We start from the raw sequence: 57,671 nt of genomic DNA, 5'->3' as shown, positions 1-57,671 counted from the left end.
AACACGCACTCGTCCAGTTCGAGCCGGCGCAGCCGGTCGCGCACCGCGTGTCCGGCGTACTCCGGAGGCAGCCGCAGCCCCTCCAGGAGCGGGCGCACGGTGTCCAGGACCGTGCGGTTGCGCAGCGGACGCGGCTGCCGTCCTTCGACGGGCCGCATCTCGACGGCGAGCACCCAGGTGTCGTGGGCCCGGCCCGCGCCGCAGAACGGGCGGGTCTCGCGGTACATGATGAGCGGGGCGTGCTGTTCGAGCCGGATGCGCTCCTTCAGCCGCTGGAAGCGCGGGCTGTCCGCACGCTCCGCCGGGTCCGAGGCGGCGTCCGGGAACCGGTGGGGGGCCAGTTCGGCGCCCAGCGCCCGGGCGAACTGGCTGCGCTGGACACCCGCGCAGACCGCGACGGCCAGGAACAGGACGAGGGCCAGCCAGGCCTGGAGCGCGCTCACCCTTTCGTGGCCGCCGGCCAGGCGGGACACGGAGGGCAGGAGGGTCAGCAGGAAGGCCTTGAATCCGGTGGCGTAGTAGGCGTCCTCCTCGCTGGAGAACGCGGCGACCACGGTGGCGAGCAGGAAGAGGCCGAACACCAGACGGCCGAGCCAGCGCATGGCGAACGCCGCCCCCCTGCGCGAGGCCGGCGTACCGGGATCGTCGCTCCGGACGGCCACGCCGCCCGCGAGCAGCAGACTGGGCAGCAGATAGGCCACCATCGCCCCGCCGGTCAGCGGCCATCCCACGATCCACAGTCCCACGATCCCCGCCGCCCATCCCACCTCCACCCGGCGGGCGCGCAGAGCGTGGGCGAGGACCCGGGCCGCGTCGAAACCCAGCGAAGGCGCGACGATGCGCTGCTCGTTGAGGTGCAGTTCCTCGATGACGCGGTCGCGGTAGGCAGGGTCCAGGTAGGTGCCCGCGCACAGCAGCCGGGTGGCCTCGCTGGCGTGCGGCGGTACGGGCGGCGGTGCGTCAGGAGGCGCGGGCTGCGGCTGCTGAGGCACGGATGCGGTGCTCACGCGACTCCCCCGAGGTGTGAACGATGCTCACTGCACGTCGTACTGATGGACCATCAGCATAGGGGCGTCTCGACTCGCGAGGGAAGCGAATTGTCAAGTGGGCACTACCGTGACCGGAAGGTCCTTGTAGCGGAGCTACCAGGGCCTTCCGGCAACGCCGCGAGCGTGCGTGCCGGACGCCGCGAGCCGGGCGCCCCTTTTGTTCGCAGCTCTCAGATGAGGCCGAGGCCGCGGACGGCCTCGCGCTCTTCCGCCAGCTCCTTGACGGAGGCGTCGATGCGGGCGCGGGAGAAGTCGTTGATCTCCAGGCCCTGGACGATCTCGTACTTGCCGTCCTTGCAGGTGACCGGGAAGGAGGAGATCAGGCCCTCCGGGACGCCGTAGGAGCCGTCCGACGGGATGCCCATGGAGACCCAGTCGCCCTCGGCGGTGCCGTTGACCCAGGTGTGCACGTGGTCGATGGCGGCGTTGGCGGCGGAGGCGGCCGACGAGGCGCCACGGGCCTCGATGATGGCGGCGCCGCGCTTGGCGACGGTCGGGATGAAGTCCTCGGCCAGCCACTTCTCGTCGTTGACGACCTCGGCGGCGTTCTTGCCGGCGACCGTGGCGTGGAAGATGTCCGGGTACTGGGTGGCGGAGTGGTTGCCCCAGATGGTCAGGCGCTTGATGTCGGCGACCGTCGAGCCCGTCTTCTTCGCGAGCTGGGTCAGCGCGCGGTTGTGGTCGAGGCGGGTCATGGCGGTGAAGCGCTCGGCCGGTACGTCCGGGGCGGCGGCCTGGGCGATCAGCGCGTTGGTGTTGGCCGGGTTGCCGACCACCAGGACCTTGACGTCGTCCGCGGCGTGGTCGTTGATGGCCTTGCCCTGCGGCTTGAAGATGCCGCCGTTGGCCTCCAGGAGGTCACCGCGCTCCATGCCCTTGGTCCGCGGGCGGGCGCCGACGAGGAGGGCGACGTTGGTGCCGTCGAAGGCGACGTTCGGGTCGTCGCTGATGTCGATGCCCTGGAGCAGCGGGAACGCGCAGTCGTCCAGCTCCATGGCCGTGCCCTCGGCGGCCTTCAGGGCCGGCGTGATCTCCAGGAGGCGCAGCTTGACCGGCACGTCCGCGCCGAGCAGCTGGCCGGAGGCGATGCGGAAGAGCAGGGCGTAACCGATCTGGCCGGCCGCGCCGGTGACGGTGACGTTCACGGGAGTGCGGGTCATGGCGTTCTCCGTATGACAGCTGGCGGTCGGGGCGTCCCTGCCCCGGGGTGCAGGATCCCCGCGTCCGGTTGGCGGCCGTACGCCCACCGCGATGATCGATCAAGCGTGAGGATGATCGATCTCTCGGCGTCAAGAGAGATCCAGCGGTCAGGCTATCGCGCATCCGGCACCCCGCACGGCCGGGTCCCTGTGGCCCGTCCCACAGAGTGACCCGGGAAGGGCAGGTGACGGGCAGGGAGCGGGGAAGAGCGGGCACGGGAGGCGGCCGCCCGTCCGGGAGAGGAGAGACGAAGGCGGCCGCCGGATGGGGGTACCGGAGCACCGGACTCCCGTGGGGGTGAGGTCCACGTGCCCCGAACGGCGGACCTCATGCACGCCGTCGGCCATTTCTTTCCGGTGGCCCGCTGCGTGGCGCTCCCGCCCCTCCGCTGCCGGAGCGCCCCCTTGCGGCACCGCCTACCTCGTGCACCCCTGCTGACCCGTCGCGAGCGTCACGCACACCGTCGCCTGTGCCGCGTCCTTCACGGGCAGCATCGGCGTGTACGCGATGGTGTCGCCCGGGGTCGCGAGCGTGTCGGTCCGCGTCCGCGTGCCGACCGTGACCTTGACCTCGTCGCCCTGCTCCGCCTGCGTGATACGGCCCCAGGCGGCACCGCAGGTCTTGCTGTAGCGGACCTCGACGAGGGTCGTGCCCACGGTGACACTGCGGTCCGTGGTCCCCCGCTCGCCACTGCACCCCATGGCCTCGGCGTCCTTGCCGGTGCAGCCCTCCCCGGCGCACTTCACACCGGGCGGCAGGCTGGGTCCGGTGGTGGCGGACGGCGAGGGGGACGCGGTCGCGCCCCGCGTCCTCGTCCCGCCGAAGCCGCCCGTGAAGTAGAAGACGACCCCGATCACCAGGAGCGTCGCGGCCATGCCCGCGAAGAACATCGCCAACTGCCGCCGGAACATCCCGCCGGGAGCGGGAGCGGGGGCGGGAGCGGGCCCGGCAGCGGGGGAAACGCCGGTGCCGGGGGCGGGCGCGGGGGCGGCGGCGGCCGTCGCGGCACCCGGAACGGCGGCGGGCGCCGTGCCGGGCACAGGGGTGGGGACGGATCCGGGGACGGGGACGGGTCCGGGGGCGGGGACGGGGGCGGGTCCGGGGACGGCCGGGTGCGGTGGCTGGGGCGGTTCACCGTCGGGTGCGGTGGCCGCGCCGCCGGACTCGCGCTTTCCGCCCATCGGGGCCGGCCCCCGGTACCCGGCCACGCCCCACGAGTTCACCTTCCGGGCCGGACCGGCGACCGGGCCGGAACCGGAACCCGGAACGGAACCGGACTCGGAGTCGGTGACCGCGCCCGTGCCGGCGTCGCCATGCGTCCCGTGCGCCCCGCCGGAGGACTTGACGACGGTCGCCGCGGCGGATTCGGCGCGGGACCCGGCGGCGGGGGCGGCCTCGGGAGCGGTGCGGGCGCCGCCGCCGGTGCCGGTACGGGATCCCGGCGCCGGTGCCGCCGCCCGCGGCCCCTGCTCGCGCGCCTCCCTCGCACGCCCCTCCCGCTCCCGCGCGCCCCTCTCCCGCGCGTCCGCGTCGGACGCCGTCGGCTGCGGCGGAACCGTCGGGGACACCCCCGCCGGGCCCGCGATGCCCGCAAGGAGCGCGCCCGGCGCCTGGGCGCTGCCCCAGCGCGGCACCCTCACCTTGCCGCCGTTCCCCTTGCCGCCGTTCGTCCTGCCGTTCCTCGTCTCACCGCCGTGCGCCTCGGTCCCGTTCACCGTGGTCCTCTTCGCCTCGGCCCCGTTCACCGTGGTCCTCTTCGCCTCGGCCCCGTTCACGTCGGTCCCGATCGCCGTGGTCCCGCTCGCATGCGCGCCCTTCGCATACGTGCCACCGGACGGCGTGCCCTTCGGCTGCCGGCCGTCCACCTGCGGGCCGTCCGACTGCCGGCCGTCCGGCAGGGTGCCGTTGCTCTCCGTCCCCGGTGCGGGTGCGCCGAACTCCCCGAGGGCGGCGCGCGCCTGGGCGATGCGGATGGCTTCCATGGTCCGGTCGTGGCGCAGCTCGGCGCGGCTCCAGGCGCGCTCGGCCAGCTCCCACATCGTGGTCAGGTGGACCGGATTGGTGTCGGTGACCTCGGCGAGCGCGACCACCGCCCCCTTGGGCGCAAGAAGCCGCCCGTTGAGGTAGCGCTCCCAGGACGTCCTGCTGTAGCCGGTGCGGTCGGCGAGGGCCGCGATACTGAGGCCGGACCGGTCCACGAGCCGCCGCAACTGGCTCGCGAACTCCTTGACCTGCGGATCGACGTCTTCGGGCAAGGCCTTCCAACGAGGCATTGCTGCTTCCCCTCTTCCCCCCGGTACGTGCCGGTACTTCCCCGCGTGTGGTGCCCGTTCGGGCGGGGGCACGCGCCGTCGCGCCGATCGCCCACGTCAGTGCCTGGCGTTCGGGTCAGGATCTGCCGTCGGACGACTCCGCCCCAGATCCCTATTTTGTCAACACATCGACACACCACGGGACACACCCCGCCGGTGTCGCCTCATCGTCGTTCCGCCGTCGCGTCATCCCAGCGCGACGGCGCCCACGACCGCGGTCACCAGCAGCGCGGCGAGCAGCGCGACGGCGTACACCAGCAGACGCCCGCCGGGCCCGCGCCGGGGCACCGCCGGCCGCTCTTCGGGCCGGTCCCACCAGGGAACGGTGGGAACCTCCTCGTAGGCCTCCCGCACCTCGCCGCCGGGCCCGTCCGCCACCGGCAGCGCCACCGGCACCAGCGCCTGCCCCTGTGGCTGGACCTGTGCGTGCGCCTGCGCGGGGACCGCCGCCGTCGGCTTGGGCCAGACCTTGACGGCCATCTCCCAGCGCACGGTGTGGCGTTCGGCGTCCGCCCCGGCCAGGCCCGCCACCCGGCACAGCGCCGCGACCGCCTGCCGGGGCGGGGGCTGGGTGGCGTTGAGGTAGCGCTGCCAGGAGGACTTGCTGTACGCGGTGCGCGCGCCGAGCGAGACCAGGCTGAGGCCGGTCCCGTCCTTGAGGAGCCGCAGTTGCTCCACGAAGTGCCGTACCTCCGGCGGCAGATCGTCCGGCAACGGCTGCCAGGCGCCCATCGCTCACCTCCCGGCGTCCCACGCCGCCCCTCGCCCTGCTGCTCGCGCTGCTTCCGCACCGCTCCTCGCGGCGAGTGACGACACGGGCGCGGCGAACGGTTCCCACGCCGATCATGGACATGCCTGTGGCGAAGCGCGGACACCGTAGCGGAACAGTCACTTCCGTGCCACAGCGCGCGGACAGGCGTTGAACCGCCCGTTCCCGTCCCGCAGGGTTGGTCCCGGCGGCGGCCCGTCCTGACTCGGGGGAGAGGATGGACCGCCGTCACCCTACGCACGAGGGTGTAGGGACCGCGTCAGCGGTTGCGGACCGTGTAGTGCAGCACGTCGTCCAGGAACGGGATCTCCAGCCACGGCCGGGGCTGCGCCATCAGGGCCAGCAGCACGATGACGACGCCGAGGATCCCGTAGGTCACGATGTCGGTGAACCGGGAGCGGACGGCGAGCATGCCGACGCGGGGCAGCATCCAGCGCATCACCGCCCCGCCCAGCAGACCGGCGCCGATCAGCAGCAGGCCCACCCGGAACGCGTCGAGGGCGGTCACCAGCAGACCGGTCCCGACCACGACCAGCACGGTGAGCAGCGGCCACTGCCGGGCGGGCGCCGGGGCGTCGCCGGGGGCGGCCCGCCCGCCGCCCTCGGGGCGTGCGGTGTCCTTGGTGAACAGGGGGAAGCGGCGCGTGCCCCGGCGCGCACGGCGCTTGTGCTGCCCGGAACCGGCACCGGACCCGGCACCGGCCCCGGTGCCCTCCGGAGCCTTCCGCCGGGCCTGTCCTCCGGACCCCTCCCCGGCCGTCTCCCGCACGGCGCCGCCCGCCTCAGCCGACACTGCGCTCCGCCGCCTCGACGACGTTCACCAGCAACTGGGCCCGGGTCATCGGGCCGACACCGCCGGGGTTCGGGGAGAGCCAGCCGGCCACCTCGGCGACGTCCGGGTGGACGTCCCCGACGATCTTGCCCTCGTCGTTGCGGGAGACGCCGACGTCGAGGACGGCCGCGCCCGGCTTGACGTCCTCGGCGCGGATCAGGTGCGGGGAACCGGCCGCGGCGACGATGATGTCGGCCCGCTTCAGGTGGGCGGACAGGTCACGGGTGCCGGTGTGGCACTGGGTGACCGTGGCGTTCTCGCTGCGGCGGGTGAGCAGCAGGGGCATCGGGCGGCCGATGGTGACGCCGCGGCCGACGACCACGACCTCGGCGCCCTTGATCTCCACGCCGTAGCGGCGCAGCAGGGTCAGCACGCCGTTGGGGGTGCAGGGCAGCGGGGCCGGCTCGTTGAGGACGAGGCGGCCGAGGTTCATCGGGTGCAGGCCGTCGGCGTCCTTGTCGGGGTCCATCAGTTCCAGGATCCGGTTCTCGTCGATGCCCTTGGGCAGGGGCAGTTGGACGATGTAGCCGGTGCAGGCGGGGTCCTCGTTCAGCTCGCGGACGGCCGCCTCGATCTCCTCCTGGGTGGCGGTGGCCGGAAGCTCGCGCTGGATGGAGGCGATGCCGACCTGGGCGCAGTCGCGGTGCTTGCCCGCGACGTACTTGCGGCTGCCGGGGTCGTCACCGACCAGGATCGTGCCGAGGCCGGGCGTGACGCCCTTCTCCTTCAGCGCCGCCACGCGGGCGGTCAGATCGGACTTGATCGCGGCTGCGGTGGCCTTGCCATCGAGAATCTGGGCGGTCATGGACCCATCCTCGCGGATGACCGGCCCCCGGTTCCAATCAGGGCGGTCCGGCCGCTGCCCGTCGTGCGCATCCATGATCGTGATGTTGCACTTGCACAACACATGACTGATACGACTGGACAAGTAAGCATTCGGTCAAGAACGATGAGCAGCACAGTGCCGCGGGCAGCTCATCGGGGGGACGGACCGCTTTCTGTAGACATCTCCTCCGTACGGTGCCGCGCGTCGTCCCCGCACTTGATCCACGGAGGAAACCCCGCCATGAGTTACGGCGACCCGAACAACCCCTACGGCGCCCCGCAGCAGCAGCCCGGTTACGGCCAGCCCCCGCAGGGCCAGGCGCCCGGTTACGGCTACCCGCAGGCCCCGCCGCTGGGCCAGCAGCCCTACGGCGTCGGCGCGCCGCAGACCATGCCGGGCAACGTGAGCGCGGCCCGCGTGATGCTGTGGGTGATCGTCGGCCTCCAGGTGATCGGCGCGGGCATCTTCGCCGTCGCGGCGGCCACCATCAACGCCGCCCAGAAGGACGACAGCCTCAAGGACAACTCCGCCTTCCAGCAGCTCGCCGACTACTCGACCGGCAGGCTGTGGGCGCTGGTGGTCTTCGCGATCGCGTGGGGCGTGTTCGCGGCCGTGCTGGCCACCAAGTTCACCTCGGGCGGCAACGGCGCCCGGATCACCATCCTGGTCTTCGGCATCATCACCGCGGTGCTCGGCCTGTGGCCGTTCACGATCGTGGGCCTCGTCCACCTGGTCCTCGCGGTCCTGATCGCCTGCTTCGTCGGCGGTTCCAAGGGCAAGGCCTGGTTCAACCGCCCGCGTTACTGACCGGCCGGGCCGACCGTCCGACCATAGGACTGGCCAGTTCACGCCATTCATCTCCAGGGCCGTGTCTCACCCCGTGCAAGGGGAGACACGGCCCTGGTGCGTCGCCCTACTCTGGGGTCCGTAGCCGTCAGGCACGGGGAGACGCACCTTGTACAGCATCATCGTGGTACCTCCGCCGACCACGGAGGACGGGCGAACCGGCACCCAGTTGCGGCTGGCGCCCGGCGACCGCCTCGCCTTCGGGCGCTTTGCCCCGGACAACGACCTGGTGATCGGGCACGACGGGGTCTCCCGCCGCGCCGGTGTGATCACCGCGCACGGCGCCTTCTGGATACTCAGCAACCTCTCCGCGCACCAGACCTACGTCGTGGAGAACCCGGAGGGCGCGGGCGAACACATCAAGGTCGGGCCGGGACGGCTGGACGCGCCCGTCCCCTTCGAGTTCTCCCGGATCGTGCTGCCCGCCGCCGGTGACCTGCTGCCGATCGAGGTGTGGGCGCCCCGGCACGACTACCTGGCCGGACCGGACGGGCCGGACGGCGAACCCACCGCGCCCGCCTTCTCCGTGGACCGGGCCAAGCGCTACTTCGCCGTGCTCGCAGCCCTGTGCGAGCCCCGGCTGCGGGGCGACCCGCACGCACCGCTGCCCACCGTCGACCAGGTCGTGGAGCGGCTGCGGCCCGCCTGGCCCGCCGCGTCCCGTACGTCGGTGCAGTGGAACATCGACTACCTGGCCGTGAAGCTGCGCCTCAAACCCGGTCCGGACACCGCCGAGACCGGTCCGCGGCTCAACGGCAAGAAGGAGTCGCTGGTCTCGCTCGCGCTCCGCTTCGACCTGGTGCGCGAGGACGACCTGGTGGTACTGACGGCGCCGCCACCGCAGCGCCGGACGGTGCCGGCCGGGCAGCCGGCCGTCCCCGGCCCGGACCAGCGGTGAGCGAGCCGTACGCCGTTCCGGTGCCCCGCGGCTACCGGGTCGGCGTCTGGGAGGTGCGGCGGCCCATCGCCACGGGGGCCTTCGGCAGCGTGTACGAGGCCCGGCGCACCGGAGCGGGCGGCGGCGCGGGGGGCGGCACCCCGTCCGACCTGCCGCGCACGGCCGCGCTGAAGTTCCTGCCCACCGGCACGGGCACCCCGCGCCGCCTCGCCCATCTGCGTGAACTCGTCGAACGGGAGGTGACGTTGCACCGCCGGCTGCGCCGCCCCCGGCTGATCCGGATGTACGAGACCCTCACCGTCGACGACCCGGACCACCCCGCCCTCGACGGCGCGACCGTCCTCGTCCTGGAGAAGGCGGAGGGCTCGCTGGCCGCGCTGCTCGCCGCCGGCCCCCGGCCCGCCGCGAAAGACGCGCTGCTCGCCCAGATCTGCGAGGGCCTGGCCCAGCTGCACCGGGCCGGCTGGGTGCACGGTGACCTGAAACCGGCCAACGTGCTGCTGATGCGAGACGGTTCGGCACGCCTGGCCGACTTCAACATGGCCGCCGAACTCGAAGGCACGCACGCCTACTCCCCCGCCTTCTCCACCCCCGACTACACCCCGCCCGAGCTGCTGTGGTCCGAGGTCGGCGAACGCGGGCGCCAGATCCGCCCGTCCGCCGACATCTGGGCCTTCGGCGTCCTCGCCCACCTGACCCTCACCGGCGCCTTCCCGCTGCCCGGCGGCACCCCGACGGCCCGCCGGGACGCCGCCGTCGCCTACGCCCGCGGCACGGCCCAACTCACCCTGTCCCCCGGACTCCCGTGCGCCTGGCGGGAGATCCTCCAGGAGTGCCTGACCCGCGCGCACGCCGACCGGATCGGCACCGAGGCCCTGCTGCGGCGCGTGGGGGCCGCGGCGGGCACCGCGCGTCCGCCCGGCGTCCGGCGGCTGCGCCTGCGGGGCGCCGCGCGGGGCCGCCGCGGCCGGCTGCTCACCGGCGGCGTGCTCGCCGGGGCCGCCGTCGCCGCGCTCGGCTACGGCATCGGCGCCCTGGCGCACGACCCGCCGCCCGCCGCGAACACCACGCTCCGCCCGGAGGACACCGCGGCCCTGCCGGGAGCCGTCGCCCCCGCCACCTACGGCGCCCCCGAACTCCGTACCGACCAGGGCGTCCCGCCCTCCTACCGGCCGCTGATCGTCGACGCCGCGCACGCCTGCCCGAACCCGGACGTCACCCCCGCCCTGATCGCCGCCATGCTGAAGGCGGAGAGCGACTTCGACCCCAACCTGTCCGACCCCGCCAAGGACGAGTACGGCATCGCCCGCTGGACCCCGCGCGTGCTGCGCTGGTGGATCCGGTCCGACGGGCAGCCGGCGGCCACGATCCCCCGGCCCCCGTTCCCGGCCGCCGTGTCCGTCCCGGCCATGGGCCGCTACCTGTGCTTCATCGCCCCGAACCTGAAACCGGGCCTGCCCGGCGACAAACGGGTCCTGATCGCCGCCGCCTACCGGACGTCGTTCCGGAAGGTGAACGGCGCGGGCGGAGTCCCCCCGAAGTACCGCGACTACTGCGCCCGCGTCGCCCACTACCTCAAGGAGTACACGCCCCCGGGCCGCAGGTGACCCTGAGACTTCCGAGGTACCGGCGCCGCGCGGCCCCTGCGACGGTGGAACCACTCCGCTCCGGCGGAACGACCACCTTCGTCACATGGGGGAACCTGTGAACGTGAAGAAGCCCGCCGCGCTGTTCGTCGCGGCCACCGCACTGATCGCCGGCGCCTCGGCCGCGGCCTCCGCCGCGGACCCGGCCGGCACCCGGGTGACCAGTCTCCAGCAGCAGGCCGAGCAGGTCCTGGCCGGCCACCCGAAGGCGCTGCACGTGTCCGCCGACGCGGTCCGCTACGACGGCCTGACCGTCACCGCCGCGCCCAAGGGCCGGGCCGCCGTGAAGGACCTGGACTGCGCGTACGGCCACCTCTGCATGCTCGTCAACGGCCAGAAGTTCGACTTCTACAAGTGCCAGACGTGGAATCTCAACAACTGGACCGGCAACGGTCCCTTCACCAACAACCAGACGCCCGGCACGGTCGCCAGGTTCTTCAACAAGGACGGCAGCGTCCGCTGGACGTCCACCGCCTACGAGGCCGGTACGGCCACGTGGGACCCGATCTGGTCCCTGCGCCCCTGCTGAGCCGGGCCCGCCTGACGGCGGTGGCCTCCGGCCCCTCCTGGGGGAGGGCCGGAGGCCACCGTCATGCGGTCACTGGTTCTTGAGCGCGTCGAGAAACGGTGCCCAGGCGCTCCGCTGGAAGAGGAGGACGGATCCCCCGGGGTTCTTGGAGTCGCGGACGGGGATGAAGGTGACGGGAGAGACCCCTACTTCGACGCAGTCACCGCCGTCGCCGTTGCTGTAGCTGCTCTTGCGCCAAGCTATGGTGCGCGGGTCAATCCATTTGCTCTGCTTCATGTTTGTAGGTCCTCGCTGCATGTTTCATCAAAGCCAGGGACGCCTGTGGTGACAGCGCGACGGCCCTCAGCAGGTCGTACTTACGACGGTACGTCGCCACCTCAGCCGGGTAGTCGATGAGCTGCCCCGTGTGATCGCCCTCTGTGTATACCAGCGGCGGGGCGTCGGCAAAGGTCATGATCTTGACCATGCCGTAGTCGAGCGGGCACCAGAAGGACGTTTCCGGGACCACTTGGATAACGCTCCGCGTGGAGCGGACGATGTCGAGGATGTGTTCCACCTGCTCAGCCATGACTGCCGGGGGAACCGGGGCCTGCCGGATGGCCGACTCTCGGACGATCCCCCAATAGGTGGGACGGTCCGGGCACTCCCACAACTCGCCACGCGCCAGTCGCCCATGGACGCGCTTCTCGACCTCCTCCGGAGACGCCTCCGGGTCGATGCATTCGATGCGACCGCGGAGGTACGCCCCGGTCTGAAGAAGACCCGGCAGGCCGATAGGCGCCCACTCTTCTACCGTTAGCGCCCGTTTCTCCATATCCGGGATGTCGGCGTAGTACCACGCGTGCCCGACCTGACGGGCCTTGGCGACGTCTTCACACCGCCGCTGGAAAAACCCGTCCGTTCCCAGCCTGTCGTCCACGTGCCGGGCGAGATCGACCGGCATCCGCCGCTCCCCCCGTTCGATCTGACTCAGGAACGAGATTCCCCGGAAGCTCCCCTCGGCCAGTTGCTCCAGCGTCAGGCCCGCGGACTCCCGCTTGAAGCGCAACTCCGCGCCGTAGAAGGAAGGGACGCTCGTCGAGGCGTCGGGGTCCTTGCGAGCAGGCACAACTCATCACCGCCGTTTACCAGTTACCGTGCGCAACCCGAACCCCTTTCACGGTACGCCGCCCCACGCCACTGTGTGAGTGCATCGTCACGCATCGCACACAGAAAGGCGTACGCCCGTGCCTCAACCCCACGTCCAGGAAGCCGAGGCCCACCTGGAGGCACTGCGCGACGCACTCGCCGCGCACGGCATCACACTTCCCTCGCTGGGGCTCGAAGCGCCCTCGCTCGCCGGGTCGTACACCGCCCCGCTCATCGCACTCGGGAACTGCAACCTGGACACCGCGCGGGCCCTGGCCGCCGCGCTGCGCGAGGGGGCGGCGGGGTGAGGTCCGCGCTGACGCTGGATCTGCTCGCGCTGCCCAAGGCCGTACCGGAGGTGCGGCGGGCGGTGCGCGAGTACCTCGGGCGGCCGTGCCCGGACGTGCAGCTGTGCGTGAGCGAGCTGCTGGCCAACGTGGTCCGGCACGTCGGCGAGGGCACCCCCGTGTCCGTACGGGTGCACGGCACGGGCAGCGGCCGGGTCCGGGTGGAGGTCACGGACCGGGAGCCGCACGCGTGGCTGGTGGTGCGGCACGCGGGCGAGGAGGAGGAGTCCGGGCGCGGACTCCTCCTCCTCGACTCCGTCGCGCTGCGCTGGGGCGTGCGGCAGGAGCCGTGCGGCAAGACCGTCTGGTGCGAGGTGCCCGTCGGCTGATTATGGAGCCGGCGGACCGGCGTTCGTAGACCGTCACCCGCCGCCCCCGCACCCGTTCGTCGGCGACGACCGTGAAGTGCGCGCGCAGGGCGGCGAGTTTCGCATCGTCCCGGGCCAGGGGCGCCGGGCCGGGCGGCAGGGACGCGTCGGTGACCAGCAGGACCCGGCGCTCGGCCAGGGTCAGGGCATGGATCGTGGCCGGATCCGCCTCCTCGCCGCCCAGCGTCCCGGACTCGGCGGGGCCGCGGACCAGCGCGATGTCCCGCAGACCGGCGAAGTCGCCTGGCGAGACCAGCGCGGTGTCCCGCCGGAACGCGGGCACGAAGAGCACCGCGTCCCCGTCCCGGTGCAACCTGCGCTGGAACTGGATGGCAGGGAGCAACGCCAGGGCCAGGCCGCCCACCAGTCCCGTCCGCGTTCCGCGCAGGCGGCACCCGACGACCGTCACGCAGGCCGCCGCGGCGGCCATGGCCAGCACGGACGGCAGTCTGAGAGTCGTGATGCCGGGCCCGAAGCAGCCGAAGAGGGCGTGCATCCACAGGTGGTAGAGCCCGTGCACGGCGTCCACGTGCTGGAGGGTGTGCCAGATCTCGCCGGTCGACCGCTGCGCCACGAGCCAGGTCGCGGCCTCGTCCCGCCCCACGCTGTGCCCGCGGGACAGGCCCCACAGGCCGAGCAGGACGGTCCACAGCACCGGGACGGTCCAGAGGGGCAGGCGCAGACGCGGCCGGGGACCGGCCGGGTGAGAGGGCATGGAAACGGCCGGTCCTCGCAGCGGTGATCATCCGGGTGGGCCGCACAGGGTACGTGCGGCACCGGCCCGGATGACCACCGACCGTAAAGAACCGGCCAAAGGCGGTGCTCAGGAGCACCTCAAGGGTGCGGTGCTCAGTGGAAGAAGTGGCGCGTGCCCGTGAAGTACATGGTCACGCCCGCCTTCTTCGCGGCCTCCACGACCTGCTCGTCGCGGATCGAACCGCCCGGCTGGACGATCGCCTTCACGCCTGCCGCGATCAGGATCTCGGGGCCGTCCGGGAAGGGGAAGAACGCGTCCGAGGCGGCGTAGGAGCCGCGCGCCCGCTCCTCGCCGGCCCGCTCGACCGCCAGCTTGCAGGAGTCGACGCGGTTGACCTGGCCCATGCCGACGCCGACCGAGGCGCCGTCCTTGGCGAGCAGGATGGCGTTGGACTTGACGGCCCGGCAGGCCTTCCAGGCGAAGGCGAGTTCGGCCAGCTCGTCGGCGGACAGGGCCTCGCCGCTGGCGAGCGTCCAGTGGGCCGGGTCGTCGCCGTCGGCCTGGAGGCGGTCGGTGACCTGGAGCAGCGCGCCGCCGTCGACCGGCTTGACCTCGGCCGGGTGGGAGGGCGCGCCCGGCGCCTTCAGGACCCGGATGTTCTTCTTCCTGGCGAGGGCCTCCAGCGCGCCGTCCTCGTAGTCGGGGGCGACGATGACCTCGGTGAAGATGTCCGCGACCTGCTCGGCCATCTCCTTGCTGACCGGCCGGTTCACGGCGATGACGCCGCCGTAGGCGGAGACCGGGTCGCAGGCGTGCGCCTTGCGGTGCGCCTCGGCGACGTCGGCGCCGACCGCGATGCCGCACGGGTTGGCGTGTTTGATGATCGCCACACAGGGCTCGTCGTGGTCGTACGCGGCACGGCGGGCGGCGTCCGTGTCCGTGTAGTTGTTGTACGACATCTCCTTGCCGTGCAGCTGCTCCGCCTCGGCGAGGCCGGTGCCGGTGCCGTCGACGTAGAGCGCGGCGGGCTGGTGCGGGTTCTCGCCGTAGCGCAGCGTGCTCTTGCGCTCCAGGGTGGCGCCGAGGAAGTCGGGGAAGGCCGAGTCGTCGACCGGCGCGTAGGAGGAGGCGAACCAGCCCGCCACCGCGATGTCGTACGACGCCGTGTGCTGGAAGGCCTCGGCGGCGAGCCGCTTGCGGGTGGCCAGGTCGAAGCCGCCGTCCTGCACCGCGGCGAGGACGTCGGCGTAGCGCTCGGGGCTGGTGACGACCGCGACCGAGGGGTGGTTCTTGGCGGCGGCGCGGACCATGGAGGGGCCGCCGATGTCGATCTGCTCCACGCACTCGTCGGGCGAGGCACCGGAGGCGACCGTCTCGCGGAACGGGTAGAGGTTCACGACGACCAGGTCGAAGGGCTCCACGCCCAGCTCGGCCAGCTGCCGCCGGTGGTCCTCCAGGCGCAGGTCGGCGAGGATGCCCGCGTGCACCTTGGGGTGCAGCGTCTTGACCCGGCCGTCCAGGCACTCGGGGAACCCGGTCAGCTCCTCGACCTTGGTGACGGGCACGCCGGCCGCGGCGATCTTCGCGGCGGTGGAGCCGGTGGAGACGAGTTCGACGCCCGCCTCGTGCAGCCCGCGCGCGAGCTGCTCCAGACCGGTCTTGTCGTAGACGCTGACGAGCGCGCGCCGGATGGGCCGCTTGTTGCTCTCGGCGGTCACTGGATAACTACCTTTCGTCCCTCGATGCGATAGCCGTGGCGGGCGAGCCGGCTCACGACCTCGACGAGCAGCCTTCGCTCGACTTCCTTGATGCGCTCGTGCAGCGCGCTCTCGTCGTCCTCGTCCCGGATCTCGACCACGCCCTGGGCGATGATCGGGCCGGTGTCGACGCCGTCGTCGACGAAGTGGACGGTGCAGCCGGTGACCTTCGCGCCGTACGCGAGCGCGTCCCGTACGCCGTGGGCCCCGGGGAAACTGGGCAGCAGGGCGGGGTGCGTGTTCACGAAACGCCCGCCGAACCGCGCGAGGAACTCCTTCCCCACGATCTTCATGAACCCGGCGGACACGACGAGGTCGGGCTCGTGGGCGGCGACGGCCTCGGCGAGCGCCGCGTCCCACTCCTCGCGGGTGGCGTGGTCCTTGACCTTCCGCACGAAGGTCGGCAGCCCGGCGCGTTCGGCGCGCGCCAGCCCCTCGATGCCGTCGCGGTCGGCGCCCACGGCGACGATCTCGGCGCCGTACGACTCGGCTCCGGCCTCGGCGATCGCGTCGAGGAGCGCCTGCAGATTGGTGCCGGATCCGGAGACCAGCACGACGAGGCGCTTGGCCACGGGCTTGGCGGCCACGGTGGGGCCCTTTCTCGGGGAAGCTGTTTTGTACGGTCGTACGAATGCTTCGCGCCCCCGGATACGGGGAAGCCTACGAAACGGCCGACCGCCAGCAACGATACCGGCACTCCCGGCGGCCCCCATGGGACGGGGGCGTGGCCGGAAGGTAGCGTCTGCACAGACCTGGTACGGGACCGCGCCGGGGACACCCGGGGAGAGCGGGGGAACGCACTCCGCGCTCCGGGCGTTCAAGGGGTGAGGGACCTGTCGGATCGCCCCCGGGCTGCTTGTCGGTTCGCCTGCCGGTTTCGTCTGCCGGCTCGTTTTTCGCACCGCTTGCGAACCGTCTCGCGGACCGGACGGCGGCCCCGGCGGACCCGCCCGACCAGTCGACCAGTCGTGACTCACCAAGGGGAAGACGCTCACTTGATGCCCGACCGCAGCCCGCGACTCCTCACGCTCCCTCCGCTGTCGGTGCAGGGAGGGGAGCGCGGCGCCGTGCTGCTGCGGGAGCGCCCCGCCTCACCGCCCGACGCGCCCGCGGGCGGTGACGGCGGCGGCGGGCGGGGCGGCTCCGCTCCCGACGACAACCCGTTCGCCCCGCCCGCCGAGGGCACGCCCGACCGTCCCTGGCAGCCCCGCCACCCCTCCGGGCAGGGCTCCTCCGGACAGGGCTCATCCGGGCAGGGCTCCGGGTCCTCCGGTCAAGGCGAGAGCCAGGGTTCCGGTGACGGACGTTCCCCCTGGGGCAGCCAGTGGAGCGACCGCCAGCCCGGACGCTCCCCCGGCGGTTTCGGCGAGCGGCCCGAGCGGCCCGGCGGCGGGCCCGGACAGCCCGGCGGCGGGCAGGGCAGGCCCGGCCCCGGCATGCGCTGGGACCCCACCGATCCCGCACAGCGCCGCGCCCGGTTCTCCCTGCTGTCCGGCATGTGGGCCTTCTTCTTCGTCCTGTTCGGCTGGGCGCCCGTCGCCCTGCTGCTCGGCGCGCTCGCCCTGTACTGGGGCATCAGCGCCCTGCGCACCAAGCCGCGCAGGCCCGGCCCGGACAACGCGGCGCCGGCCCCGGCGCCCGGGAGCAACCGGCCCCAGCTGACGGCGGCGATCAGCGGCCTGGTCACCGCGTCCCTGGCGCTCGCCCTGGTCGCGGCGGGCTTCGCCGCGCAGTTCGTCTACCGCGACTACTACTCCTGTGTGAACGACGCGCTCACCCACCAGGCCCAGCAGTCCTGCGACCGCCACCTGCCGAGCGAACTGCGGGGCATGCTGGGCACGGACGGCTGAGACGGGCGTCCTGCCGACGCTGCGTGCCCCGGGCCGCCCAGATCCCTCGGGTCCCACGCCCCCCGGGCCGCCCGGGCTCCTCGGGACACAGGTCCGCGGGTCACCCGGGTCACCCGGCCGGTTCGTCGGTGGGGGCGGGGGGCTTGCTGTCCCGCGCGAGGAGGGCGGTGGGCGCCGCGTCCGTCTCCACGGGGCCGTCCGCGCCGCCCACGGGGCCGTCCGCCTTGTTCCGAGGGCTGTCCGCCGTGTCCCGGCGGACGTCCGCGTTCCGCTGCCGGTGGCCCTCGGACACGCCGTCGCCGCCGGCCGACGTTCCGGGGTTCCGGCTGTTCCCGGTGTTCGGTGTGTTCCGGCTGTTCCCGGTGTTCCCGGTGTTCCCGCTGCCGGAGGGTCCGGGTCCCGTCGCGAGCCCTGGTTTCACGCGCCCTGGCGGCTCGGAGGCCGATCCCACCGGCTTTCCGCCCCCGTCCGGCCTCGCGGACCTCTGCGGTTCCGCTGGCCTCTCCGGCCTCGCGGATCCCTGCGCGTTCGCGGGTCCCTGCGGCTTCGCGGATCCTTGCGGCTTCGCGGGGGCCGTCTGCCAGGAGGGCGGGTCGAGGGACGGCGGGTCGAGGGGCAGGACGTCGTACGGTTCGAGGGCGGCGTCGTAGCGCGCGGGCAGCCGGCCGCCGGTGTCCGGGATCCGTACCGGCCGGGCAGCGCCCTTGCCGCTCCCCCCGCTCACGCCGTCCTTCCCGCGCCCGCCGGGGCGGGGCCGCCCGATCAGCCGCTGCCCGGCCTCCCCGGCCCCGCGGATCCGGCCGCCCAGGCAGCGCCAGACCCGTACGGCCAGCGCCGTCGGCACGGCCGCCGCCGAGGTCCACAGCAGGGTGGCGCCCATGACCTGCCAGCCCACCGGCCCGAAGTCGTCGAGGACGGCGTTCCCCAGCGGGCCGCCCGCCAGTTCGGCGAAGACCCCGAGCCCGATCGCGCACAGCAGGCACGCCAGGGCCGCCCCGCCCGCCGTCCGGCGCAAGGACCACGCCCGCACCCCGTCCCGCGAGTCCCCGGGGTTCCGGGGGCCTCCGCCGTCCCCGGCGTCCCGCGGGCCCCGGCCCTCCCGCGCCGCCGCGCCCGCGACGAACCAGCCGATGGACAGCCCGGCAGCCACCGGCACCGCTGCCGTCACCAGGTGCAGCGGGCTGCCCGGCCCCGCGTCCGGCACCGCCGCGAGCAGCGGGAACGGCGGCAGCAGCGGGGCCGGCGCGGAGACGAACGGGTCGACCGTGTGCCCGGCGCCGAGCACGAAGCCGGGGCCGAGCGTGTACGCCGCCGCCCACAGCACCGCGTTCGGCAGCAGCGCCAGACACAGCAGCAGCACGGCGAACCGTCCCGACCAGCCCTCCGTCAGCTTCAGGAAGGCGCCCTGGGCCGCTTGGCCGTGCCCGACCAGCGACACCCCGAGCACCAGCGCCCCGCCCCCGACGAACACCACCGCTCCCGCCCCGGCCGCACGGGCCGAGGCACCGAGCCGCGCCCGTGGTCCCGGCCCGAGCAGCAGACGCCGCACGCCGGGGGAGAGCGAGCCGAGCGCCCGGTCCAGCGGCGCGCGCGGGCAGCCGTACGCCGCCCAGACGCCGCTGGCCGCCGCCACCGCGACGACGAACGGCACCCACACCGCGGTCGAGAACCACCCCGGGTGCAGGGCCCCGCCCGCCGCGTAGACCGCGGCGCCGACGGCGACGGCGAGGTACCCGAGGAGGACACCGGCCCAGGCGGTGCGCGGGGGGACGAGCGGGCCGCCGTCAGCGCCGTCGGTCGCGTCCCGCGCGGCCCGGTGCACCAGCAGCACGGGCGCCACGGACAGCAGCAGCGGGGTCAGGCCGATCGGCGCGGGCACCGAGGTGAGGGTGTCGGTGCGGACCAGTTCGGCGCCGTGCGCCAGCAGCCACAGCGCGGCGGCGACGTGCAGCGCACCGCTCGGCCCGCTGTCGGGGTACGGCGAGCTGATCCACAGCACGATGTCGAGCACCGCGAACGAGCCGAGGCCGAGGCCCGCGGCGACCACACCGCCCAGGAAACCGGCGCCGAATCCGGGTGAGCGGTCCCGTACCCGGGTGCGCAGGCGGGGCAACGGCGGACGTCGAGGGGTCGTCTGGATCACGCCCGCCATGCTCCCAACGTCACACGCTTTCCCGGCGCAACAGGCGAACCTCCGAAGTGTCGCTCAATATACGTTTATGTGCCTATTCACACGGAGGGACGCACGGTGACGACCAGTCATGCGAACCCACTGTCCGTACGCCCGGCGGACCGACACCCCGGCCCGAGCACCACACTGACGCGCACTCAGATCGAACGGAAGACCGGCGCGAGCACGGCGGGGCCCCTGACACCCGCTCAGGCCTTCGACGCTCTTTACGCCTTCTGCGCACCGGCCCTCGTCCGTCAGGCCTACCTGCTCACCGGCCGCCGCGAGCGGGCCCGCGAAGCGGTGGAGCGGGCCTTCCAACTGGCCTGGCAGCGCTGGCCGGAAGTGGCCCACGACCGCGACCCGGCCGGCTGGGTCAGGGCCACGGCGTACGACTGCGCGCTCTCCCCGTGGCACCGCTGCCTGCCGCGCAACCGCGTCCCCGACCCGCCCCCGGACCCGGCCGACCGCGCGCTCCAGCACTCCCTGCTGCGGCTCCCGCCCTCGTACCGCCGCACCCTGGTCCTCTACGACGGTGTCGGCCTCGACCTGCCGGAGACCGCGGCGGAGACCGAGGCGAGCACCCCGGCGGCGGCGAACCGGCTGATGCACGCGCGCGAGGCCGTCGCCGCGTGCCTGCCGGAACTCGCGGACCCGGCGGAACTGCACCGGCGCCTGGTCCGGCTCGGCTCGGCCTGGCACCTGGCCGGCGATGCGACGCGCACGGCGATGGGAGCGGGGGCGGCGGTGGCCGCGGGGGCCGGTGTCGTGGTGGGGCCGGGGGCCGGAGCCGTGACGGGTGCCGGGGCGGGGGCCGGTCGCGGGGCCGGCGCCGGTGGCGCGGTGGGGGCGGGGGCCGCGGTGACCTCCGCCGGGGCCGTGGTGCGGGCGGCGGAGGCGGCCGCCGGGTCGGTGCCGCGTCCGGCGGCGCCCGCAGCGCCCGCCGCTGTGCGGAGCGCCGGGGAGCGCAGCACCCGCTTCTGGACGCGTTCCGCCATCGCGTTCACGGTCACCATCATCGGCGCCACCGCGCTCACCCTGCAGACGGCGCCCACGCGCTATTTCGCGCCGGTCTCCCCCGGCCACGCGATCCAGGGCCTGCCGGTGCCGGGCCTGCTCGGCCCCCTGTCGCAGCAGGAGCAGAAGCTGCGCGCCGAACTGAAGAAGGAGGTGACGTCAGGACCGGAGCGACTGGCACCGGAAACCCGGTAGGCAGGCCACGGTCCGGCCGGGGCTCACGGTTGCCGGGACTGGCGGTACGGCCAGGGCTCGCGGTCAGGGTTCGCCGGGCGGGAGGCACGGCGGGCTCATCGGCCGTGAGGCGCGGCGGGGACTCGTCGCCCGGGGCTCACAGTCGGGGCCCAGCGGCCGCAGGGCACGGCCGGGGCTCGCGGTCAGGGTTCGCCGGGCGGGAGGCACGGCCGGGCCCGGCGACCGGAAGGCGCGGCGGGGGCTCGTCGGCCGGGGCTCGCGGTCCGGACACGGCGGTGGGCCCGCACCCGGCATGTCGCCGGGGACGGGCCCACCGATGTCCGCCGTTCCGCTGCGCGGAACCGGGCTCAGGCGCTGAGGATGGCGCGGGCCAGCTTGGCCGTCTCGGTCGGGGTCTTGCCGACCTTGACGCCCGCGGCCTCCAGGGCCTCCTTCTTCGCCTGGGCGGTGCCGGACGAACCGGAGACGATGGCGCCGGCGTGGCCCATGGTCTTGCCCTCGGGCGCGGTGAAGCCGGCGACGTAGCCGACGACCGGCTTGGTCACGTTGGCCTTGATGAAGTCGGCCGCGCGCTCCTCGGCGTCGCCGCCGATCTCGCCGATCATGACGATCAGGTCGGTCTCGGGGTCGGCCTCGAACGCGGCGAGCGCGTCGATGTGCGTGGTGCCGATGATCGGGTCGCCACCGATGCCGACGGCCGTCGAGAAGCCGATGTCACGCAGCTCGTACATCATCTGGTACGTCAGCGTGCCGGACTTCGAGACCAGGCCGATACGGCCCGGCTTGGTGATGTCGCCCGGGATGATGCCGACGTTCGACTGGCCCGGCGTGATGATGCCGGGGCAGTTCGGGCCGATGATGCGGGTCTTGTTGCCCTTCTTGCCGGCGTACGCCCAGAAGGCGGCCGAGTCGTGCACGGCGATGCCCTCGGTGATCACGACGGCCAGCGGGATCTCGGCGTCGATGGCCTCGACGACCGCGTCCTTGGTGAACTTCTCCGGCACGAAGATGACGGAGACGTCGGCGCCGGTCTTCTCGATGGCCTCCTTGACGGTGCCGAAGACCGGTACCTCGGTGCCGTCGAAGTCCACGGTCTGACCCGCCTTGCGCGGGTTCACGCCACCGACGACGTTGGTGCCGTCACCGAGCATGAGCTTGGTGTGCTTCATGCCGGTGGAGCCGGTCATGCCCTGGACGATGACCTTGCTGTCCTTGTTGAGCCAGATAGCCATGGTGTGTTGGTGTCCTCGTCCTGAGTGATTACTTGGCGGCGTGGGCCAGCTCGGCGGCCTTGTCGGCCGCGCCGTCCATGGTGTCGACGCGCTGCACCAGCGGGTGGTTCGCGTCGGTGAGGATCTTGCGGCCCAGCTCGGCGTTGTTGCCGTCGAGGCGGACGACCAGCGGCTTGCTGACCTGCTCGCCGCGGTCCTCCAGGAGCTTCAGGGCCTGGACGATGCCGTTGGCGACCTCGTCGCAGGCGGTGATGCCACCGAAGACGTTGACGAAGACGGACTTGACGTCCGGGTCGCCCAGGATGATCTCCAGGCCGTTCGCCATGACCTGGGCGGAGGCGCCGCCGCCGATGTCCAGGAAGTTGGCGGGCTTGACGTTGCCGTGCTTCTCACCGGCGTACGCCACGACGTCCAGGGTGCTCATGACGAGACCCGCGCCGTTGCCGATGATGCCGACCTCGCCGTCGAGCTTGACGTAGTTGAGGTTCTTCTCCTTGGCGGCGGCCTCGAGCGGGTTGGCCGCGGCCTTGTCGTGGAGGGCCTCGAAGTCGGGGTGACGGAACTCGGCGTTGTCGTCGAGCGACACCTTGCCGTCCAGGGCGATGACCTCACCGGAGGCGACCTTGGCCAGCGGGTTGACCTCGACCAGGAGGGCGTCCTCCTTGATGAAGGTGTCCCAGAGCTTGACCAGGACGTTCGCGACCTTGTCGGCGACCTCGGCCGGGAACTTCGCGGCCTCGACGATCTCGCGGGCCTTCTCCGGCGTCACACCGTCGATGGCGTCGATCGGGGTCTTGGCGACGGCCTCGGGGCGGGTCGCGGCGACCTCCTCGATCTCCATGCCGCCCTCGACGGAGGCGATGGAGAGGAAGGTGCGGTTCGCACGGTCGAGGAGGAAGGAGACGTAGTACTCCTCGACGATCTCGGGGGCCGTCTCGGCGATCATGACCTTGTGGACCGTGTGGCCCTTGATGTCCATGCCGAGGATGTCCGTCGAGCGGGCGACGGCCTCCTCCGGGGTGGCGGCGAGCTTCACGCCGCCGGCCTTGCCGCGACCACCGACCTTCACCTGCGCCTTGACGACGGACTTGCCGCCCAGACGCTCGGTGATCTCGCGCGCCGCCTCAGGCGTGTCGATGACTTCACCGGCCAGCACCGGTACATCGTGCTTGGCGAAGAGGTCCCTCGCCTGGTACTCGAACAGGTCCACGCGCTTCCGTCCCTATCAGTGATCTCGCGGTTCGTTGGATGCGTGGGCGTGCCGCGAAGGGCAACGTGACGTCCGCTTGTCACAAGGGAGGCGCACACGGTGTCCGAGCGCGCGGCATGTCCATCTCGCAGGTTATCGCCGCTTGCGGGGGCGCCATAAATCGAGGGTCACACCTGAGCGGTGATACCTGTCACATGATGCCGCCTTCACTGGCACCGCGTGCCGCGTGTGAGGCCGCGGCGGCCCTGCGGCGAGGCTTCCGTCGGGATCTCACCGGGCTGGGGTTGACCCGGTGAGACCCCAGGAAGAGCCCCTGGGGGGCTCGGGCGGCTGATCCCCACCCCAATGGGGACCAGCCGGCCCTTCCGCGGGTTGCCGGGCGGACGTCCGGAGAAACCGACGGTTTTCGGCCGACCGGGCCCACCGGTCCCACGGGGTCGCGAGGTCTCGCGGGCCGCCGCGGACGGCTCCGGGCCCGGGGCACGGGCCGGCGAGGCACTGATCCTTGCACGCACCGCCCGTCCTCGCGCAAGCCCCTGTTACCGATGGGTAGGAGATGCGCGGCCGGCTCTCCGCGCCCCCGGCCCGTTGCTCCTCACGCGGTCTCCGGGACCGGCAGCGGTCGCTTCTCGATCGCCGCCGCCATCACGTCGGGGAACAGGTCCGGGGTGCAGGCGAACGCCGGGGCGCCGAGCGCCGCCAGCGCCGCGGCGTGCTCCCTGTCGTACGCCGGCGCCCCCTCGTCGGAGAGCGCGAGCAGCGTCACGAACTGCACCCCCGACGCCTGCATCGCCGCCACCCGCTTCAGCATCTCGTTGCGTATGCCTCCCTCGTACAGGTCGCTGATCAGCACGACCACCGTCTCGGCTGGCCGGGTGATCTGCGACTGGCAGTACGCCAGCGCCCGGTTGATGTCCGTGCCGCCGCCGAGCTGGGTGCCGAAGAGCACGTCCACCGGGTCGTCGAGCTGGTCGGTCAGGTCGACGACCGCCGTGTCGAACACCACCAGCCGCGTGCTGATCGAGCGCATGGACGCCAGCACCGCCCCGAACACCGACGCGTACACCACCGAGGCCGCCATCGACCCCGACTGGTCGATGCAGAGGACGACCTCCTTCTTCACGGACTGCGACGCACGCCCGTACCCGATGAGCCGTTCCGGCACGATCGTGCGGTACTCGGGCAGGTAGTGCTTGAGGTTGGCCGCGATCGTGCGGTTCCAGTCGATGTCGTGGTGGCGCGGCCGGCTGATGCGGGCGCTGCGGTCGAGGGCGCCGGTGAGGGTGGCCCGGGTACGCGTGGCGAGCCGCTTCTCCAGGTCCTCCACGACCCTGCGCACCACGGCCCGTGCCGTCTCCTTCGTCGTCTCCGGCATCGCCTTGTTGAGCGAGAGCAGCGTGCCGACGAGGTGGACGTCCGCTTCCACCGCCTCCAGCATCTCCGGTTCCAGCAGCAGCGTGGACAGCCCGAGCCGGTCGATGGCGTCCCGCTGCATCACCTGGACGACGGAGGCCGGGAAGTACGTCCGGATGTCTCCGAGCCAGCGCGCCACGGAGGGCGCCGAGGCCCCGAGCCCGGCGGAACGCTCCCGCCCGGCGCGGCCCGTCCGCGGCTTGTCTCCCTTGCCGTAGAGCGCGGCCAGCGCCCCGTCCATCGCCGCGTCCCGTCCGGAGAGGGCGCATCCGGTGCCGTCGGCCGTGTCCCCGCCGAGCACGAGCCGCCAGCGCCGCAACCGCTCCCGGTCCGCGTCCGCCCCGCCCGCGCCGCACCCCTCCGCCACGGTCATACCCCCCACCCCGTCACGCCTTGCCCGCATCGGCCTACCGCCATCCCGTCACGCCCCACCGGCATCGTCATGCCGCCACCCCCTTCACGCCCTACCGGCATCGTCACGCCGCCACCCCTGCCATGGCTCTCCAGCACCGTCACACCGCCACCCCGTCGTACCGCTCTGGTATCGCCCTCACCGCCGCCCCCGCGAACCGGTCGCCGCTCTTCCCACCGGCACCGGCCCCGGAGGCCACACCCGCACCGATGTCCGGGCCGGTCCCGGTCTCCCGGCCGGCCCTGGCGTCCGGACCGGGCGCGGCGCCCGAGGAGGAGCCGGCGCTTCGGCCGGGCTCGGGATGCCGGGCGGGCTCGGTGTCACGGCCGGGGATGGCGTGCGGGCCGGGCTCGGTGTCCGGACCTGGCGCGGTGCCCGAGGAGGAGCCGGTCCTTCGGCCGGGCCCGGAGTGCGGGCGCGGCCCGGCGGCCCGGCCGGGCTCGGTGCCACGGCCGGGGATGGGGTGCGGGCCGAGCCCGGTGTCCCGGCCGGGCTCGGTGCCACGGCCGGGGATGGGGTGCGGGCCGAGCCCGGTGTCCCGGCCGGGGCCGGGGCTGTCCAGTCCCAGGAGCAGCCGCACGACCGGCTGCACCGCGGCGGCCCGTTCCTGGTCGAGGCCGGCCGCGAAACCGGGGGCACCGGCCGCCGCCGTCCCGGCCGAGCGGTCGTCCTGGCCCGGACCGCGCCGGACCAGTTCCCCGAGCGTCCGGCGCACCCCGGGCTCGTACGCCGAGAAGGTGCGCCGCAGCAGCGGCAGCACGTCGGTGAACGCGTCCGCCGGCACACCGGACAGCCAGGCGTCGACCAGCCCGAGCAGCCGTTCGTCGTGCACCAGCAGCATCCCGCCCCCGCCGCCGACGAAGCCCTCGATCCAGGCGGCCGCGTCCGGCGGCGGCGTGCCCGGGGAGAGCGCGAGCCCCATGAGCCGCGCCGCCCGCTCCTGCGCGACGGCGCCGTCGTCGAGCAGCAGTCGCACCGCCCGCCCCCGGACGATCCCGGCCACGCTGTCCCGGCCCGACAGGACTCCGAGCACCCCGTGCCAGCGGGCCCGCAGGTCGCCGCGGCCCGCCCCGAGGGTGTCACCGAGCAGACCCACGGCCGTGTGGACCGCGTCCATGTGACGCCGCATCTCCTCGGCGGCGTCCGCGTCCAGGGCGGCGCAGGCCGGGGGCAGGCCGACGAAGACCCGCTCGGCAAGACCCGCGGCCACCTCCGCCAGGGCCTGCGTGTCCGTGCCGCGCACGTCGCCGTAGCGCAGGGAGCGGACCAGGGCCGGCAGGGCCTGGGCGAGGTGCCCGACGTCGGTGTCGAGCGCCGCCCGGTCGGCGAGCACGCGCATCACCACCGGCAGCGCGTCCGACAGCCCGGCCAGCAGGCAGCGCTCGGCGAGCGCCGTCACCTCGGCGAGGACGTCCGTGCCGGCCGCGTCCGCCTCGGCCCTGGCGGTGGCGGCGGCGGACACGGTCGTGCCCCACACCCCGGCCTCGGCGACCCGCACCGACAGCTCCGGCTCCCAGCGCAGCCGCCAGGTCTCCCGGAACGTGCCGGTGCTCCCCCGGGAGGCCGCGGGCTCGCCCCAGCCGACACCCAGCAGCCGCAGCCGGTGCAGCAGCCTGCTGCGCGCGGCGTCGGTCTCCTTGCGCAGGTCCAGTTCCACCTCCCGCTCCAGTGCCTCGGGTTTGAGGCGCAGCCTGCGCTGGAGGCGGGACAGGTCCCGCTGCAACGGCACCGCGGGCGCCGCTTCCGGTACCTCACCGAGGACGTCCCCGACCACCAGCCGGTCGTGCACCAGGGCCAGCGGCACGTCCGAGCCGTCGCCCATCACCGCCCGCACGGCATCGGTGGTCTCGCTCAGCCCGGGGAGCGGGCGGCCCCGCATCGCCGCGAGCGTCTCGGCCAGCCGTACCGCCTCGATGACGTGGGCGGAGGACACGATCCGGTCCTCCTCGCGCAGCAGCCCCGCCACCTTCGTCAGCCACCGCTCGACCGGGCGGTCCGGCACGCCGAACAGATGGGCGTACCAGCCCGGCGCGTCGACGCCCGCTCCGTATCCGCTGAACCGGGAGAGCCTGCGGTGCGTCCACGGCACCCACGTCATGTCCGTCTTGACCTTGGGAAGACCCTTCAGCAGCGCCCGGTCCGCGGTCACGGTGGTCCTCCGCCGCAGCGCGGGCACGTGCCAGGCACCGCACACCACGGCCACGGTGCCGTCGAACTCCCGCTGCGCCGCCCGTACCTGGAGCCGCATGTGGGCCTCGCGCACGAGATCGCGGTCGCTGCCGCCGTAGGTCTCGCGCAGCGCCCCCATGGCCTCCTCCAGCACCAGGAAGGGGGCGAACGCGTCCTTCCGTCCCGCGCCGCGGTGCTCGACGACGTCCTCCCACCAGCGCTCCGGGTCGTCGTACCCGGCGGTGTCCGCCAGCACGGCGAGCGGGTCGATCCGCACCTCGGCGCCGGCCGGCCGCCCCGAGGGCTCCGCGGTCCCCTCCTCCGCGGAGCCCTCCCCGCCCGTGCGCTCCCCGCCGTCCTCGGGCGTCCCGCCGTCCTCGGGCGTCCCGGTGGTGCCGCTCTCCCAGGCGAGCGTGTGCGTGGCCGGGAGGTCGATGAAGCGGGCCGGGACGCCGTGCTCCAGGGCCCAGCGGAGGGCGGTCCACTCCGGGGAGAACCCGGCCATCGGCCAGAACGCGCAGCGGCCGGGCTCGTCCACGGCGTGGGCGAGCAGGGCGACCGGCGGCCGCATGCCGTCGTCCGCGGCGAGCGGGACGAGCGCGTCGGCCTCCGGAGGGCCCTCGATCAGCACCACCGACGGCCGGGCCGCCTCCAGCGCCGCCCGCACCGCCCGCGCGGAACCCGGCCCGTGATGCCGCACCCCGAGCAGCAGCGGCCCCGCGCCGGATCCGCGGCTGCCCTTCCCCTCGTCGCGCTCAGCGCCCGGCACGCCGTCCCCCCACTGTCCGTCGTCCGCCCCGGCTGCCCGTCCAGCTGGGCTCGTCGTCGTCGCGGGCCCGCACCGGGCCGCCCGTCACCGGTCCCGTCCCCCGCACGCCCGTCACCGCTCCCCTTCCGCTCACGTCCGTCACCGGTCCCGTCCCGCTCACGCCGCCGCTCACGCGCTCACCTCCCGGCAGGCCCGGTAGAAGTCCTTCCAGCCGTCGCGCTCGCGGACCACGGTCTCCAGGTACTCCTGCCAGATGACGCGGTCGGCCGCCGGGTCGCGGACGACGGCGCCGAGGATGCCCGCCGCGACATCACCGGCCCGCAGCACCCCGTCGCCGAAGTGCGCGGCCAGCGCGAGCCCGTTGGTGACGACGGAGATCGCCTCGGCCGTCGACAGCGTGCCGCTGGGTGACTTCAGCTTCGTCCGGCCGTCCGTGGTGACGCCGTCGCGCAGTTCGCGGAAGACGGTCACGACCCGGCGGATCTCGTCGACGCCGTCCGGCACGGACGGCAGGTCGAGGGAGCGGCCGATCTGGTCGACGCGCCGGGAGACGATGTCCACCTCGGCCTCGGGAGTCTCCGGCAGCGGCAGCACCACCGTGTTGAACCGCCGGCGCAGGGCGCTGGACAGGTCGTTGACCCCGCGGTCGCGGTCGTTGGCCGTGGCGATCAGGTTGAACCCGCGGACCGCCTGCACCTCCTGGCCCAGCTCCGGTATCGGCAGGGTCTTCTCCGACAGGATCGTGATCAGGGTGTCCTGGACGTCGGCCGGGATACGGGTCAGCTCCTCGACGCGGGCGGTCATCCCCTCGGCCATCGCCCGCATGACGGGGCTGGGCACCAGGGCGTCCCGGCTCGGGCCGTGCGCCAGCAGCCGGGCGTAGTTCCAGCCGTAGCGGATCGCCTCCTCCGGGGTGCCCGCGGTGCCCTGCACCAGCAGCGTGGAGTCGCCGCTGACCGCGGCGGCCAGGTGCTCCGACACCCAGGTCTTGGCGGTGCCGGGCACGCCGAGCAGGAGCAGGGCGCGGTCGGTGGCGAGGGTGGTGACGGCGACCTCGACGATGCGGCGCGGGCCGACGTACTTCGGTGTGATCACCGTGCCGTCCGGCAGGGTCCCGCCGAGGAGGTAGGTGGCCACGGCCCACGGCGACAGCTTCCACCGCGCCGGGCGCGGACGGTCGTCCTGCGCCGCCAGGGCGGCCAGTTCGTCGGCGAAGGCGTCCTCGGCGTGCGGCCGCAGCGCCTGCTCGCCGCCCGTTTTCGCGGGCGCGGAGTCGGTGCGGATCGGTTCCGCGGACGTGGGTTCTACGGTCACAGACATGGCTGAGGCCCCCTCCAGCTCGGCCGGTTCGGATCTGTCACCAACCGTGCACCACGGCACTGACAATGCGTTCCGACCTGCGCAAACGCGCTCGCCGGGGCCGATTGTCAGTGGGGGCGCCTACCTTCGACGGCATGACTCAGCAGGGGGTGCGCTGGAGTGCGGACCAGGTGCTGGCACTGGCGCCTGACGTCGCGTCACGCAAAGCGGGAAGCAAACTCGGCACGGCGGGACCGTGGTCCGAGGCGGGGAGTTCCGACGAGGGGACGGTGTGGGGGCTGTGCAAGGGCAGCGGGAGCAAGCCGTATCAGACGGTCGTCGACCTCGCCGACGCGTCGGGTCCGGCGTACAAGTGCAGTTGTCCGAGCCGTAAGTTCCCGTGCAAGCACGCGCTCGGCCTGCTGCTGCTGTGGGCCGGCGGGGAGAATGCGGTCGCCACCGTGCCCGCCGCCGGAACACCGCAGTGGGCCGAGCAGTGGCTGGCGGGCCGGCGCAAGCGGGCCTCGGAGAAGACGGAGAAGGCGGCGGAGCCCGCGGGCGGCGCGGCGGACCCGCAGGCGGCGCTGCACCGGGCGGAGCGCCGGGCCGAGCGGATCACCGCGGGCGCAACGGAGCTGGAGCAGCGCCTGGCCGACCTCCTGCGCGGCGGCCTGGCCACGGCCGAGCAGGCGGGGTACGGGCTGTGGGAGGAGACGGCGGCCCGGATGGTCGACGCCCAGGCCCCAGGGCTCGCGGCCCGGGTGCGGGAACTGGGCGCGATACCGTCCTCCGGTCCGGGCTGGCCGGTGCGGCTGCTGGAGGAGTGCGCGCTGCTGCACCTCCTGGACCAGGGCTGGCTGCACCGCGAGCGGCTGCCGCAGGACCTGGCGGCGACGGTCCGCTCCCGTGTCGGGCTGCCGGGTTCCGCCGAAGGGCCGCCGGTGCGCGACCGCTGGCTGGTCCTCGCCCAGTACGACACGGCGGACGCGAAGCTGACCACGCGCCGGATCTGGCTGCACGGCACCGGTTGCGGCCGTACGGTCCTGCTGCTGTCCTACGGCGCGGCCGGCCGCGCACCGGAGCCGGCGCTGCCGGTGGGGCTGTGCCTGGAGGCGGAGGTGACCCCCTACCCCGGCGCGGGACAGCTGCGTGCGGCGCTGGGCGAGCAGTTCGCGCCCCCGGCCCCGACACGTACCCGCCCGCCCGGCGTGACCACGGCGCAGGCGGTGGCCCGCTACGGCGAGGCGCTGCGCGACGACCCCTGGCTGGAGTCGGTCCCGGTGACTCTGGGCGAGGTGGTACCGGTCCCGGCCGGCGACTCCTGGCAGCTGGCCGACGCGGGGTCGGACCACGCACTGCCCCTGACCCCCCTGGCCCGTTCCCGGCCCGGCCTGTGGCGGCTGGTCGCCCTTTCGGGCGGAGCGCCGGTCACGGTCTTCGGGGAGTGCGGCCACCGCGGGTTCACCCCCCTGACGGCGTGGCCGCAGGGTGACGGCGAGGCGGTGACGCTGTGCTGACCACCTGTACACCGTCTGCGACATCCGCCCCGGTCGGCAGGGGTGTCGTGTCCGGCATCGGAGTGACGTCGGCGTACGGAGCGAGGGCTTCTGGGCAGAGCGGGAAGTCTCACCCGAAAGGCGCACCCCGACGACACCTCACGAGCCCGCCCTTTCTCACCGGTTACACGCATTTCTTCCACCTCAGGGGAAACCCGGACCGGGTGACCCTCCGACCACCCTCTTCGGGCACCCGGCAACGGAAAGGACGCTCATGATCAGGACCTCCGCCCCGGTGGACGCGCCCGCAGCGGGCGCCTGGGAGGAGCTGGTCACCACCGCGCTGCTCGGCACGGACCGCCGCAGGCCCCCGGCGGGCGCCCCCGGCCGGGACGCGCCGGCGGCGCTGCTGGACGCGGCGGCCGCCCTCACCGTCAGCCGCCGCGCGGGCCTGCTCCCGGCACCGGCGGGCGAGCGCCCCCGGCCGGCGCCCGCGGACCCCCGCCCCGTCCTGCCGCAGGCCGCGGCCCGCAGGCTCACCCAGCTGCTGGCCGACCGGTCCGGTACGGCCGGAGGCGGCCGCAGGGGCACGGCACCGGACCTCATGGAGCTGCTGCCGCAGTGGCTGGCCGCGGCGAACGCGCGCGGCTACGCGGCACCCCCGCAGGCGCTGCCCGCCCTGCTGGACGCGGCCCGGGGGCGTACGGACCTGCGGCCCGCCGCGCTGGCCTTCGCCGGCCCGCGCGCCCTGTGGCTGGCCCGGCTGAACCCGGACTGGCGGTTCGCGCTGCGGGCGGCCCCCGGCGGCGGCGCCGCACTGCCCGGCCCCGAGGACACCGCCCGCATCCGGCGGCTGTGGGAGGAAGGCCTGTTCGCCGAGCGCGTCGCGCTCCTGGCGGCGATACGGCAGCAGCGGCCCGAGGCGGCGCGCGAACTGCTCGCCGGCACGTGGGCGACCGAGCGGGCCGAGGACCGGCTGATGTTCCTCGACTCGCTGCGGGCCGGCCTGGGCCCGGACGACGAGCCGTTCCTGGAACAGGCCCTCGCGGACCGGAGCCGCAACGTCCGCTCCACCGCCGCCGAGCTGCTGTCGGCGCTGCCCGGATCCGCGCTGGCCGCACGGATGGCGGAGCGGGCCGCGGCCTGTGTGGCCGTCGACCACACCCGTGACACGCCGACGATCGCCGTTGAAGCCCCCCACGAGTGCGACGCGAGCATGGAGCGCGACGGTGTGGTGGCCAAGGCGCCGTCGGGAAGGGGTGAGCGCTCGTGGTGGCTGGGTCAGCTGCTGGAGGCGACACCGCTCGGGACCTGGTCCCCGCGGCTGGGCGGGCGCACCCCGCAGGAGATCGTGGCGCTGCCGGTGGCCGACGACTGGCAGGGCGAGCTGCACGCGGCCTGGTGCCGGGCGGCGGTGCGGCAGCGGGACGCCCGGTGGGCGCGGGCGCTGCTCGGCGAACCCGCGGCGCCCGAGGCCGGCGGTCCGGGTGCGGTGTCGCTGGCCGAGCGGGCCAAGCTGCTCGGCACGCTGGGCGGCGCGGAACGGGCCGAGTGGGTCGCCGGTTTCATCGCGGCGCACGGGCTGTCCGAGGCCTTTCAGCTGCTCGGGGTGTGCGCGGTGCCGTGGGCGGAGCCGCTCGGACGGGCGGTGGTCGACGCGCTCAACATCGCGCGGGACGCAGGGAGCTACCCATGGAGTTTCAGTGGAGTGATGGGACTGGCCGAGCGGTGTCTGGACCCCGCGCAGGCGGCCCGGCTCGACGGGCTGCTGGCGGTGCCGGACGAGACGGAGGACGCGTCGCCCGGAGCCGGCGGCTACTGGGCGGAGGCGTTCCAGCGGCTGGTGACGACCTTGCGCCTGCGCGCCGCGATGGCCGAGGAACTCGACGCGCCCACCGGCTGACGCCCGCCCCGCCCGGGGGCGGGCACGCCGGAGAGCCGCCTCGTGACGGGCCCGCGTACGGACCGCCCGGGAGCGTCCGGACCGGAAGCCGGCCCGAGAACGGCGGCAGCGGAAGTCCGTGCGGGGGCGGCCGCAGCGGAAAGCCGCCCGGAGACGGCCTTGGCCGAAAGCCGGGCGGGGGCGGGCACGCCGGAGGAGCGCGCCTTCGGGCGCCCGACGGCGCCCGCCCGGCCGGAGTGCTACGCCTGGGCCGGCTGGCGGACGTTCGCCCGCACCCAGTCCACGATCGACTGGGTGGTCGCGCCGGGGGTGAAGATCTCCGCGACGCCCTTCTCCTTCAGCGGCGGGATGTCCGCCTCGGGAATGATGCCGCCCCCGAAGACGACGATGTCCTCGGCGTCGCGCTCCCGGAGCAGTTCGATCACGGCGGCGAACAGCGTGTTGTGCGCGCCGGAGAGGATGGACAGGCCGATCGCGTCGGCGTCCTCCTGGATCGCCGTGCCGACGATCTGCTCCGGCGTCTGGTGCAGGCCCGTGTAGATGACCTCCATGCCGGCGTCGCGCAGGGCCCGCGCGATCACCTTCGCACCGCGATCGTGGCCGTCGAGCCCCGGCTTGGCCACCACCACGCGGATCGGACCGGCTGCCACACCCATCACTGCCTCCATGAAGCGACTACATACGTCCACCACGGGACGGACGCCCCGCACCACATCGTCCGGGGAAGTGAACGAACGTTATCGCCAGCATCCCGCACCCGGCAGTTTCACGGTGCGGAGCGAGGGGGAAATCACACGCAGGGACAGTTCCCCGAGTACCTCGCGCAGGGGGGATCTCCACCCGGCGCACCGTTCCCCGCCGCGGACCGGGAACCGCGGCGGGCACAAGCGTCGCCCCTGCCTCGGTTCGGCGTCCGCCCCCTCCGTGTCTCCCGCACCACCGGCACCTTCGCACGCACCACCGGCACCCTCGCGGAGCGGACCGGGTGCCGCGCGAGCGCGACGGGCCGCACGGGGCCGGCGCGTCGTGCGGGACACGAAGGACACACCGGGCAGGCAGGGCACGGCAGCGGGGGCGTACGGAAGGACACCGGCGGCGCGCACCGCCGCACCTGCGGGACCTTGCGCGCCGCACGCCGGGTGGTCCGCTCCGCGCGCCCCGCCCGCGCCCCGTCCGAGGCCGCTGCCGCGACTGCCCACGAGGGCACACGGGGGACAGAGCCGTCCTCCCGCGTGCCGACAGGAGGTCGGCCATGAAGGTCACCAGCGTCGCAGATCCCCTCCTCCCGTTCTGCCAGCGCCTCATCCCGGGCAGAATCGCGGGAGTGTCGGTGGGCCTGCTGAAGGCGACGGCCCTGGAGCTGGCGATCCTCGCCGGTCATGTCCTCCTCTACCCGTCGGGGATCGTCCAGGAGCGCCGCGCGGCCGAGACCCCGCTGCCCGCCCCGGGCGCCGCCGCCCAGCTGCCGGCCGAGGCGAAGCCGCCGGTGGTGCTGCTGCACGGTTTCATCGACAACCGTTCGGTCTTCGTGCTGCTGCGCCGCAACCTCGCCCAGCACGGCCGGCAGCGGGTGGAGTCCCTCAACTACTCGCCGCTGACCTGCGACATCCGCACCGCGGCCGAGCTGCTCGGCCGGCACATAGAGGAGATCTGCGAACGCACGGGCAGTGAGCGGGTCGACGTCGTCGGGCACAGCCTCGGCGGGCTGATAGCCCGCTACTACGTGCAGCGGCTCGGCGGTGACACCCGCATCCGCACCCTCGTCACCCTGGGCACTCCGCACGCGGGGACCCGGGTCGCGCCGCTGGCCAACGCGCACCCGATCGTCCGTCAGATGCGGCCCGGTTCCGAGCTGATCGAGGAACTGTCCTCTCCCGCGCCCGGCTGCCGCACCCACTTCGTCAGTTTCTGGAGCGACCTCGACCACCTGATGGACCCTCTGGAGTCGGCCTGCATCGAGCACCCGGACCTGCGGGCGGAGAACATCCGGGTGAGCGGCATCGGCCATCTCGCCCTCCCCGTGCACCCCGCCGTCGCGAGCGGGATACGGCAGGCCCTGGACACCGTACGGCCGGGGGACCCGTCGGCGGCGCAGGGCGGAGGGCTGACCGTGGCCTGACCAGGCCCCGGCCTCACAGCGCATTGACCCATCAGGGTCGAACATGGCCTCGAACACAAACCCAAGGCCGTGTCCGCAGTCCGCCGAATCACGGCCGATTGCCCGTTTCCCGCGGACGGGAAACCTGTCGAAGATTGTCGCGCCCACGTACCGCCGGGTACAGTCGCCGCACTGCTCTGGCAGCCCCTGTTGTCGAGGCGAAAGAGAAGTTGGTGAACGACCGCCACCCGTCGGGGACCGCGACGCCCCCGGCCCCGGCCTCCGACGACGCCCCGGCGCCCTATGCGCCGTACGGCGGACAGGAAGCCGCCTACGGTGACTTCACCACGTACGGCGACTACGACGCCACCGGATTTCACACCGGCACCCACACCACGGCGGCCTTCCAGGCCGACCCCCTCTTCGGTGACCTGCACACCGGTGACGCCCACGCGGCGGACGCCGGGACGACCGGCGCGTACGACACCACCCAGTGGTCCACCGGCAGCCACCACACCCTGACCCACGACGCGTACGCGGCCCAGCACCACGCCGCCTACGACACGGGCGCGTACGACACGACCGCGTGGTCCACCGGCTACCAGCATCTGTCCGCCGTGCCGCAGCAGCCGACGCCCGTCGACGCCACCGGCCAGTGGGACACCAACGCCTGGCTCCAGGACCCGGCCGCGGCGGCCCCGGCCGAGCAGACCCAGCAGTGGGACTGGGGCACCCAGACCTTCGACACCGGCGCCTACGACGCCACCCAGTGGAACAGCGCCGGTGCGGCCGACGAGGGCCTTCCGCTACCGGAGGAGCCGTCGGCCGGCCCCGATCCGGCCGCGACCGGTGAACTGCCCGCCCTCCCCGAGCCGGAGGACCGGCAGGAGGCCACCGCGGTGCCCGCGCCGCGCGCGGCCTCGCGCGGCGGCAGCCGTTCCCGGCGCCGGCCCGCCAAGCGGTCCGCGCTGCTGACCGTGGCGGTGCCCTCGGTCTGCGTGGTGGGCGTCGCCGGAATCGCCGCGGCCTCCGTCGGCAGCTTCACCGGCGACGACCAGGAGACCTCCGCGTCCGCCTCCGAGGCGCATCCCGTGCAGGCGTCCACCGCCAACAACAAGCTGGACACCCAGCTCCAGAGCCTGTCGGCCGGGGCGAACGACTTCGCCGACCGGGCAAGCCGCACCCAGGAGCGCATCGACCTCAAGGCGCAGCAGGAGGCCGAGCGGAAGAAGGCCGCGCAGGAGGCTGCGCGCAAGGAGCGGCTGCGCCCCAAGTTCGCGCTGCCGGTGGCGCAGAGAGGGCTCAGCGCCTACTTCGGCCAGGCCGGTGTCAACTGGATGTCCGTGCACACCGGCATCGACTTCCCCGTCTGGTACGGGACGACGGTCATGGCCGCCACCGACGGCACGGTCCGCACCCAGTTCAACAGCGCCTACGGCAACATGCTGATCCTCACCGCGAAGGACGGCACGGAGACGTGGTACTGCCACCTCTCCCGCTACCAGGTCGTCACCGGGGCCACCGTCAAGGCCGGGCAGCCGATCGCGTACTCGGGCAAGTCCGGCAACTCCACCGGCCCGCACCTGCACTTCGAGGTGCGCCCGGCCGGCGGGGCACCGATCGACCCGCTGCCGTGGCTGCGCAGCCACGGCCTGAACCCGACGTAGGGCCGACGGCGCCGAGGACCGGACCGGCCCCCGCCTGGAATCCGCCTTCGGCGGGGGCCATCGCCTCCGGTCCCGGGATCCGGCCGTCCCGCACGGCCCCGGTGTCTGCCCGTCCTACAGTTTCTCGACCGGCGCGTAGCGCAGCAGCAGCCGCTTGGGCTTGGCGTCGCCGAAGTCGATCGTCGCCTCCGCGTTGCCGCCGGTGCCCTTGACGGCGACCACCGTGCCGAGGCCGAACTGGTCGTGCGTGACCCGGTCCCCGACGGCGAGGGACACCACCGGCTTCTCCGCGGCGCGCCGGGTGGCGAAGCCCGAGGCACCGGCCGCCGACGACCGGGAACGGGACGACGACAGGGAGGCCGCCACCCCGGAGGCCGGACCGGAGGACACCGGCGCGGAGCCGCCCGTCCGCTTCCAGTCCACGTGCACGGCCGGGATCTCCTCCAGGAACCGGGAGGGCGGGTTGTACGACGGCTGGCCCCACGCGCTGCGCATCGCCGAACGGGTCAGGTACAGCCGCTCCCGAGCGCGCGTGATGCCGACGTAGGCCAGACGGCGCTCCTCCTCCAGCTCCTTGACCTGGCCGAGGGCGCGCATGTGCGGGAAGACGCCGTCCTCCATGCCGGTGAGGAAGACCACCGGGAACTCCAGGCCCTTGGCGGTGTGCAGGGTCATCAGGGTGATGACGCCGTCACCGTCCTCCTCGTCGGGGATCTGGTCGGAGTCGGCGACCAGGGCGACCTGCTCCAGGAACTCGGACAGCGCGACCGACTCCCCTTCGCCGCGCTCCTGCTCGAACTCCAGGGCGACGGCCGCGAGTTCCTGGAGGTTCTCGATGCGGGTCTCGTCCTGCGGGTCGGTGGAGGACTGCAACTCGGCCAGGTAGCCCGTGCGTTCGAGGACCGCCTCCAGGACCGTGGCCGGACCGGCGCCCGACTCGACGATGGTGCGCAGCTCCTCCATCAGGGTGTTGAACCGCTTGACGGCGTTCGTCGACCGCGCGGCCATCCCGTACGCCTCGTCGACGCGGCGCAGCGCCTGCGGGAAGCTGATCTTCTCCCGCTGGGCGAGGGCGTCGATCATCGCCTCGGCGCGCTCGCCGATGCCCCGCTTGGGCACGTTGAGGATGCGGCGCAGCGGGACGGAGTCCTCGGGGTTGGCCAGGACGCGCAGGTAGGCGAGGACGTCCCGGACCTCCTTGCGCTCGTAGAAGCGGACGCCGCCGACGACCTTGTAGGGCAGGCCGACGCGGATGAAGATCTCTTCGAAGACACGGGACTGGGCGTTGGTGCGGTAGAAGACCGCGACGTCACCGGCCTTGGCGTCGCCCGCGTCCGTGAGGCGGTCTATCTCCTCGGCGACGAACTGCGCCTCGTCGTGCTCGGTGTCGGCGACGTACCCGGTGATCCGGGCACCCGTGCCCGCGTTGGTCCACAGGTTCTTCGGGCGGCGGGACTCGTTGCGCTCGATGACCGCGTTGGCGGCGGACAGGATCGTCTGCGTGGAGCGGTAGTTCTGCTCCAGCAGGATCGTCGTCGCGTCCGGGTAGTCCTCCTCGAACTGGAGGATGTTGCGGATGGTCGCGCCGCGGAAGGCGTAGATCGACTGGTCGGCGTCACCCACCACGCACAGCTCGGCGGGCTGGAGGTCCTCCGGTCCGGGCGGTACGTCCGCGGGGTGCTCGCCGGTGCCGACGAGTTCCCGTACGAGGGCGTACTGGGCGTGGTTGGTGTCCTGGTACTCGTCGACCAGGACGTGCCGGAAGCGGCGGCGGTAGTGCTCGGCCACGTCCGGGAAGGCGCGCAGCAGATTGACCGTCGTCATGATCAGGTCGTCGAAGTCGAGGGCGTTGGCCTCGCGCAGCCGCGACTGGTAGAGGGCGTAGGCCTGGGCGAGGGTCTTCTCGAAGCCGTCGGTGGCCTGGGCGGCGAAGTCCTCCTCGTCGATCAGCTCGTTCTTGAGGTTGCTGATCTTGGCGCTGAAGGACTTGGGCGGATAGCGCTTCGGGTCGAGGTCCAGGTCACGGCAGACCAGCGCCATCAGGCGCTTGGAGTCGGCGGCGTCGTAGATCGAGAAGGAGGAGGTGAAACCGAGCTTCTTCGACTCGCGGCGCAGGATGCGCACGCACGCGCTGTGGAAGGTCATCACCCACATCGCGTTGGCCCGCGGGCCGACGAGCTGCTCGACGCGCTCCTTCATCTCGCCGGCGGCCTTGTTGGTGAAGGTGATCGCCAGGATCTGGCCCGGGTGGACGCCGCGCTCGCCCAGCAGGTAGGCGATGCGGTGGGTGAGCACGCGGGTCTTGCCGGAACCGGCGCCGGCCACGATGAGCAGCGGGGAGCCGGAGTGGACGACGGCGGCACGCTGGTTCTCGTTCAGCCCGTCCAGGAGGGCGGCCGGGTCCACGACCGGGCGGGGGGCGCCGTCGCGGTAATAGGCGTCCCGGTGGGCCTCGCGGTCCGGCGGCAGGTCGAACTTCCCGCCGAACAGATCGTCCGGAACCGGCTCCGGAGCGTGCTCGTCCTCGGGCGGCGGCGGGGGCTCGTCCTCGGGACCCCGAGGGGTCTGGAGGTCCGCCAGGAAGCTGTCGTCAAAGAGGCTGCTCATCGCTCTACGAGTCTAGGGCTCCCCACCGACAACCCGGGGCCGCCCCGGGAAGGTGACCGGTTTCACCGGCCGGGGCCGCTCGTCCGCCGCACACCGCGCCCCCGCCGCAGCACCGCACACCCCGCCCCGCCGCACACCGCGCCCCCCGTTAGGACCACCCCGGGCGGGATGCGTGCCCGCGCCCGCGCGGGTACGCGCGCCGCGCACGGTTTCGCGTCCCGGCGTGCGCGCCCCGTTCGCACGGCGTGCTCCCGCACTAGCATCGGGATCATGCCCGTCTCCTCACCTCTGCGCGCCTGGCTGGCCCAGCGTCCGCCCGCGGCCGGGGCCGCCGTGATGGCCTGCGGCATCGTGTCGATCGGACTGCAGCTGACGGGCCACGAGGTGCTGTCCCTCGCCGTCCTCGCCGTGGCCTGCGTCGCCTGGCTGGCCCTGGCCGCGGACTTCGTCCTGCGGCTGACGCGCGAACGGACGCGCTGGGCGGCCGAGGCGGGGACGCCGGCGGCGCTCACCGGTGTCGCCGCGACCGCGGTGCTGGGCACGCGCTTCTCGAACCTGGGGTGGCAGCCGCTCGCCGAGGCGCTGCTCGCACTGGCCGTGGTGCTGTGGCCGTGGCTGCTCTGGCGGGTCGTCCGCAACTCCCGGCGGCCCATGCCGGGGGCCGTCTTCCTGTGCTGCGTGGCCACGGAGGGGCTCGCCGTGCTCGGCGCGTCGCTGGCCCGGGCGCAGTCCACGGCCTGGCTCGCGCACACGGCGCTCGTCTTCTTCTGGCTGGGCCTGGTGCTCTACCTGTTCGCCCTGTCCCGTTTCGATCTGCGACAGGTGTTCGAGGGGCATGGCGACCACTGGGTCGCGGGCGGTGCGCTGGCGATCTCCGCGGTCGCCGGGGCGAAGCTGATCGGCGCGCAGGGCGCGGGGCGCTATCTGTGGAACGACGACGACCACGGCGTCCTGCACACCGTCACCCTCGGGCTGCTGGTGCTCGATCTCGCCTGGTACGCCGTCCTGCTCGTGGCGGAGGTGGTACGGCCCCGGCTGCGTTACGACGTGCGCCGCTGGTCGACCGTCTTCCCGCTGGGCATGACGGCCACGGCGGCGCTCTCGGTCGCCGCCGCCCTGCACGTCCCCGAGTTCAGGGGGCTCGGGGAGGTGCTGGTCTGGGTCGCGGTGGCGGCGTGGCTGGCCGTCGCGGCGGGGGCGGTCGCGGAGGCGCGCGCCGAACTCAGGGGCGCTGCGGCCTGAGCCTCACGCCCCGGCGGGGGTGCTCAGGTCCACAGCACCGCGATGAAGATGTTCGCCATGGTCAGCAGGCCGACCAGCCCGAACATGCTCTTGTCCACCTTCTCGTCGTCGCGCTTGACGTAGACGAGGCCGAGGATCACGATCAGCAGCGCCAGTTTCAGGCCGATCTTGACGGTGTTGACGTGATGGTCGTCGGCCTGGTTGAGGCCGACCAGGACGATGCCGGTGACCAGCATGGTCAGTGCGCCGTGCAGCATGCCGGGCACGAACCGGGCTGTGCCCCGGCCCATCGCCTTCATCTGGGTGAGGAAGCCGCCGAGCAGCGCGGCGATCCCGATGATGTGCAGGCCGACGAAGAGATGGATGAGTACGTCCATGAGGCCGGAGCCTAACGAGAGGCCTCGGAGCCGCCGGACACCGGCCCGGCCACCGGCACATCCCGGGGGTCTCGGGGGCGCACGATCGCGGGGACGCGCGGTCACGGACCGGCCTGGGCGGTCGGCCGGTGTGCATATATGCGGGACATAGCACCTGCCGGTCCCCTCTGCCTCGGAACCGGCACATCGGTCATCGCTCTCCGTGAAGACGATGCTGTCGGGTGGCGCTCGCGGTCACTTCCGGTCGCGGGTCGGTCCAGTCACGGCAGTTCCGTACAACCTGTCACTCCCGCGGCACGGGGGGTCCTAGCGTCCTTCCCCAGGTGACCGGCTCCCCACCGCCGTCCGGGCCGGGTCCCGTCGTCCCATGGCCCTCGTCCGCCCCGAGAATGCGTGCACCGCGTCCCGAGGCAGACGGGGAGGTGACGGCAGGGCCTGGGGGCGGCAGCCGGGCACCACCGCCAAGAAGTCCGGCGGCGGACCGTTCCCCTGTGCGGGCCGCCGCCGGACGCGCAGAGCCCGCCTCCACGGCCGGCCGGACGAAGGGACGTGACGGTCCACGTGGCCTCGCACCGCAAGCCCCGACAACGCTCACTCAGCGGCAGCACGGCCCGTACGGCCCTCACCCTCGTCCTCGCGGGCGCGGCGACGGCCACGGTCTTCGACGGCACCGGACATGCCGCACCGCAGCCGGCACCCGAGCAGGTCAGGGCCCGGGTGGACCGGCTGTACCAGGAGGCGGAGGCCGCCACCGAGAAGTACGACGGCGCCCGGGAGCAGGCGGACGCGGCCGGGAAACGGCTGCGGACCCTGGGCGACGAGGCGGCTCGCGGGCAGGCCAGGCTCAACGCGGCGCGTGACGCCCTGGGCTCGATCGCCGCGGAGCAGTACCGGAACGGCGGAATCGACCCCACCGTCCAGTTCCTGCTCTCCGACGATCCCCGGCACTACCTGGAAGGCGCCGAACTGGCGGAGCGGGCGGGTGCCCGCCAGACCGCGGCCGTGGCCGGGGTGCACCGGGAGCTGAGGAGGCTCGACCAGGTGCGCGGGGCGGCACGCACCGAGCTGGCCTCGCTCCGCTCACGCCAGGCGGAACTGCGGCGGCACAAGAAGACGATCAACACGAAACTGGACGAGGCCAGGCGGCTGCTGGCCCGGCTCACCCCGCCGCAGCGCCTGGCGATCGGCGAGGACCCGGCCGCGGGGCGGGCGTCCCGGTCCACGGCCGGCGCCCGGGTCGCGCTCGGCGCTCCGGGACCTGATGCGGCCCCCGCGGCCGGAGCCCCCGCCTCCCGGGCGGCGGCGGCCGTCGCCTACGCCTACCAGAAACTCGGCAGCCCCTATGTGTGGGGCGCCACCGGGCCCGACGCCTTCGACTGCTCCGGCCTGGTCCAGGCGGCCTACCGCTCCGCCGGCATCGCGCTCCCCCGCACCACCTACGCCCAGATCGGCGCCGGCCGTCGGGTCTCCCGCTCCGCGCTGCGCCCCGGTGACCTGGTGTTCTTCTACTCCGGGATCAGCCATGTCGGCATCTACGTGGGCCAGGGGCAGATGATCCACGCCCCGAACCCGTCGGCGCCGGTCCGGCTGGCGCCCATCGACCAGATGCCGTTCGCGGGGGCTACGCGGGTGGCGTGAGGGCGGGGTCTGCCCGCGGCCCGCGCCAGGTCAGACCAGACGGCGGGCCGTGGCCCAGCGGGTCAGCTCGTGCCGGTTGGACAGCTGCAGCTTGCGCAGCACCGCCGAAACATGGGACTCCACCGTCTTGACGGAGATGAAGAGCTGCTTGGCGATCTCCTTGTAGGCGTATCCCCGGGCGATGAGCCTCAGCACCTCACGCTCGCGCTGGGTGAGGCGGTCCAGGTCCTCGTCGACCGGCGGGGCGTCGGTGGAGGCGAACGCGTCCAGGACGAACCCGGCCAGCCGCGGGGAGAAGACGGCGTCGCCCTCCTGCACCCGGAAGATCGAGTCGATGAGGTCGGAGCCGGTGATCGTCTTCGTCACGTATCCGCGGGCCCCGCCGCGGATCACCCCGATCACGTCCTCCGCCGCGTCCGACACGGACAGCGCGAGGAAGCGGACGGGACGCTCGGTGTCCGCCATCAGCGCGGCACAGCGGCGCAGCACCTCGACCCCGCCGCCGCCCGGGAGGTGGACGTCGAGGAGGACCACCTCCGGACGGGTCTCGGTGATGACCTCGACCGCCTGGTCGACGTCCGGCGCCTCGCCGACGACCTCGACACCGGTCTCGTCGGTCCGCCCGATCTCGGCCTGGACCCCCGTACGGAACATGCGGTGGTCGTCGACGAGGACCACGCGCACGCGCCGCCCGCCCGCGGCCTCGGCCGCCTCCGCGCTGTCCGCTGCCGCCGTGCCGTTCGCCTCGGTCGGGTCGCTCATCACGTGTTCTCCGCCCTCTCCATCTCCAGCTCGACCTCCGTGCCGCCGTCCGGCACCGCGCGCAACCGGGCCGTTCCCCCGTTGCGCTCCATGCGGCCGATGATCGATTCTCTGACACCCATGCGGTCGGTGGGTATCGCGTCGAGATCGAACCCGGGCCCCCGGTCACGGACGGACACGAAGACCGTCCTGCCCTCGACTTCGGCGTACACCTGTACGGCGCCGCCCTCGCCACCGTACTTGGCGGCGTTCACCATGGCTTCCCTCGCGGCCTGCATCTGGGCGCCGACGCGCTCGTCGAGCGGGCAGTCGCCGACCACGACCACCTCTATGGGCACGCCGTGCTTGTCCTCCACCTCAGCGGCGTTGCGCCTCACGGCTTCCGCCAGGGTCGCCGGCTCGTCGTCCTCGTCCTTGCCGTTGCCCTCCGGGTTGTAGAGCCAGGCGCGCAGGTCGCGCTCCTGGGCGCGGGCGAGCCGGCGCACCTCGCCCGCGTTCTCCGCGTTGCGCTGGATCAGGGTCAGGGTGTGCAGCACAGAGTCGTGGACATGGGCGGCGACCTCGGCACGCTCCTGCGCACGGATGCGCATCAGCCGCTCCTCGGAGAGGTCCTGGGTCATCCGGACCAGGTACGGACCGGCGAGCAGGGTGATGCCGACGAGGACGGCGAGGCCCGCCTGGAGGACGGAGCCGAGATGGGCGGCGGATCCCTGCAGGACGAAGATGGCGGAGACACCCGCGGTGACCAGCAGGACGCCGGCACCGGCGCGCAGCAGCGTGAGCGTACGGCGGCGGCGGCCGACCTCGACCCAGCGGGCCCGCCGCGCGTTGTCCGCCTGGCGCCAGACCAGGGCGACGCCCGCGGCGACGAGGACGGCCGGCAGGAGGTAGATCTTCGCACCGCCGCCCAGATTCACGCTGCCGACGAAGACCGACGCCACCACGACCATGAGCAGCAGGGCGACGAGCTGGCCCTTGTCCGGTCTGCGGGTGACGATCCTGCGGCGGCCGTCCGGCGAGGTCTCCGTCGTGACGAGGGACGGCGGTCTCTGGCCGCCGACGCCGCCGACCCCGAGAGGGACGAAGAACCAGAAGGCCGCGTACAGCAGTGCGCCGAGTCCGTCGGCCATGAACAGTCCGGCGAAGACCAGCCGCACCCAGACCACGGGCAGCCCGAGATGCCCGGCGAGGCCCCGCGCCACTCCGCCGAGCCAGCGTCCGTCGCTGCTGCGGTAGAGCTTGCGCGGCGGCCGCGGGTCGTCGAGGGGCAGGGCTGCGGCTTCCGGCATGCCAACGATGGTCACATGCCCGCCGGACGGAGGCATCAGGGTCCGCCCCCGAGACTCCCCTGATCTTCCCGCCCCTTGCCGGGGCGGCCCGGGAACGGGCTTCGGGGCCGGACGCCGGGCGGGTCGTACCGGGACTCCGCGCCGGCCCGTCGAACGCATCCCGGGCGGGGCTCAGGGGCGAATCAGGGTTCTGCCAGGGTCTTCCCGACTGCCGCGGCGGCGGCGCGCCCGTCACCATGGACGCATGACGAATCACCAGCACGCCGCGACGGGTCCGGAACCCGGTCCCGGCCCTCGCCCGGTCCAGGGCGCGGGGCCCGGAGCCGCCGTGCCCGGTGCGGGTGCGGGTGAGGAACCGCGCCCGCACGAGCGGACGCACCCGCCGAGTACAGAAGGACGACCGGGCGCGCAGGAACCACCGGGCGCGCGCGGAGAACGGAGTACCCGTGAAGAGCCGAGCGCGGAGGAACCACCGGGCGCGCGCCAAGAGCCGGGTACAGGCGCCGAAGCGGGTGCGGGCGGACGACCGCGTACGAGCGGAACATCAGGTGAAGGCGGAGGACCGGAGCCGCCGGGCGGCGGGCCCGGCCCGACCGGAGGGGCGAACGTGACAGGGACGGCGGGGGCGGCCGGCGGGCCGGAGGCGGGGGGCCGGGCGGGCTCCGCGACCGCCGGGAGCCCGGAAAACACCGAGGGCGGCTCGCCGGGGTTCCGGCGGGACCGGCGGCACAAGGTGCTCGCCGGGGTCTGCTCGGGGCTCGGGCGGCGGTGCGACATGGATCCGGTGATCTTCCGGATCACTCTGGCCGTGCTCGCCGCCACGGGCGGCATAGGCCTCATCTTCTACGGGTTCGCCTGGCTCTTCATGCCGTTCGACGACGAGGAAGAGAACGAGGTGCGCAAGCTCCTCACCGGGCGTGTGGACGGCCCCGCACTGGCCGCTGTGCTCTTCGCCCTGGTCGGCTGCGGGGTGTTCCTCTCGATGCTGACCAACGGCGACGTGCTCAGCTTCGCCGTCGTTCTCTCCCTGCTCCTCGCGGGGGCGGGGTACTGGTCGCAGCACCGCGGCTCCGCCGATCCCGACCCCCTGGCCGTCCAGGCCGCCGCCGACGCGCCGCCGGAGGCCAAGGCGCCCCCGGTCCCCGCCTCCTACCCGTCCTGGTGGCGGGAGCCGATCGTCAAGGACGGCACCCACGTCGGCGGAACCGGCTACCTGTGGGGTCCGCGGGACACACGCGACCGGGACGTCGCGGCGGCCGTGAACATCAGCCGGGGCGGACGCGGAAGAGAGACCGCGCGCCCGCCCCGCCCGCAACCGCCCCGGCCGCGGGGTCCTCGCCGGATCGGCGGCTGGGTCTTCCTGCTCGCCGTGGTGGCCGGGGCCCTCGGTACGCGCCTGACCTGGGGCGACCACACACTGGGCATCAGCCTGCAGACCGGGCTGGCCTGCGCGCTCGGCGTCTTCGGACTGGGCATCGCGGTCAGCGCGTTCCTCGGGAGGACCGGCGCCGGCTCGGTCCTGCTGGCCGTCGTCACCGCGGCGCTCCTCGCCGCCTCCACGGGGCTGCCCGGCAACGTCACCGCCCACTGGTCGCACGCGACCTGGAAACCGGCCGCGGTGACGGAGGTCCGCCCGAAGTACGACCTGGGCACCGGCGAGGGCACCCTCGACCTGACGCGAATACGTCCGGGCCACGGCCGGACGGTGACGACGCGGGCCGACGTGGGCGTGGGGCGGCTCCGGGTCGTCCTCCCGCCGGACGTGACCCTGCGGGCGAACATCGACGTGGGCGTCGGCGACATCCAGTTGCCGGGCGACGGCTCGCAGGACGTGGACGTGGCCCCGGGCAGACACCAGCAGGTCACGCTGGTGCCTGCAGCGGGCGGCAAGAGCGCGGGGACAGTCGATCTCGATCTGCACGTGGGTGTGGGACAGGCGGAGGTGAGCCGTGCTGCTTCATGAGTTCCAGCCCGGGAAGCTGGTGGCAGGCGTCTGTCTGATCGGAGCGGCCGTCGCCTACGCCGGAGACGCGGGCGGTTTCTGGAAGACGCCGTGGTTCGTGGCCGTGCCCGTCGTGGTGGGCGGCCTCTGCCTGGCGGGCGCGGTGGCGCTGGTCAACCGGTCCGTACGCCGCCGCAGAACACCGCGCGGCCCGGACTTCGACAGGGCCTAGCCAGGGTCTTCCGTTCGGATCAGGCCGGATCAGGGGCCCCGCGAGCCCGGCATGATCCGGGCGAGAGGCCCTAACGGTAGTTCCCGAAGCCCCGGCGTCGTCGCCTCGGCAGGACGGCGTCCAGGGAGAACACGGGGGTGCCGGCGAGGACGAGGGGGATCCAGGCCATGAGGTAGGCGAGGTCGTTGCCGTAGTAGTAGGGGGTGGTGGCCCAGCTGACCGTGAGCCACAGGCTGAGGGAGATGAGCGCACCGCCGAGTGCGGCCAGGCGGCCCAGCACACCGAGCAGGATGCCGATGCCGACGGCGAGTTCGCCGAGGGCGATGGCGTAGCCGAAGCCGACCGGGTTCTTCAGGGCCAGGTCGACGAGGGCCGGGATGGCGGAGGAGCCGCGGACCGCGCGCATCGTGTCACCGAGCGAACCGGGCCCGGCGGCCCTCATGAAGGCGCTGTCGGTGAGTTTGTCCAGGCCCGCGTAGACGAAGGTGACGCCCAGGAAGAGACGGAGAGGAAGGAGGGCGTAGCGGCCGGCGGTGTCCCGCCAGGTGCCGCGCCGGTCGAGGTACGAGGTCCGCATGTCCGTACGAAGGCTGTGAGTCATCGTTACCAGCCGCCTCTCGCCTCTCACCGCACTGCCGTTCACCCCTCGACAGACCATACGTGTGCGAGAAAGGAGGCGCTCACCCCGGCCGGGCTTTTTTGCGGCGTCCGTATGGATTCGGCGTCCGGTTGGCCCCGGGCACCTCACCCCTCGGTGTTCGGTCCCGCTCCCCCGGCCGACGTGCGCGCCCGACGCCGCCCGCACGGCGACAGGGCGGTCACCGCGAGGCCTTCGGTCACCCGGGCGCCCCGGTCACTCCGTCACGTCGATCGCGTACCGGTTGGTCTCCACGCCCGCCGCGGTCACCAGTTGCACCTCGACGCGGCCCGGCTCCACGTCCGCGGGGACCGGCACGGTCAGCACCGTGTCCGTCGGGTTGCTGAACCCTCCGGTGACGGGCACCAGGGGCACGTGGACATTGACCGCGCCGATGCGGACCACCATCCGCGACAGCCGGTCGGCGCCCTGCGCGCCCGGTGGGACGAATCCGGCGCCGCGGATCTCGATGTCGTCACCGGTGCGGACCGGCGCGTCCAGGTCGCCGGCCTCCCGGGCCCGGACCACCGAGAGGATCACCGGGCGCCCGCCTTCCGCGTATTTGCCCGCCAGGTAGGTCGCGGCGGACACCAGCGTCACCACCGCCAGCCCCCAGGGCAGGTCGGGCAGCTGATCGGGCCGTCTGGCCAGCCGCACCGCGGCGAAGACCAGGGCGACGGCGTTGATCAGGACGTACTGGATGTCCGCGAAGGCGCCGCGTCCCGCGTCGTCGGTCAGCAGGTCGGCCGAGCGCGGCCGGTCCGCACGTACCTTCTGCAGCCGCTGGCCCAGGACCCGCAGCCCGACCACCCGCCGGACCAGCACGGCGATCCCGCACACCACGGCGAGCACGGTGACCGCGCCGGCGCCCCGGGCGAGTTCCAGGCCCGAGATGAGGGCATCGCGTTCCGCGTGGTCGGAGGCGGCCGCCAGCCGGCCGACCAGCACCAGCACCGCGTACGCCACGAACAGCACCCACGACGCGGCGACCGAACGGGAGGTGGAGAGTCTGTTGTCCTCACCGATGACCGGTGCCAGCGCGCCGCCGCGCGCCCGGTGGAACCAGGAGGCGGCCGTCAGCGCCGCGGCCACGGTCACCGCCGCCAGCAGGCCCGCCGTACGGGCGGTGCTCCAGCCCGCCCCGATCGCGGTGAGCGCCTGCACCAGAAGCAGTACGACCACCGCGGCCCAGACCGTGTACGCCGTCCAGCGCCACAGCCGTACCAGCCATGCGTCGCCCTCGGCCCGGCGGCGGGCGGCGACGAGTTCGGCGGACTGCGTCAGTTCCTCCGACACCCACTGCCGGGAGGCCGACACGGAGTGGGCCACGGCCGCCGGCAGCCCCTGCCCCGCGGCGAACTCGTCCCGTTTGAGGAGGAACGCGGCCACGGCCTGCCGGTGTCCCGCTCGCGCCCCGTGCGGACAGTCCCCGCAGGTGCAGCCGCCCCCGTGGGCGTGCGCCCCCGATCCCGCGCCGTCTCTCGCTTCCTGCACCGCCACGCCCGACGCCCGCCTTCCCCGGAACCCGCAGCCGCCCTGCGGACAACACCCCTACGCCGACTGCGCATTGTGCCCTACACCACCCCGTGCGCGTCCGCCCGGTCTGGTCAGGGCGGGTGAACTCCGGGCCACCGTGTTGACCCGGCGGGAGCGGCCGGCGGACGGCCGGGATCGTCCGGCGGTAAGCGGTCCCGGCCTCGGGTGGCGGTGCGGTGGGGATCGTGCCGGGGCGGTGCCGGCCGGTGCCGCCGCCGCGGCGGTGGTGTCAGCTCAGCAGGTCGGGTTCGGTGCGGCAGACGGCCTGCCACAGGGGCTGGTAGCTGATCCAGGCCACCAGGTCGCCGCCGAGCTGTTCGCGGGTGGACACCGCGGCCCTGTGGTCGATGAGGACGGGCCGGCCGGCGGCGCGGGCGGTCAGCTGCACCTGGGCGGAGCGTTCCATGGACAGGAACCACCAGGCGGCCGCGTCCACCGAGTCACCGACCGTCAGCAGCCCGTGGTTGCGCAGCACCAGCGCCTTGCGGGAGCCCAGCGCCGCCGCGATCCGGCGGCCCTCCTCCGCGTCGACGACGACACCGGTGTAGGCGTCGTAGAGGGCGTGGTCCTCGTAGAAGGCGCAGCTCTCCTGGGTGAGCGGGTCGAGCAGTTCGCCGAGGGCGGCCAGGGCCCGGCCGTGCACGGAGTGGCAGTGGGCGACGGCGACGACGTCCGGGCGGGCCGCGTGCACCTGGGCGTGCACGGTGAAGGCCGCCTGGTTGACGTGGTAGCGCCCCTCGACGACCTGGCCGTCCTGGTTGGCGAGGACGAGGTCGCTCACGGTGACGTGCTGGAAGGGCACTCCGAAGGGATTGACCCAGAAGCAGTCGCTGAACTCGGGGTCGCGGGCGGTGATGTGCCCCGAGACACCGTCCTCGAAGCCGTACCGGCCGAAGACCCGCAGGGCGCCCGCGAGCCGTTCCTTGCGGTGCCGGCGTTCCTCCTCGGCCGATTCGTGCATCGGCGGCATGGCGAAGCGCAGCGTGTCGGTGGGCAGGGGCGGGGGCGGTGTGGGGCCGCGGCCGTGCATGGGTTCCTCCGGCGGGTGGTCGGCGTACGGGCGGAAGGTACCCGTGGGCGTCCGGGAATGGCAGCGCCGGTGCGTGAAGATGCGGTGCTCCCCGCCGGACCTCTCCCATACCCGACAAGAGGTGTCCGGTTTCCGCGCCACACTCACCGGCATGGCGACGAACTGGGCGGCTTTCGCCGCGTCGGAACCCGGACTGGCCGGCCTGACCGAGAAGCGCTTCGGCGCCTTCCGGCACCACGTGCTCGTCACCCTGCGCCCGGACGGCTCGCCCCGCACCAGCGGTCTGGAGGTGCGCTTCCTGGGCGGCGAGCTGTGGCTCGGCATGATGCAGGACTCGCTGAAGGCGCGCGACCTGCGACGGGACGCGAGGTTCGTGCTCCAGTCGAATCCGGGGTCCGGCACCGGGATGGAGGAGGGCGACGTGCGGATCGGCGGCCGGGCGGTCGAGGTGACGGACCCGCAGGCGAAGGGCGCGTACGTGAAAGAGGTGGAACCGCCGCAGCCGTTCCACCTCTTCCGCACCGAGCTGACGGAGGTCGTGCGGACCTTCGTCGAGGACGACCGGTATCTGGCCGTCCAGGTCTGGCGGCCCGGAGCGCCGGTGCGTGCGCTCAGGCGGACCTGATCCCTACCGGGTGGGGGTCACTCCCACTCGATGGTGCCCGGCGGCTTGCTCGTCACGTCGAGGACGACGCGGTTGACGTCGCTGACCTCGTTGGTGATCCGGGTGGAGATCCGGGCGAGCACGTCGTAGGGCAGCCGCGACCAGTCGGCGGTCATCGCGTCCTCGCTGGAGACCGGGCGCAGCACGATCGGGTGGCCGTAGGTGCGGCCGTCGCCCTGGACGCCGACGCTGCGGACGTCCGCGAGCAGGACCACCGGGCACTGCCAGATGTCCCGGTCGAGACCGGCCGCGGTCAGCTCCTCGCGGGCGATGGCGTCGGCCTCGCGCAGCAGGTCGAGCCGGTCCTTGGTGACCTCGCCGACGATGCGGATACCGAGGCCGGGGCCGGGGAAGGGCTGGCGCTGGACGATCTCCTCCGGCAGGCCCAGCTCCTGGCCGACCATGCGGACCTCGTCCTTGAACAGCTTGCGCAGCGGCTCGATGAGCTGGAACTCCAGGTCCTCGGGCAGGCCGCCGACGTTGTGGTGCGACTTGATGTTGGCGGTGCCGGTGCCGCCGCCGGACTCCACGACGTCCGGGTAGAGCGTGCCCTGGACCAGGAACTCGACGGCCGGGCCCTCGTCCGCGATGATCTCGGCCTGGGCCTGCTCGAAGACCCGGATGAACTCGCGGCCGATGATCTTCCGCTTCTCCTCGGGGTCCGAAACGCCCTTGAGGGCGGTGAGGAAGCGCTCCTCGGCGTCGACGACCTTCAGCTGGACGCCGGTCGCGGCCACGAAGTCCTTCTCGACCTGCTCGGTCTCGCCCTTGCGCATCAGACCGTGGTCCACGTAGACGCAGGTCAGCTGGGAGCCGATGGCCTTCTGGACGAGGGCGGCGGCGACCGCGGAGTCCACTCCGCCGGACAGGCCGCAGATGGCGCGCTTGTCGCCGACCTGCTCGCGGATGGCGGCGACCTGCTCCTCGATCACGTTCCCGGTGGTCCAGGAGGGGGTGAGACCGGCGCCGCGGTACAGGAAGTGCTCCAGCACCTGCTGGCCGTGCGTGGAGTGCATGACCTCGGGGTGGTACTGGACGCCGTAGAGCTTCTTCTCGTCGTTCTCGAAGGCGGCGACCGGGACGACGTCCGTGGCGGCCGTGACGGTGAAGCCCTCGGGGGCGGCGGAGCAGGCGTCGCCGTGCGACATCCACACGGCCTGCTCGTCCGGGGTGCCCTCGAAGAGGGTGGAGGAGGGCTTGGAGACGGCGAGCGAGGTGCGGCCGTACTCGCGCGCTCCGGAGTTGTCGACGGTGCCGCCGAGGACCTGCGCCATCAGCTGGAAGCCGTAGCACATGCCGAAGACGGGGACGCCGGCCTCGAACAGCTCGCGGTCCAGGCGGGGCGCGCCCTCTTCGTACACCGACGAGGGGCCGCCGGAGAGGATGATCGCCGCCGGGTTCTTGGCGAGCATGTCCGCCACCGGCATGGTGCTCGGCACGATCTCGCTGTAGACCCGGGCCTCGCGGACGCGACGGGCGATGAGCTGGGCGTACTGCGCGCCGAAGTCGACGACCAGGACGGTGTCGGGGGCGGCGGCAGCGGGAGTCGCTGATGACACGGGGTGCCTTCCGGCGGTTCGGGCGGGTCGTTGTACCTGCGATTCTACCGAGACGGCGGCGGGACCCGCCCCGTGCTCCGGGCCGCCGGCCCCGCGAGGCCCGTCTCAGCATCCGAGCCGCCTTGGACGCCCGCGTCCGCCACGGCATAATGGGAGCATGCTCACGTACGCGACGACCTTCGTCTTTACCTATGGCACCCGGCCCGCCGGCTGCCATGGTCGTGCTGCTTGAGCTACTGACAAGCGACTTCCCAGGCGCCCCGGGCCGACAAGGCCCGGGGCGCCTGTCGTTCTCCCGGTCCTTGCCGCTCCGGGGCCCCGCACCCGCCTTCCAGTGAGGAGCCCGGCGAGATGACCGCCAGCGCAGCAGAGAAGACCGGTACGACCGTCACCGCGGCCGAGAGGACCGGCGCGCGTACCGACGAGGCCGTGGGCGTCGTCACCGACGCCCGAGAACGCATCGACGCACTCGACGACCGGATCATGGGTCTGGTCCAGGAACGGATGGCCGTGTCCGCCGTGGTCCAGGAGGCCCGGATCGGTTCGGGCGGCCGGCGGGTGAACCTCTCCCGCGAGATGGAGATCCTCGGCCGCTACCGGGACGCCCTCGGCAAGCCGGGCACCGCACTGGCGATGACTCTGCTGGAGCTGTGCCGGGGCAAGATCTGACCGCTCGGGATCTCTCACCCGTACGGTGCGTTACCGCGGTGGGCGCCGCCTCGTTGGTCGGGGTGGCCGTGCCAGCCAGGGACGGGCCGAGAGGACCACGCGTGGCTCTCCGGAGCGGTGAGACGTGCGGATCGTGCCGCGCGTCGTGGGACCCCGCTCCGGGGAAGTGACCGGACGGCAGGGGACAGCAGCCCGGTCACCAGGTGACGGCCGGCGCCGGGGACGCCCGGGGCCGGCCGTCCCCGCTTCCCGCGACCGTCCCCGCTCCCCGCGGACCGGCCACGCCCACCCCACTCCGCCCCACTTCACGACCGCCGTCCGGCCATCCGTCCGTGCTCTCCGCACCCGACCGGTCGCGCCCCCGCCCCCCCACCTGTGACGCAGGACACATAAAGATCCTGTGAAACGCCGCACAACCATTCACCTGAGCCCCGGGTCACACCAGCGGAACCCACGGCCACACCCGCGCCCCACCGCGGGGGCCTCCGCAACCTCCGTGCTGCGTCCACCGCAGCACGCCGGACTCCCCGAGGTCTACATGAAGCTTCGCCGCGCCCTGGCAGCCGCCGCCGCGACGACCGCTATAGCCCCGCTGGCGCTGCTGTCGGCTCCCGCCGCCTTCGCCGAGGAACCGACCGCGCCGACGTCCGCGTCCGCGTCCGCCTCCCCCGAGTCCACTCCGCCCAGCGCCCCGGAGTCGACACCGGCCGGCGGCACGCCCGAGTCCACCCCGCCGTCCAGCCCGGCGGAGACCACCCCGTCGACCGGCGCCTCCGGCTCGGCCTCCCCGTCCGCCTCCGCGTCCGCCTCGGCATCGCCCTCGGCCTCCGCACCGGCCTCCGCCTCGCCGAGCGAGCCCGCCGAACCCTCGGACGAGCCGACGCCCTGCACCGAGGACGACGTGGACCCCGACTCCCAGCTGACGATCTCGGTCTCCGGTCTGCCGGGCAAGATCGTCGCGGGCAGCGGCTGGCACGCCTTCAAGCTCACCGCGGCCAACCACAGCGACAGCTCCCTGGGCAAGGTGCAGTGGCTCGCCCTCATCGACAACGACTCGATGAGCGAGAACGAGAAGGACTGGCTGAGCACCTACACGCTGCTCGAGTACCTCAACCCCACGACCAAGAAGTGGGAGTCGCTCACGGACGAGATCGGGGGCGGCATCTACTTCGGTGAGACGCCGCTCGGCCCGAAGCAGACGGTCGACATCCAGCTGCGGGTGAACATCACCGCGAAGGCCCCCGCGGGCGACGGCTACACCGTGGGCCTGGGCGGATACGTCGACCAGGAGAAGAACTGCGTCCACAGCGCGTTCGACTACTACACGTTCACCGTGCTCAAGCCCGGCAGCACCAACGACAACCCCGGCGACGCCAAGCCGCAGGACGGTGACAAGCCCGCCGGCGGCAAGCGTCCGCAGGGCGGGGCCGAGGAGATCCCGCCCACCGGCAGCCTCGCCGAGACGGGTTCCAGCTCGATGGTGCCGACCATCGGTCTCGTCGGCGGCCTCGCGGTCGTGGTCGGAGCCGGCGCGCTGGTCGCGGTGCGGCGCCGCAAGGGCGGTGCCGGAGCGTAGGGCGCTCCGTCGGACCGGCAGAACGGGAAGGACCTGCGCCAGGAGGGGGGCGCAGGTCCTTCTTCACTTCTTCCTTCACTTCTTCTTCGGCGGTACCGCCGGTATGCCGAGGAACGGCAGGCGCAGGGCGCCGAACGCGTCCGCCGGGACCACCGGGTCGCGGGGCTCCACCGGCTTGAGCCGCTCGTAGGCCGCGCCCTGCGCCGGGCGCGGGTCGGCCTCCCCCTTGTTCGGCCAGTACGACATCGCCCGCTCGGCCTGCGCGGTGATGGTCAGGGACGGGTTCACGCCGAGGTTCGCGGAGACCGCCGCACCGTCGACGACGGAGATGCCGGGATGGCCGTAGAGGCGGTGGTACGGGTCGATGACGCCGGTCTCGGGCGAGTCGCCGATCGGGCAGCCGCCGAGGAAGTGCGCGGTGAGCGGGGTGCCCATCAGCTCGCCCACGTTGGACCCGGCGAAGCCGTTGATCTCGGCGGCGAGCGCGGAGGCTCCCTCGGTGGCGGCCCTGATCTGCTTGGGGTTGGGCGAGCCGTGGCCCTGGCGGGCGGTGAGCAGGCCCTTGCCGACGCCGTCCTCCTTCAGGTACGTCGTCAGGGAGTTGTCCAGGGACTGCATCACCAGGCCGATGATGGTGCGCTCCGACCAGCGACGGTTGGACAGGGAGCGCAGGACCAGCATCGGATGGCGGGCGGCGTTGGCCAGCCAGGCCGCGACCCGGGACCCGCCGTCCGCGAACGGCACCTGGAGGATGGACAGTGAACCCATCGAGTTGGATCCCTTGCCGTAACGGACCGGCTCGATGTGGGTGTTCTCGTCCGGGTGGACGGAGGAGGTGATGGCGACACCGCGGGTGAAGTCGGGCCGGGGCCGCCCGGTCGCCGCGCGGTAGCGCCGGTTGTCGGTCTGCGCGCCCACCAGCGCCTCGGAGTTGGTGCGGGTCAGCTCACCGAGCCGGTCCGACAGGTGCGGCAGCTGCCGGCCCGCCTTCATGCGGTGCAGCAGCGTCTGGGTGCCGTAGGTGCCGGCGGCCAGGACCACCCGGCGGGCGGTGTAGATCCGTCCCGCGCCCTTCTTCTTGTCGTGCGTCGGCAGGGTGGCGACCGCGTAGCCGCCGCGCGAGTCGTCGGTGACCGAGACGACCGTCGTCATGGGGTGGACCACCGCGCCCGCCTTCTCGGCCAGGTACAGGTAGTTCTCGTTCAGGGTGTTCTTCGCCCCGTGTCGGCAGCCCGTCATGCACTCGCCGCACTCGGTGCAGGCCTTGCGGGCCGGTCCGGCGCCGCCGAAGTACGGATCAGCGACCTGCCGGCCCGGCTGGGCCTTCGCCGTGCCGTCGGCGTCCTTCCCGTCCCCGAAGAACACCCCGACCGGCGCCATGTGGAAGGTGTCGCCTACGCCCATGCGCTGCGCCGCGGCCTTCAGGTGCACGTCGGAGGGGGTCATCGTCGGATTCAGCCGGACGCCGAGCATGCGCTTGGCCTGGTCGTAGTAGGGGGCGAGTTCGTCCTGCCAGTCGGTGATGTGCCGCCACTGGGGGTCGTCGAAGAAGGGCTTCGGCGGCACGTAGAGGGTGTTGGCGTAGTTGAGGGAGCCGCCGCCGACCCCCGCGCCGGCCAGCACCATGACGTTGCCCAGCAGGTGGATGCGCTGGATGCCGTACAGGCCGAGCCTGGGCGCCCACAGGTAGTTCTTCAGGTCCCAGGAGTTCTTCGGCAGGCTTTCGCGGGTGAAGCGGCGCCCCGCCTCCAGGACGCCGACGCGGTAGCCCTTCTCGGTCAGGCGCAGCGCGGTGACGGAACCGCCGAAGCCGGAGCCCACGACGATGACGTCGTAGTCGTAGCCGTCTTGAGACACGTGCCTTCTCCCCTTTGTGTGCGCGCTTTCGGACGTGCTCCGCGGGCCGTCTGCGGCGGGGCGCGGCTCCCCGCGTCCCCGGGCGGGCTACTTCAGCCGCAGTGCCTTCATCGCCCGCAGGCTCCGGCTCATGAACGCGGCGTACTTCTCGTCGTCCATGCCGAGCGACGGGGCCATGGGCAGCAGCCGCTGGTGGGCGATGGTCTGGGCCTCGGTGTACTTGAGGATGCCCTCGGAGCCGTGCCGGCGGCCGAGACCGGAGTCCTTCATGCCGCCCATGGGCGACTGGACGCTGCCGTAGGCGGGCGCGTACCCCTCGTTCAGGTTGACCGTGCCGGTGCGCAGGCGGGTGGCGATCTCGCGGCCCCGGCGGGCGTCCTTGGTCCACACCGACGAGTTCAGGCCGTACGGTGTGGCGTTGGCGCGCTCGACCGCCTCGTCGTCGCTCGCGAAGCGGTAGACGGAGACGACCGGGCCGAAGGTCTCCTCCGTGCACACCGCCATGGGGTCCTCGACGCCGTCGAGGACGGTCGGTTCGAAGAAGTACGGGCCGATGTCCGGGCGGGCGACGCCGCCGGCCAGCACCCGGGCGCCCTTGGCGACGGCCTCCTCCACGTGCCGGGTGACGGTCTTCAGCTGGCGCTCTCCGACGAGGGAGCCCATGTCGGCTCCGTAGGCGAGCGAGGTGCCCAGCCGCATCGCCTTCGTGCGGGCGGTGAAGCGCTCCAGGAACGCGTCGGCGACGGCCTCGTGGACGTACAGCCGCTCGATGGAGATGCACAGTTGCCCGGCGGAGGAGAAGCAGGCGCGGACCGCGCCGGCCGCCGCCTTGTCGAGGTCGGCGTCCTCCAGCACGAGCATGGCGTTCTTGCCGCCGAGTTCGAGGGAGACGCCGACCAGGCGGGCCGCGGCGCCCTGGGCGACCTCGCGGCCGGTGCGGGTGGAGCCGGTGAAGGAGACGTAGTCGGCGTGCTGGACGACCGCGGGGCCGACCACCGGGCCCTCGCCGATGACGACCTGGAAGACCTCGGCGGGCAGCCCCGCCTCGATGAGCAGGTCCCGGGCCCACAGGGCGGTCAGGCAGGTCTCCGTGTCCGGCTTCATCACGACCGCGTTGCCCGCGACGAAGGCGGGCAGCGCGTCGCCGACCGACAGCTCCAGCGGGTAGTTCCAGGGGGCGATCTGGCCGACGACACCACGCGGGTGGCGCAGTTCGGTCACCTTCGTCAGAGCCGGGACGGCGCCGGTGTGCCGCCTGGGCTTCAGGTACGCGGCGGCCCGGCGGCCGTAGTGCCGGGCGGCGACGGCGACGGCCTGCACCTCCTCGTGCGCGTGCAGGCGCGCCTTGCCGGTCTCGAGCTGGATCAGGTCGAGGACCTCGGCCTGGCGGGCGAGCACCAGGTCGTGGAAGCGGAGCAGGACGGCGGCGCGCTGCCGTACCGGCGTCCGCGCCCAGACGTCCTGCGCGGCCCGGGCGCGCTCGAAGGCGAGGGCCACGTCCTCGGGCGTGGACTCGGGCAGGTCGGCCAGCTTCTCACCGGTGAACGGCGTGTGGTTGGCGGTCCGGCCGGATCCGGCGACCCCCTTCGTGAGCCGGGCGACCAGCTCGGGCGTCACCACGTCGGCGGCGGTACGGGCGCCCGTGGGGGCGGGGGCCAGAGGATTCGTGCCGGTCTGTGCCGGGGCCTGCGCGTCCGTCATGCAGCGCAGCGTATGACGTGTGCCGGGGTTTGTGTACCCGTCGGTAACGGGGATTCACCGAGTGCACACACGACGCCAGCGATCACTGGCAACGAATGCGCTGATCAGGGCTCCTTTCATCGATCACACGCCACCGCCGCGCACCCGCCGCCGGACGCGTCACGGCGGGCGCGGGGCGGGGGCGCGGAGTGGGCGTGCGCGGTGGGTGCGCGGGGACGGCAGCGCGCGGCGGTGGCGGCCGTGGGGGGG

The 57,671-nt window shown here is 73.4% G+C and carries 46 protein-coding genes (1 of these 46 running past the window's edge); 19 read left to right on the top strand and 27 right to left on the bottom strand.

Annotation, left to right across the window (positions count from 1 at the left end):
• The 6 genes from IG64_RS27245 to IG64_RS27220 all read right to left on the bottom strand — a co-directional run.
• On the bottom strand, positions 1–1,007 hold the 5' portion of the coding sequence (locus IG64_RS27245) for a hypothetical protein (RefSeq protein ID WP_037860985.1). Its footprint begins 763 nt before the window's first position; 1,007 of the gene's 1,770 nt are visible here — the first part of the coding sequence; its start codon is at positions 1,005–1,007; the stop codon falls past the left edge of the window.
• Between the two features lie 212 nt (positions 1,008–1,219).
• The gene (locus IG64_RS27240) at positions 1,220–2,209 is read right to left on the bottom strand and encodes a malate dehydrogenase (RefSeq protein ID WP_037860984.1); all 990 of its coding nucleotides are present in this window, start codon (positions 2,207–2,209) and stop codon (positions 1,220–1,222) included.
• Positions 2,210–2,665: 456 nt separating this feature from the next.
• A complete protein-coding gene (locus tag IG64_RS37975; RefSeq protein ID WP_037860983.1) occupies positions 2,666–4,522 on the bottom strand; it encodes a helix-turn-helix domain-containing protein in 1,857 nt (618 codons plus the stop codon).
• A 225-nt stretch (positions 4,523–4,747) separates the two neighbouring features.
• Positions 4,748–5,293 carry a helix-turn-helix domain-containing protein gene (locus tag IG64_RS27230; RefSeq protein WP_037860982.1) on the bottom strand — a complete coding sequence of 182 codons (546 nt, stop codon included), beginning with the start codon at positions 5,291–5,293 and terminating at the stop codon, positions 4,748–4,750.
• Positions 5,294–5,589: 296 nt separating this feature from the next.
• Complete coding sequence (locus IG64_RS27225) at positions 5,590–6,123, bottom strand: DUF3017 domain-containing protein (RefSeq protein WP_037860981.1); 534 nt, start codon at positions 6,121–6,123, stop codon at positions 5,590–5,592.
• The gene (locus IG64_RS27220) at positions 6,113–6,967 is read right to left on the bottom strand and encodes a bifunctional methylenetetrahydrofolate dehydrogenase/methenyltetrahydrofolate cyclohydrolase (RefSeq protein ID WP_037860979.1); all 855 of its coding nucleotides are present in this window, start codon (positions 6,965–6,967) and stop codon (positions 6,113–6,115) included. The genes IG64_RS27225 and IG64_RS27220 overlap by 11 nt, the downstream gene beginning before the upstream one ends.
• A 261-nt stretch (positions 6,968–7,228) precedes the next feature.
• Between IG64_RS27220 and IG64_RS27215 the strand changes: the two genes are divergently transcribed.
• From IG64_RS27215 to IG64_RS27200, 4 genes are all read left to right on the top strand, one after another.
• Complete coding sequence (locus tag IG64_RS27215; RefSeq protein WP_037860977.1) at positions 7,229–7,795, top strand: DUF3824 domain-containing protein; 567 nt, start codon at positions 7,229–7,231, stop codon at positions 7,793–7,795.
• Positions 7,796–7,943: 148 nt separating this feature from the next.
• Positions 7,944–8,732: an FHA domain-containing protein gene (locus IG64_RS27210; RefSeq protein WP_037860975.1), complete on the top strand. Its 789-nt coding sequence runs from the start codon at positions 7,944–7,946 to the stop codon at positions 8,730–8,732.
• On the top strand, positions 8,729–10,339 hold the full coding sequence (locus IG64_RS27205) for a protein kinase domain-containing protein (RefSeq protein ID WP_037860972.1): 1,611 nt from the start codon (positions 8,729–8,731) through the stop codon (positions 10,337–10,339). Before IG64_RS27210 ends, IG64_RS27205 begins: the two co-directional genes overlap by 4 nt.
• A gap of 85 nt (positions 10,340–10,424) precedes the next feature.
• Positions 10,425–10,907 (top strand): hypothetical protein, encoded by a 483-nt coding sequence (locus tag IG64_RS27200; protein ID WP_234438626.1) that lies wholly within the window; start codon positions 10,425–10,427, stop codon positions 10,905–10,907.
• Between the two features lie 69 nt (positions 10,908–10,976).
• Here IG64_RS27200 and IG64_RS39350 read toward each other — a convergent pair whose 3' ends face one another.
• Together IG64_RS39350 and IG64_RS27195 are read right to left on the bottom strand one after the other, a co-directional pair.
• Entirely contained in the window at positions 10,977–11,183 is a 207-nt protein-coding gene (locus IG64_RS39350) for a DUF397 domain-containing protein (RefSeq protein ID WP_078884246.1), read from the bottom strand.
• Positions 11,161–12,015, bottom strand: a complete 855-nt coding sequence (locus tag IG64_RS27195; RefSeq protein ID WP_037860968.1) for a helix-turn-helix domain-containing protein — start codon at positions 12,013–12,015, stop codon at positions 11,161–11,163. Before IG64_RS27195 ends, IG64_RS39350 begins: the two co-directional genes overlap by 23 nt.
• Before the next feature lie 118 nt (positions 12,016–12,133).
• Between IG64_RS27195 and IG64_RS27190 the strand changes: the two genes are divergently transcribed.
• Both IG64_RS27190 and IG64_RS27185 read left to right on the top strand, forming a co-directional pair.
• On the top strand, positions 12,134–12,343 hold the full coding sequence (locus IG64_RS27190) for a hypothetical protein (RefSeq protein WP_037860966.1): 210 nt from the start codon (positions 12,134–12,136) through the stop codon (positions 12,341–12,343).
• Entirely contained in the window at positions 12,340–12,711 is a 372-nt protein-coding gene (locus IG64_RS27185; protein ID WP_037860963.1) for an ATP-binding protein, read from the top strand. The genes IG64_RS27190 and IG64_RS27185 overlap by 4 nt, the downstream gene beginning before the upstream one ends.
• Before the next feature lie 888 nt (positions 12,712–13,599).
• On the opposite strand, the gene purH is transcribed toward IG64_RS27185, so the two are convergent.
• Entirely contained in the window at positions 13,600–15,165 is a 1,566-nt protein-coding gene (gene purH / locus IG64_RS27180) for a bifunctional phosphoribosylaminoimidazolecarboxamide formyltransferase/IMP cyclohydrolase (protein WP_037860962.1), read from the bottom strand.
• The gene (gene purN, locus IG64_RS27175; RefSeq protein WP_037860961.1) at positions 15,162–15,791 is read right to left on the bottom strand and encodes a phosphoribosylglycinamide formyltransferase; all 630 of its coding nucleotides are present in this window, start codon (positions 15,789–15,791) and stop codon (positions 15,162–15,164) included. The genes purH and purN overlap by 4 nt, the downstream gene beginning before the upstream one ends.
• A 411-nt stretch (positions 15,792–16,202) precedes the next feature.
• On the opposite strand from purN, the gene IG64_RS27170 reads away from it, so the two are divergent.
• The gene (locus tag IG64_RS27170) at positions 16,203–17,054 is read left to right on the top strand and encodes a hypothetical protein (protein WP_037860959.1); all 852 of its coding nucleotides are present in this window, start codon (positions 16,203–16,205) and stop codon (positions 17,052–17,054) included.
• Positions 17,055–17,163: 109 nt separating this feature from the next.
• Here the strand turns inward: IG64_RS27170 and IG64_RS27165 are convergent, their stop codons facing one another.
• The gene (locus tag IG64_RS27165; protein ID WP_234438625.1) at positions 17,164–19,206 is read right to left on the bottom strand and encodes a DUF6350 family protein; all 2,043 of its coding nucleotides are present in this window, start codon (positions 19,204–19,206) and stop codon (positions 17,164–17,166) included.
• A gap of 96 nt (positions 19,207–19,302) precedes the next feature.
• Between IG64_RS27165 and IG64_RS37700 the strand changes: the two genes are divergently transcribed.
• The gene (locus IG64_RS37700) at positions 19,303–20,436 is read left to right on the top strand and encodes an RNA polymerase sigma factor (RefSeq protein ID WP_420709994.1); all 1,134 of its coding nucleotides are present in this window, start codon (positions 19,303–19,305) and stop codon (positions 20,434–20,436) included.
• Positions 20,437–20,783: 347 nt separating this feature from the next.
• Here IG64_RS37700 and sucD read toward each other — a convergent pair whose 3' ends face one another.
• The 5 genes from sucD to IG64_RS27135 all read right to left on the bottom strand — a co-directional run bounded on the left by sucD (position 20,784) and on the right by IG64_RS27135 (position 28,961).
• Entirely contained in the window at positions 20,784–21,668 is an 885-nt protein-coding gene (gene sucD / locus IG64_RS27155) for a succinate--CoA ligase subunit alpha (protein WP_037860958.1), read from the bottom strand.
• Positions 21,669–21,696: 28 nt separating this feature from the next.
• Complete coding sequence (gene sucC / locus IG64_RS27150) at positions 21,697–22,878, bottom strand: ADP-forming succinate--CoA ligase subunit beta (protein ID WP_037860956.1); 1,182 nt, start codon at positions 22,876–22,878, stop codon at positions 21,697–21,699.
• A gap of 595 nt (positions 22,879–23,473) precedes the next feature.
• Positions 23,474–24,664: a VWA domain-containing protein gene (locus IG64_RS27145; protein ID WP_037860954.1), complete on the bottom strand. Its 1,191-nt coding sequence runs from the start codon at positions 24,662–24,664 to the stop codon at positions 23,474–23,476.
• Between the two features lie 139 nt (positions 24,665–24,803).
• Positions 24,804–27,641, bottom strand: coding sequence for a DUF5682 family protein (locus IG64_RS27140; protein WP_234438624.1), 2,838 nt, complete (start codon positions 27,639–27,641; stop codon positions 24,804–24,806).
• Between the two features lie 168 nt (positions 27,642–27,809).
• Complete coding sequence (locus IG64_RS27135; protein WP_037860952.1) at positions 27,810–28,961, bottom strand: ATP-binding protein; 1,152 nt, start codon at positions 28,959–28,961, stop codon at positions 27,810–27,812.
• A gap of 134 nt (positions 28,962–29,095) precedes the next feature.
• Here IG64_RS27135 and IG64_RS27130 point away from each other — a divergent pair, with 134 nt between their 5' ends.
• Positions 29,096–30,457: an SWIM zinc finger family protein gene (locus IG64_RS27130; protein WP_037860950.1), complete on the top strand. Its 1,362-nt coding sequence runs from the start codon at positions 29,096–29,098 to the stop codon at positions 30,455–30,457.
• Positions 30,458–30,710: 253 nt separating this feature from the next.
• A complete protein-coding gene (locus IG64_RS27125; protein ID WP_037860948.1) occupies positions 30,711–32,339 on the top strand; it encodes a DUF5691 domain-containing protein in 1,629 nt (542 codons plus the stop codon).
• Positions 32,340–32,578: 239 nt separating this feature from the next.
• Here the strand turns inward: IG64_RS27125 and IG64_RS27120 are convergent, their stop codons facing one another.
• Entirely contained in the window at positions 32,579–32,995 is a 417-nt protein-coding gene (locus IG64_RS27120) for a cobalamin B12-binding domain-containing protein (protein WP_037860946.1), read from the bottom strand.
• Positions 32,996–33,591: 596 nt separating this feature from the next.
• Between IG64_RS27120 and IG64_RS27115 the strand changes: the two genes are divergently transcribed.
• Together IG64_RS27115 and IG64_RS27110 are read left to right on the top strand one after the other, a co-directional pair.
• The gene (locus IG64_RS27115; RefSeq protein WP_037860945.1) at positions 33,592–34,458 is read left to right on the top strand and encodes an esterase/lipase family protein; all 867 of its coding nucleotides are present in this window, start codon (positions 33,592–33,594) and stop codon (positions 34,456–34,458) included.
• Positions 34,459–34,670: 212 nt separating this feature from the next.
• Entirely contained in the window at positions 34,671–36,104 is a 1,434-nt protein-coding gene (locus tag IG64_RS27110) for a M23 family metallopeptidase (RefSeq protein ID WP_037860943.1), read from the top strand.
• Positions 36,105–36,218: 114 nt separating this feature from the next.
• Here IG64_RS27110 and pcrA read toward each other — a convergent pair whose 3' ends face one another.
• Positions 36,219–38,711, bottom strand: coding sequence for a DNA helicase PcrA (pcrA, locus tag IG64_RS27105; protein ID WP_037860942.1), 2,493 nt, complete (start codon positions 38,709–38,711; stop codon positions 36,219–36,221).
• A 270-nt stretch (positions 38,712–38,981) separates the two neighbouring features.
• On the opposite strand from pcrA, the gene IG64_RS27100 reads away from it, so the two are divergent.
• Positions 38,982–39,953 (top strand): tellurite resistance/C4-dicarboxylate transporter family protein, encoded by a 972-nt coding sequence (locus tag IG64_RS27100; protein WP_037860941.1) that lies wholly within the window; start codon positions 38,982–38,984, stop codon positions 39,951–39,953.
• Between the two features lie 23 nt (positions 39,954–39,976).
• Here IG64_RS27100 and IG64_RS27095 read toward each other — a convergent pair whose 3' ends face one another.
• Positions 39,977–40,330 (bottom strand): hypothetical protein, encoded by a 354-nt coding sequence (locus IG64_RS27095; RefSeq protein ID WP_037860940.1) that lies wholly within the window; start codon positions 40,328–40,330, stop codon positions 39,977–39,979.
• A gap of 561 nt (positions 40,331–40,891) precedes the next feature.
• Between IG64_RS27095 and IG64_RS27090 the strand changes: the two genes are divergently transcribed.
• Positions 40,892–41,968, top strand: coding sequence for an NlpC/P60 family protein (locus tag IG64_RS27090; RefSeq protein WP_037861085.1), 1,077 nt, complete (start codon positions 40,892–40,894; stop codon positions 41,966–41,968).
• A gap of 30 nt (positions 41,969–41,998) precedes the next feature.
• On the opposite strand, the gene IG64_RS27085 is transcribed toward IG64_RS27090, so the two are convergent.
• Positions 41,999–42,730, bottom strand: a complete 732-nt coding sequence (locus IG64_RS27085) for a LuxR C-terminal-related transcriptional regulator (protein ID WP_037860939.1) — start codon at positions 42,728–42,730, stop codon at positions 41,999–42,001.
• Positions 42,730–44,019: an ATP-binding protein gene (locus tag IG64_RS27080; RefSeq protein WP_037860938.1), complete on the bottom strand. Its 1,290-nt coding sequence runs from the start codon at positions 44,017–44,019 to the stop codon at positions 42,730–42,732. The genes IG64_RS27085 and IG64_RS27080 overlap by 1 nt, the downstream gene beginning before the upstream one ends.
• A gap of 244 nt (positions 44,020–44,263) precedes the next feature.
• Here IG64_RS27080 and IG64_RS27075 point away from each other — a divergent pair, with 244 nt between their 5' ends.
• Both IG64_RS27075 and IG64_RS27070 read left to right on the top strand, forming a co-directional pair.
• The gene (locus tag IG64_RS27075) at positions 44,264–45,982 is read left to right on the top strand and encodes a PspC domain-containing protein (protein ID WP_420709993.1); all 1,719 of its coding nucleotides are present in this window, start codon (positions 44,264–44,266) and stop codon (positions 45,980–45,982) included.
• Positions 45,969–46,193, top strand: coding sequence for a hypothetical protein (locus tag IG64_RS27070; RefSeq protein WP_037860934.1), 225 nt, complete (start codon positions 45,969–45,971; stop codon positions 46,191–46,193). Before IG64_RS27075 ends, IG64_RS27070 begins: the two co-directional genes overlap by 14 nt.
• A 70-nt stretch (positions 46,194–46,263) precedes the next feature.
• Here the strand turns inward: IG64_RS27070 and IG64_RS27065 are convergent, their stop codons facing one another.
• From IG64_RS27065 to IG64_RS27055, 3 genes are all read right to left on the bottom strand, one after another.
• Complete coding sequence (locus IG64_RS27065) at positions 46,264–46,794, bottom strand: DoxX family protein (RefSeq protein WP_037860933.1); 531 nt, start codon at positions 46,792–46,794, stop codon at positions 46,264–46,266.
• A 252-nt stretch (positions 46,795–47,046) separates the two neighbouring features.
• The gene (locus IG64_RS27060; protein ID WP_078884244.1) at positions 47,047–48,330 is read right to left on the bottom strand and encodes a hypothetical protein; all 1,284 of its coding nucleotides are present in this window, start codon (positions 48,328–48,330) and stop codon (positions 47,047–47,049) included.
• 265 nt (positions 48,331–48,595) lie between these two features.
• Positions 48,596–49,396, bottom strand: a complete 801-nt coding sequence (locus IG64_RS27055; protein WP_037860929.1) for a class II aldolase/adducin family protein — start codon at positions 49,394–49,396, stop codon at positions 48,596–48,598.
• A gap of 151 nt (positions 49,397–49,547) precedes the next feature.
• Between IG64_RS27055 and IG64_RS27050 the strand changes: the two genes are divergently transcribed.
• Complete coding sequence (locus tag IG64_RS27050; protein ID WP_037861084.1) at positions 49,548–50,021, top strand: pyridoxamine 5'-phosphate oxidase family protein; 474 nt, start codon at positions 49,548–49,550, stop codon at positions 50,019–50,021.
• A gap of 17 nt (positions 50,022–50,038) precedes the next feature.
• On the opposite strand, the gene guaA is transcribed toward IG64_RS27050, so the two are convergent.
• Positions 50,039–51,619, bottom strand: coding sequence for a glutamine-hydrolyzing GMP synthase (guaA, locus tag IG64_RS27045; protein WP_037860927.1), 1,581 nt, complete (start codon positions 51,617–51,619; stop codon positions 50,039–50,041).
• Between the two features lie 351 nt (positions 51,620–51,970).
• Between guaA and IG64_RS27040 the strand changes: the two genes are divergently transcribed.
• Positions 51,971–52,288, top strand: a complete 318-nt coding sequence (locus IG64_RS27040) for a chorismate mutase (RefSeq protein ID WP_037860925.1) — start codon at positions 51,971–51,973, stop codon at positions 52,286–52,288.
• 496 nt (positions 52,289–52,784) lie between these two features.
• Positions 52,785–53,864 (top strand): LAETG motif-containing sortase-dependent surface protein, encoded by a 1,080-nt coding sequence (locus IG64_RS27035; RefSeq protein ID WP_158771648.1) that lies wholly within the window; start codon positions 52,785–52,787, stop codon positions 53,862–53,864.
• 75 nt (positions 53,865–53,939) lie between these two features.
• Here IG64_RS27035 and IG64_RS27030 read toward each other — a convergent pair whose 3' ends face one another.
• Positions 53,940–55,721, bottom strand: a complete 1,782-nt coding sequence (locus IG64_RS27030; protein ID WP_037860921.1) for a GMC family oxidoreductase N-terminal domain-containing protein — start codon at positions 55,719–55,721, stop codon at positions 53,940–53,942.
• A gap of 87 nt (positions 55,722–55,808) precedes the next feature.
• Positions 55,809–57,422, bottom strand: a complete 1,614-nt coding sequence (locus IG64_RS27025; RefSeq protein WP_037860919.1) for a succinic semialdehyde dehydrogenase — start codon at positions 57,420–57,422, stop codon at positions 55,809–55,811.
• Positions 57,423–57,671 lie beyond the last annotated feature (249 nt).

The sequence above is a fragment of the Streptomyces sp. NRRL S-340 genome (assembly GCF_000720185.1).
Classification (GTDB): Bacteria; Actinomycetota; Actinomycetes; order Streptomycetales; family Streptomycetaceae; genus Streptomyces.
The sequence above is the reverse complement of the archived record's forward strand: the minus strand, read 5'-3'. Positions and strand labels throughout refer to the sequence as shown.

Excerpts from the sequence above, each read along its gene's own strand:
- IG64_RS27220 (WP_037860979.1), bottom strand. The coding sequence starts at position 6,967 with ATGACCGCCCAGATTCTCGATGGCAAGGCCACCGCAGCCGCGATCAAG.
- IG64_RS27085 (WP_037860939.1), bottom strand. The coding sequence starts at position 42,730 with ATGAGCGACCCGACCGAGGCGAACGGCACGGCGGCAGCGGACAGCGCG.
- sucD (WP_037860958.1), bottom strand. The coding sequence starts at position 21,668 with ATGGCTATCTGGCTCAACAAGGACAGCAAGGTCATCGTCCAGGGCATG.
- IG64_RS27025 (WP_037860919.1), bottom strand. The coding sequence starts at position 57,422 with ATGACGGACGCGCAGGCCCCGGCACAGACCGGCACGAATCCTCTGGCC.
- IG64_RS27080 (WP_037860938.1), bottom strand. The coding sequence starts at position 44,019 with ATGCCGGAAGCCGCAGCCCTGCCCCTCGACGACCCGCGGCCGCCGCGC.
- IG64_RS27100 (WP_037860941.1), top strand. The coding sequence starts at position 38,982 with ATGCCCGTCTCCTCACCTCTGCGCGCCTGGCTGGCCCAGCGTCCGCCC.
- IG64_RS39350 (WP_078884246.1), bottom strand. The coding sequence starts at position 11,183 with ATGAAGCAGAGCAAATGGATTGACCCGCGCACCATAGCTTGGCGCAAG.
- IG64_RS27075 (WP_420709993.1), top strand. The coding sequence starts at position 44,264 with ATGACGAATCACCAGCACGCCGCGACGGGTCCGGAACCCGGTCCCGGC.
- IG64_RS27165 (WP_234438625.1), bottom strand. The coding sequence starts at position 19,206 with ATGGCGGGCGTGATCCAGACGACCCCTCGACGTCCGCCGTTGCCCCGC.
- IG64_RS27055 (WP_037860929.1), bottom strand. The coding sequence starts at position 49,396 with ATGCACGGCCGCGGCCCCACACCGCCCCCGCCCCTGCCCACCGACACG.
- IG64_RS27215 (WP_037860977.1), top strand. The coding sequence starts at position 7,229 with ATGAGTTACGGCGACCCGAACAACCCCTACGGCGCCCCGCAGCAGCAG.
- IG64_RS27095 (WP_037860940.1), bottom strand. The coding sequence starts at position 40,330 with ATGGACGTACTCATCCATCTCTTCGTCGGCCTGCACATCATCGGGATC.
- IG64_RS27050 (WP_037861084.1), top strand. The coding sequence starts at position 49,548 with ATGGCGACGAACTGGGCGGCTTTCGCCGCGTCGGAACCCGGACTGGCC.
- IG64_RS27230 (WP_037860982.1), bottom strand. The coding sequence starts at position 5,293 with ATGGGCGCCTGGCAGCCGTTGCCGGACGATCTGCCGCCGGAGGTACGG.
- IG64_RS27145 (WP_037860954.1), bottom strand. The coding sequence starts at position 24,664 with ATGACCGTGGCGGAGGGGTGCGGCGCGGGCGGGGCGGACGCGGACCGG.
- IG64_RS27040 (WP_037860925.1), top strand. The coding sequence starts at position 51,971 with ATGACCGCCAGCGCAGCAGAGAAGACCGGTACGACCGTCACCGCGGCC.
- IG64_RS27200 (WP_234438626.1), top strand. The coding sequence starts at position 10,425 with ATGGGGGAACCTGTGAACGTGAAGAAGCCCGCCGCGCTGTTCGTCGCG.
- IG64_RS27120 (WP_037860946.1), bottom strand. The coding sequence starts at position 32,995 with ATGGGTGTGGCAGCCGGTCCGATCCGCGTGGTGGTGGCCAAGCCGGGG.
- IG64_RS27130 (WP_037860950.1), top strand. The coding sequence starts at position 29,096 with ATGACTCAGCAGGGGGTGCGCTGGAGTGCGGACCAGGTGCTGGCACTG.
- IG64_RS27135 (WP_037860952.1), bottom strand. The coding sequence starts at position 28,961 with ATGTCTGTGACCGTAGAACCCACGTCCGCGGAACCGATCCGCACCGAC.
- IG64_RS27115 (WP_037860945.1), top strand. The coding sequence starts at position 33,592 with ATGAAGGTCACCAGCGTCGCAGATCCCCTCCTCCCGTTCTGCCAGCGC.
- IG64_RS27240 (WP_037860984.1), bottom strand. The coding sequence starts at position 2,209 with ATGACCCGCACTCCCGTGAACGTCACCGTCACCGGCGCGGCCGGCCAG.
- IG64_RS37975 (WP_037860983.1), bottom strand. The coding sequence starts at position 4,522 with ATGCCTCGTTGGAAGGCCTTGCCCGAAGACGTCGATCCGCAGGTCAAG.
- pcrA (WP_037860942.1), bottom strand. The coding sequence starts at position 38,711 with ATGAGCAGCCTCTTTGACGACAGCTTCCTGGCGGACCTCCAGACCCCT.
- IG64_RS27170 (WP_037860959.1), top strand. The coding sequence starts at position 16,203 with ATGCCCGACCGCAGCCCGCGACTCCTCACGCTCCCTCCGCTGTCGGTG.
- IG64_RS27065 (WP_037860933.1), bottom strand. The coding sequence starts at position 46,794 with ATGACTCACAGCCTTCGTACGGACATGCGGACCTCGTACCTCGACCGG.
- IG64_RS27125 (WP_037860948.1), top strand. The coding sequence starts at position 30,711 with ATGATCAGGACCTCCGCCCCGGTGGACGCGCCCGCAGCGGGCGCCTGG.